Below are 57,671 nucleotides of genomic sequence, written 5' to 3'. Positions count from 1 at the left end.
TTTTGGTGAGTATGCAAAATCAGAACTTGGTGTGACAAATACCATCTATGTCCAAGGTGTTATGGCACTTGCCGGTATTGGGATCGTGTTAGGTTCCATACTTGCTGCAAAATTTTCAAAATACTACATTAATCTAGGACTCAGTGGTATTGGTGTTATTGGGATTACTCTTATTGTATTTAGCATCCCTTTTATAGACTCAATGATGCTAATAGCAGTGATGTTTATACTCTTTGGTCTGCTTTCAGGCTTTGTTCTTGTACCGTTAAATTCCCGTATTCAGCATTTGGCATCGCGCATTCATCTTGGGACTATTATCGCAGCAAACAATTTCGTCCAAAATATCTTTATGTTCTCATTTCTAATGCTGACTACGGTTTTTGCCTACTTTGGAATGAATGCTGAGATACTTTTTTATTTGATGGGGCTTGTCAGTCTCTATCTTGTCTACCTTTTGTTTAAAAGGTACTATGTAGATATTTTTTGGGCCTTTATGGGACTGCTCAGTGCTTTTCGCTACAAGTATGACTATTATGGGTTAGAGAATGTTCCACAAGATAAAGCAGTACTTCTGCTTGGAAATCATGTAAGCTGGCTGGATTGGATTATCTTACAGTTGCCATTTGAGAGACGGATAAACTATATGATGGATAAAGAGATTTATCACTGGAAGTTGATGTATCCTCTCTTTAAAAGGGGTGAAGCTATTCCTCTCTCTCCACGTGCTTTTAAGGATGCTTTTAAAGATGCTCACGCAAGACTTAAAGAGGGGCGTATTGTCAGTATATTTCCAGAAGGCGGGATAAGTAAAGATGGCAATATTGGTACCTTTCACAGAGGTTTTGAACTGATACCCAAAGATTATGATGGTGTTATTGTGCCATTTTACATAGACAGTGGTATTTTTGGCACTGTTTTTTCAAAATATAAACCGAAAAATGGTAAACTTAACTTATTTAAACGTAGAGTTATAAGAATCTATTTTGGCAAGCCACTGCCAAAAGAGACAACGAGTGAAGAACTAAAAGCGATTGTTACACAAATGAAGGAGCAGTATGAAACTCAACAAACCCAAGCATAATCTTTTTAGAAACGGTGTCTATGCGCTAGAAGGTTTTGTGGATATTGTTAAAAATGAGACCTCTTTTAAGTGGCAGCTGCTAATGTTTTTTATATTAGGTACTACTGCCTGGGTATTACCGATTAGCTTTGGGTATGCAAGTATACTTTTTTTGTCACTCTTTATCCCAATCCTTGCAGAAGTTGCAAACTCCGCACTGGAGCGTGTTGTTGACCTGGTAACACAAGATTATCATATCTTGGCAAAACAGGCAAAAGATGCAGGTGCGACCCTTGTTCTTTTAAGTCTTATTTTGATGCTTCTTATCTGGGCATCTGTTTTACTGCTTGCATTTGAAATAGTCTAAGGGAAGAGTTTGAAGTAAAGAGAGTATTTGTTTTAAAGCTCTTGGAAAAAATTGTTAGGTATTGTTATGAGAGATGTATAGGTGTTGGTAATAACACAGAAAAATAAAGACCTATATCTTACTTTAGGAGAAAAATTTTGAAAAACAGAACTTTAATAATCGGTGCAGGTGGTGTTGGTCGTGTTGTTGCACATAAATGTGCAATGAATGCAGAAATCTTTGGTGAAATTACTCTTGCTAGTCGTACGAAATCCAAATGTGATGCAATCGCAAGTGAGATAAAGGATGTAGTAGTTAAAACAGCAGCAGTCGATGCAGATAATACAGAAGAGCTTATTGAACTCATTAAAGCAGTGGATGCTTCTATTGTTATCAATGTTGCACTGCCGTATCAGGATTTGACTATTATGGATGCCTGTATAGCTACCGGAGTAGATTATTTAGATACTGCAAACTATGAGCATCCCGATGAAGCCAAGTTTGAGTACAAAGAGCAGTGGGCAAAAGATGCAGATTTTAAAAAAGCTGGAATTATGGGACTGTTGGGAAGTGGCTTTGACCCGGGCGTGACGAATGTATTCTGTGCTTATGCGCAAAAACACTACTTTGATGAGATTCATACTATTGATATCTTAGATTGTAATGCAGGTGATCACGGTTACCCATTTGCAACGAACTTCAATCCTGAGATAAACCTGCGTGAGGTAAGTGCAAAGGGACGCTACTGGGAGAATGGAGAGTGGATAGAGACTGAGCCTATGGAGATTAAGATGGTATGGGACTATCCAGAAGTTGGTCCCAAAGACTCTTATCTGCTTTATCATGAAGAGATGGAGTCTCTTGTGAAGCATATTAAAGGGCTTAAACGCATTCGCTTTTTTATGACCTTTGGTGAGAGTTATCTTACACATATGAAGTGTTTGGAAAATGTTGGAATGCTAGGTATTGAGCCGGTGGAACATCAAGGACAGAAGATAGTGCCTATTGAGTTTTTAAAGACACTTCTGCCTGATCCAGCATCTTTGGGTCCTCGTACAAAGGGTAAAACGAATATTGGAATCGTAGCAGAGGGTATAAAAGATGGTAAGAAAAAGAAAATCTACATCTATCAGGTAAGTGACCATGAAAAGTGTTATAAAGAGGTAAAAAGCCAGGCAGTATCGTATACAACAGGTGTTCCTGCAATGATAGGTGCGAAATTGATGCTTGAGAAAGTCTGGTATAAAGAGGGCGTACATAATATGGAAGAGTTCGATCCGGATCCGTTCATGGAAGAGCTCAATACTCAAGGACTTCCTTGGCAAATAAAAGAGCTGGAGTAGTGTATGACCTATGAAGATTTAGTCAAAAATATTGATGATATGCCGTCACTTTCAAAAGTGGCATCGGTTATACAAGGACTGTATGCAAGAGGGGCACATAATGTGGATGTCCGTAAGTTGATTCGCATGATAGAAGCCGATGTTATGCTTACGGCAAATATATTAAAAACGATAAACTCTCCCTATTATGGTTTTAAAAGCCGCATATCTTCCATCTCTCAAGCAGTAACGCTTTTAGGAACACAGCAGATGTACTCTTTGGTCATTCACTATGCCATCTCGAAGCATCTCCAAGCAGATACTACGATATATGGCTTTAACAATGCACAATTCAATGAGATGTGTATACTGCAAAGTTCACTTATGATGCAGTGGTATGCAAAGATTGATCTGCATGATACACATATCTTAACTTCATTGGCATTGATTATGGAGTCTGGCAAGATTATTATCTCTAAAGAGTTGATGGAAAGTGATTACAGAGAGGAGTATAGAAAAGGTTTTTTAGCCTGTGAAGATATTCCAAAGTTTGAACAGGAGTTTTTGTATACAACTTCATACAATTTGAGTGCACTGCTTTTTGAGCATTGGAATTTGACTCCTATCTACTCCATAGTGCTAAAAAATCTTGATAAAGATGAAGCAGAGTATGGGGAAGATGTTGATGCCATTATGGCACAGTATATCAAAGCTATAGATGTTATACGTACTGCAATTAATCTTAAAGAGGTTCTCACTGATAACTCCATTGCAAAAGCTACTCAAAAAGTAAAAGAGATAGGTCTGGATAGTGAATATTTTGAAACAGTAGCACAAAGAATAAGAAAGAAGTATGAAGAAGCAGCATAGATCTTTAGCTACTCCTTACTATCTCTGTGAAGAGGAGCTATTAGAACAGAATTTAAAAGTTTTGGATTATGTACAAAAAGAGAGTGGAGCTAAAATTATTTTGGCTTTGAAGGGTTTTGCTATGTGGTCCACTTTTGATTTGGTCTCACGCTACCTTAAAGGATGTACTGCAAGTGGACTATATGAAGCACGACTTGCACGTGAGGAGTTTTGCAAGTGGAATCCTCACGCAGAAGTTCATACCTATTCACCTGCCTTTAAAGAGGATGAAATAGAAGAGATAGCTCGTATCTCTGATCATATAGTTTTTAATTCTCCAAATCAATTAAACAGATTTGTTTGTAAAGTCAAAGAGATTAATCCGAAAATAGAAGTTTCTTTGCGCGTTAATCCTGAAGTCTCATCTTCTCCAGTTGATATCTATAATCCTTGTGGTTTATACTCAAGACTCGGTACAACAGTTGAAAATTTTGATGAAAATCTCCTAAAAGAACTCGATGGACTTAATTTTCATGCACTTTGTGAGCAAAATGTGGATGCTTTAGAAGAAGTGCTTAAAAGTTTTGATGAAAAGTTCTCAAAATATTGTAAAAATTTGAAGTATATCAACTTTGGCGGGGGGCATCATATCACTAAAAAAGGATATGATTTAGAAAAACTTATTTGGATAATCAAAGAATTCAAGAAAAAATACAATGATATTGAAGTTTATCTTGAACCGGGTGAAGCTGTTGGCTGGGAGACGGGTTATCTAGTGTCAACCGTACTCGATACTTTTAAAAACGGCATGGATATTGCCATCTTAGATACATCGGCTGAAGCACATATGCCAGATACATTAGCAATGCCATATCGTGCCGAGGTCAGAGGTGCCGGTAAAGCGGGTGAGAAAAAATATACTTATCGCTTGGGAGGAAATACTTGTCTTGCCGGTGATATTATGGGGGATTACTCGTTTGATAAGCCTCTAGAAGTTGGAGATGAAATGATCTTTGAAGATCAGATTCATTATACTTTTGTGAAAAATACAACTTTTAATGGTATCAAGCTCCCATCTCTTGCTATCAAACGCAAAAATGGTACGATAGAGTTGATAAAAGAGTTTGGTTATGAAGATTATAGAGATAGATTAAGTTGAGGGAGAAACAATGATAAGTGATAAAGAGCGCTGGAACAAACGATATCAGGAAAAACCTTTCCGTGATTATGTTGAACCGATAGTTGAGAAGTATATCGATGAAGCAAATGTAGGTTATGCACTTGATATTGCATGTGGGCAAGGTCGTAATACTCACTTTGTAGCTGATTGTGGCTTTGAGGTGGATGCAATTGATTTGAGTGATTATGCACTCTCAAAAGTAATGGATAATGACAAAATTCACAAGATTGAAGTTGATCTGGATGAATATAATTTAGAGAAAAAAAAGTATGATCTCATTATCAATATGAACTATCTCAATCGCCGTTTTTACCATCAGATAAAAGAGGCTTTAAAACCGGATGGACTTTTGATATTTGAGACATTTATCATTGCTCACGGAGATTTTGACAACCCGCAAAATCCTGAGTATCTTCTACGTCAAAATGAACTTTTGCATGCCTTTATAGGACTTGATATTATCTACTATGAAGAGCGAGATGATATTAATTTACGTGGAGAAAAGACCCGTGTAGCCTCGCTTGTAGCCAAAAAGAGAGCTTGTTAGAGAGTTTTATGCAAAAAAGTGCTTATGAAATTTACAACTACCTTGACGAACTTGATTTACTGAAAAAATCTCCAGAGTTTTGGTGGCCAAATACAGGAACTTTTGAAGTAGTTGTTGGAGCAATTCTAACACAAAATACAACTTGGAAAAATGTAGAAAAATCACTTGAAAATTTAAAAGGATTTTTAGAATTAGAATCTTTTGTAAGCTTGCGTGAGGATGCATTAAAAGTTAGGATAAAACCAAGTGGATTTCAGAATCAAAAAGCTCCAAGACTACTGCAACTTGCACGCAACATCAAAGAAGAGTTTATTACTTTTGAACATTTCCAAAAAAATGTCACACGTAAGTGGCTTTTGTCTCAAAAAGGTATAGGGGAGGAGAGTGCAGATGCTATTCTTTGTTATGGCTGCATGCGAGAGGAGATGGTGGTGGACAGCTATACAAAACGACTACTCAAAGAGTTTGACATAGAATTTAAAAAATATGCTGAGTATAAAACATTTTTGGAAAGTAGCCTACGCGAGCATTGTAAAGAGGATGAACTTTTTAGGGTATTTGCAGAGTTTCATGGAATGATAGTAGAGTACAACAAGCAAAAAGACAAATAGATGCAGCTATATCAAACGACACTCAAGCTTCCTTCGTTTTCAAGAGGTTTTCATATTATGACAAAAGAGATAGAAAAAGCCATAGAACCTTTTGATGTAACTACGGGAGTGATAAATCTTTTTATCCAACATACTTCTGCATCTTTGAGCATTAATGAAAATGTAGACCCCAGTGTGCGTGAGGATATGGAAAGTTTTTTTAATGAGCTTGCAGATGAAAAAACGCACTATATTCATACCTATGAGGGGAGTGATGATATGCCGGCACATATTAAAAGCTCTCTTCTTGGGCACTCTCTTACGATTCCTGTTACTGGTGGAAGGCTCAATCTTGGTACTTGGCAGGGTGTCTATCTTGGAGAACATAGAGATTTTGGCGGTAGTAGAAAGATAGTCATTACTCTTTATGGAGTTTGATTTGCTGGTTTTAGGCATTGATCCTGCTCCGGCAAAAGAGTCTGTTGTCTTTGATGGTAGAGAGTTTCACTCTTTTTTTCCAAAAGAGCTCAAAGCCTACATTCAATCACATCAAGAGCCACTTTTTATCAGTTGGGATGCACCTTTGAGTGCTGCTTTGGATGATGCGTATTTCAGTTTGACAATTCGACCGATTGAACGTTTTTTCAACAGACTTGGCAGACATGCAAAAGAGTTTGGAATTCCTGAAGGTATTACAACACTTGGGTTTTCCGGGTGTCCGCACTGGACACTCTCACAATATATATTTGCATTGCCACAGCTTAATGATGAATTGCAGCATAAAAGTGGTTTTGAGCTTGTTATGGAGCATCAAACAAATTTACAGAATAACAAAAAATATATTACAGAGATTCATCCGGCTCTTTCAATGTGGATGTTCTTAAAAGAAAAGCTTGACAATGAAGTTCTTTTTCAAAATTCTTGGAAATATAAAGGCGACCGTAAAAAAGAGACACTAGAGCGAAGAGAACGTTTAAGTGCTGAAATGATTTTTCTTGCAGAAGAGATTTTTAATCTTAATGATATAGTAATTAGAAGTGATGATGAACTTGATGCTTTTGTCTGCTGGATAATGGGAAAACTATATGTTATGGGTAATCAACGGGCTTATATCTATGGAAGTCAAAAGGTCGGCTCTTTTTTATTGCCTTATGAAAAAGAAGTATTAGAGACATTTACAGAATATCTGCAATAGTTATAGTCCTTCCATTAAAACATTCCAAAGTCTCTCTATCTCTTTATCATCTAAAAAAAGGGAAGATTTGTTCTCATAAAGTTCTTGCAGCCCTTTTGGATTGATAGGGTAGGTGTGAGAGCAGTTTTCATGTGTCGGCAGGTAAGCACGGATGAGTGAAATGTTTTCTTCTATCTTGCGTGAGCATAAAAAGCAGTGCATATCTTTGTGCAGACGACCTTCATGCTCTAAAAGCTTTACATAGGATTCAATGGCCACACGTTTTGGGTTTTGCTTACTCCACTCATTTGAGGCAGATTCTAAAAGTTCAAAGTAAAAATCTCCAAGGGCTTCAGCTTCTTTGAGATGTTTGTAAAAGAGCCCACTGAAACTTTGCCAGAGTCGAAGCAATTCGCGGTCATTTATCCATCTATACCCAATATGCACAACATCTTTAAGTCGTCCGATGGTACTTTTTGCAGAAGGTTCTATCTCATAGTCGATTTTAAAGCCGAGATTAATTACTCCATGACGTGCTCCGTAGAATCTGTAAAGCGTCTCTAAGCTCCCTCTTGATAAAATAGTAACTATTAAATCTTCCTCTTTGACGCGATTAAGATTTATGATAAAACCTTTCACTTAGTGCTTCCTTTATACCCATCTTCATAAAAATTATTGATTATTTTCCTTGATATTATACTTGCTTAAACTAAAAAACAGTATAATAAACCCACTTTGTCTAAATAGACTAAGTTTCTTTAAAAAGAGATTAAACTGTAAGATTTTTTTACATGAATTTAAAAATTTGGGAGTGAAAATGGTTGAACATCATGATTTATTGAGATCGTTTAAAGATAACTGTGGTTTTGGTCTTGTTGCAAACATTGACAACAAGCCTTCACGCAAGGTTCTAAATGATGCTATTACTGCACTAGAGCGTATGATGCACCGTGGTGCTGTTGCAGCAGATGGAAAAACAGGAGATGGTAGTGGACTTTTACTCTCTATGCCAGAGGAGTTCATCCGAAAAGAGGCTGCTAAAAATGGAGTAGAACTTGCAAATCAGTTTGCAGTTGCTTCAGTATTTACAAAAGAGTTAAAACATTTAGATGTTGTAGAAGAGATTTGTGCAAACAATGACCTAAAAGTTGTACTTCGCCGCGTTGTTCCGGTAAATACAAATGCACTAGGTGCACAAGCACTTGAAACACTTCCAAATATCATTCAACTTTTTATCGTTCCTAATTCGATTATGGCGACAAATAGATTTGATGCACTGCTTTACCTCTCACGCAAGGAAGCAGAGCATAAACTTGTAGATGACAGAGATTTCTACATCGCATCTATGAGTAGCAGAGTTCTTTCATATAAAGGGCTTGTAATGCCTACACATATTAAAGAGTTCTATGAAGACCTTCAAGATGAAAGCTTTAAAATCTCTTTTTCACTCTTTCACCAAAGATTCTCAACAAATACACTTCCAGAATGGCGTTTGGCTCAGCCGTTCCGTGCAGTTGCTCATAATGGTGAGATCAACTCGGTTGAGGGGAACCGTATCAATGTTGCTATCAAGTCTGAATCTATCAAGTCGGAAGTTTTCTCAGCCCAAGAGATAGAGAGACTTTTACCTATTTTACAGCCTGGCTCATCGGATTCTGCATCGGCTGATAACTTTTTAGAGTTCCTTCTTGTAAACGGTATGGACTTCTTTAAAGCTGTACGTGCAGTGATTCCTTCTGCATGGCAGAATGCGCCGCATATGGACCCGGAACTTCGTGCATTTTATGAGTACTTTTCTACTGTATTTGAAGCGTGGGACGGTCCTGCGGCATTCTCTGTAACTGATGGTCGTTATATTGGTTGTGCACTTGACAGAAATGGTCTTCGTCCTTCAAAATATATCATTACACATGACAACAACCTGCTTATCGCTTCTGAATATGGTGTTATTGACATCAAAGAAGATGAGATTAAAGAGCGTGGTCGTCTGCAATCAGGTGAAATGATAGGACTTGATCTAAAATATGGGAAAGTGCTTAAAAGTTGTGATATTGACAACTACCTTAAATCTTCAAACCCATACATGAAGTGGCTAAATGAGCATATGATCTATCTGCAAGAGCACGTTGAAGAGCAGTACAGTGAAGCTGAAGCTATGGAAGAGGATATGCTCATCAGAAAACAAAAGTTCTATAACATCACTGAAGAGATTGTAGAGCAGGTTATTGAGCCGATGATCAATGACGGTAAAGAGGCTGTTGGTTCTATGGGTGATGATACGCCACTTGCTGCTTTTTCTGAAAAACAGAGAAACTTTACAGACTTTTTCAAGCAAAAATTTGCACAGGTAACAAACCCGCCGATTGATCCGATCCGTGAAAAAGTAGTTATGAGTTTAAACACAGGTTTTGGTGAAGTACATAATATCTTAGATGAGATTCCTTCTCACGCACACAGACTCAAATCTATCTCTCCTATTATTACAATGGAGAAGCTTGAAGTACTGAAATCTTTTGGAGATAAAAAGTCACCTTCGTACCAAAGATTCTATAAAAATGAGACATTCTCAACGGCTTACAGCGGAAGTTTGCGTGAGGCTCTTGATAATCTTGTAGCACAAGTTATCGGTTCTGTTAAAAATGACGGTACAAGAATTGTTATTTTGGATGATGCTGAATTTGGACCGGATAAAAAGACAATCCCAATGGCTATGGCTGTCGGTCGTATTAATTTTGCACTTCTTGGTGCAAAAATTCGTCACTTGGTATCAATCATTGCAGTAACAGGTGAGGTAGTAGATTCTCACTCTGCAGCAGTTTTACTCGGATATGGTGCAAGTGCAATCTATCCAAACCTTCTGTTTGCAACGGTTATTAAACAGCTAGAGCGTAAGAAAAATAGTAAAATCACAGTTCCTGAAGCGCTCAAATCGGTACATACTGCACTTAATGGCGGACTTTTGAAAATTATGTCAAAAATGGGTATTGCAACGATTGCATCGTACAGAAACTCTGGTCTTTTTGATGTTATGGGACTTTCACGTGAGATAGTGCAAGAGTGTTTTGAATCTTCAAACTGTGTTGTACCGGGTCTTTCTTATGAAGATATTGATAAGAGATTAGAGAAGTATCACACTTCAGCATTTAAAAATGATGGGTTTAAGAAAATCTTCCCACTAAACATTGGTGGTTTTTATAAGTTCTATACAGGTCAAGAACATCATGACTTCGGTCCTGCTGTTATCCATGCTATTCATAAAATGGCATCAAGCGGAAAGCCTGAAGATTTTGCAGAGCTGAAAAAACTTGTTGAGGGTCGTGGGCTGAAGATGATTCGTGACTTCTTGGATATCAAGTCAGACAGAGAACCGATTGATATCAGCGAAGTTGAACCAAAAGAGGCAATCTTTAAACGTTTCGCATCAGCAGCAATGTCTCTTGGTTCTATTTCCCCTGAAGCACATGAGACTATCGCTATTGCGATGAATCGTATAGGTGGTCAATCAAACTCTGGAGAAGGTGGAGAAGATAAAGAGCGTTTTGGAACGGAAAGAGTCTCTAAAATCAAACAGGTCGCATCAGGTCGTTTTGGTGTAACTCCGGCATATCTCCGTTCAGCTGAAGAGATTCAGATCAAAGTTGCACAGGGTGCAAAACCGGGTGAGGGTGGACAGCTTCCAGGACATAAGGTTACTCCGTTAATCGGTAAACTTCGCCATACTGTTCCAGGTGTTACACTTATTTCACCTCCTCCTCATCATGATATCTACTCTATTGAGGATTTGGCACAGCTTATCTTTGATATGAAGCAGGTAAACCCTAAAGCACGTGTTGCCGTGAAACTTGTTTCAACTGTCGGTGTTGGAACAATTGCAGCAGGTGTTGCAAAAGCGTATGCAGACAAAATCATCATTTCCGGTGGTGATGGTGGTACAGGTGCTGCACCACTTACTTCTATCAAGTTTGCGGGGAACCCTTGGGAGCTAGGTCTTTCTGAGGCGCATAATGCTCTTAAAGCGAATAATCTTCGTGGATTGGTTGAACTTCAGACTGATGGTGGACTTAAAACTGGTCTTGATGTCGTAAAAGCGGCACTTTTAGGTGCTGAGTCTTATGCATTTGGTACAGGTGTTCTTACAATCGTTGGTTGTAAAATGCTTCGTATCTGTCATGTCAATAAATGTTCTGTAGGTATTGCTACACAAAATGAGAAGTTGCGTGAGGAGTTCTTTAAAGGACATGTTGATCAGGTTATCAACTACTTTACACTGCTTGCTGAAGATGTAAGAGCTATCATGGCTCAGCTTGGTTACAGAACAATGGAAGAGATGATAGGTCGTGTTGATCTACTTCAAGTGAAAGAGGACGAGTTCGCAAAAAAATTCGACTTCTCTGCAGTGCTTCATAAAGAAGAGGGTGTAGATACTTGTCAACAACCGTTCAATCCTCCGTTTGATGATAATGCTTTTGAAAAAGATGTGCTCAAAGAGGCATATGTAGCTATCAAACATCCTGAGCATCCAATTAGAATCAAAAGAGATATCTGTAACCTAAACAGAAGTTTTGGTGCACTTATCTCTGGTGAGATTGCAGAATATTACGGTGATACAGGTCTTAAACCTGATACAATCAAAATCAATCTTGAGGGTGTTGCAGGTCAGGCACTTGGAGCATTCTTGATTAATGGTGTCTCTATTTACCTCAAAGGTGTGGCAAATGACTACATCGGTAAAGGTATGCACGGTGGTAAGATCATCATTACTTCAAAAAATGAAGGTGAAGCATACTCTGCCGGTGGTAATACGTGTCTTTATGGTGCGACTGGCGGTAAACTTTATGTTTCAGGAAGTGTAGGTGAGCGTTTTGCCGTTCGTAACTCTGGAGCATTTGCTATCGTTGAAGGAACAGGGGACAATGCCTGTGAATATATGACAGGTGGTGTCGTTGTTATCCTTGGTCGTACAGGTATTAACTTTGGTGCAGGTATGACAGGTGGTATCAGTTTCGTGTATGACAAAGAGCACAGTTTCATTGAAAATGTAAACGGTGAGCTTGTAGAGGCTGTAAGAATCGATACAGATGAGGGTGATGAAGCACGTCACTACCTCAAACGTCTGCTTAAAGATTATGTAGTAGAGACTGGCAGTAAGAAAGCACAAGACCTGCTTGATAACTTTAGAGTAGAAGTAAGAAACTTCTGGTTGGTAAAACCGAAAAACTTAACAAAACTACCTCTTAACCTAGAGAATGGAGATTAATAATGAGAGAATATTTAACAACAGAAAGAATTGATCCAGAGAAGAGACTTGTCGTTGAGAGAACGAAAGACTTTGGTGAAATCTATGAGGTATTTGATCGTGATGATGCTGCTACTCAAAGTGACAGATGTATTCAGTGTGGGGATCCGTTTTGTCTGAACAAGTGTCCTCTTCATAACTATATTCCACAATGGTTAAAAGCGATATCTGAAAAAGATTTGGAGTTTGCATTCAGACTCTCTAATGAGCCTTCACCATTTCCAGAAGTTATGGGAAGAGTTTGTCCTCATGACAGACTTTGTGAGGGTGACTGTACGCTTAATGACGGACATGGTGCCATTACTATCGGCTCTGTTGAGACACACATCACTGAAGCTGGTTTCAAAGCAGGATACAAACCAGAGTTTCCTGGAATTACAACAGATAAAAAAGTTGCAGTTATCGGAAGTGGTCCTGCGGGGCTTTCAGTTGCAACGTATCTTTTAAGAAGTGGAATTGCTGTGACTATGTATGAAAGAAGTGACCGTGCTGGTGGACTTTTGACATATGGTATTCCTAATTTTAAACTTGATAAAAAAGTAGTAGAACGTCGTATTCGTCTTTTAGAAGAAGCAGGGCTGAAACTTGTACTTAACTGTGAAGTTGGTCGTGATATCGATTTTGAAACGATTGCTAATGAGCATGATGCGATGTTTATCGGTGTTGGTGCTACAAAAGCAAAATCAGCCGGTATTTCTGGTGAAAATGCTCCAAATGTATATGCAGCTATGGATTATCTTACTGCTATTCAGCGTAAACAGTTTAAGCTTGATTATGACAAGAAGTTTGACTTTAAAGACTTAAATGTTGTTGTAATTGGTGGTGGAGATACTGCAATGGATTGTCTTCGTACTGCAAAACGTGAAGGTGCAAAGTCTGTAACATGTTTGTACCGTCGTGATGAGAAGAATATGCCAGGGTCTAAAAAAGAGTATAAAAATGCAATGGAAGAAGGTGTTGACTTTACTTTCTTTGTATCTCCAAAAGAGATCATACTTAATGATGAAGGTAAAGCTGTAGCTGTGGAAGTTGTTAAAACTACACTTGGTGCTAAAGATGCATCTGGTCGTCAGCGTATGGAAGAGGTAAAAGGAAGTGAGCATAGAATCAATGCAGATGTTATTATTATGTCTCTTGGTTTTGATCCTGCTGTACCATCTTTCTTAGCTGAAAACGGCATCGAGACAAATGAGTGGGGCGGTATCATTATCGATGAAGAGACACATGAGACTACAACTGCCGGTATCTATGCCGGAGGAGACTGTTTCCGTGGAGCTGACTTGGTAGTAACGGCTGCTTATGACGGTCGTGAGGCTGCTAGAAGCATCGCTAACGCTTTATTGAGATAGAACACTAAACTATCTTTATCTATTTTCGATAAAGGTAGTTTCTTCCCTCTTTTATTTTCACTTTCATTTTATAAATTACAAAAAAAGTCTCAAACAATTTTTATGTTAGTATAAATTTGCTATAATATCGCACGATTATAATATAAGGATATTTTTTGAATTTACTCAACCTTTTTACAAAAAAATTTGATAATAAACAGCCTGAAAAAGCAGAAGCCGGTTCTCACTGGATTAAGTGTAAATCTTGTCACTCTTTAATGTACTACAAAGAGGTTGAGAATCAAAATTATGTATGTCCTAAGTGTGGTTACCATATCCGTATAGGTGTAAAAGAGCGTATCAAGCTCTTGGCTGATGAAGGAACATTTGTAGAGCATGATGCAGGGCTTGAGCCGGTTGATCCACTAAAATTTGTTGATAAAAAACCATACAAAAAGAGAATTGAAGAAGGAGAGGCTAAAACAGGAAGAAAATCTTCTGTAGTTGCTGGAAGCTGTAAGATGAATGGACTTCCAGTTCAGCTTGTTATCTTTGATTTTGCCTTTATGGGTGGTTCTTTAGGCTCAGTAGAGGGTGAAAAGATTGTACGTGCAGTTAATCGTGCGATAGAAAACCGTGAAGGTCTGGTTATTCTTTCTGCTTCTGGTGGGGCAAGAATGCAAGAATCAACTTTTTCACTACTTCAAATGAGTAAAACTTCTGCAGCACTTGGAAAGCTTTCCAATGAAGGGCTTCCGTTTATCTCAGTACTTACTGATCCTACAATGGGTGGTGTTTCAGCTTCATTTGCAAATCTTGGTGATATTATTATTGCTGAGCCTGGTGCACTTGTCGGTTTTGCCGGAGCACGTGTAATTGAGCAGACAATCGGTTCTGAGCTTCCTGAAGGGTTTCAGCGAGCTGAATTTTTGCTTGAAAAAGGCTCTATCGATATGATTGTAAATCGTAATGAGCTCAAAAAAACACTTGCAGATCTCCTTCTTTTAATGAAAAAAGACTAGTATGCGACTCTATGCTTTATGTGACCAGGATATGCTTGATAAAAAAGGTCTCTCTTTAGAGATATTTTTAGAAAAAGCAAATGAACATAAGGCAGAAATCATTCAATATCGTGCAAAAAATGCAGATATTGCCTTCATTAAAAAACAACTCATAGCAATAAGAAAAGAGTATGACGGTTTTTTGATTGTCAATGATGCCTATGAACTCATAGAGTTTTGTGATGGTGTCCATATGGGTCAAGAGGATCTGCGTGAGATAGATGAAGATATCAACAAAGCAGTGACTATTTTGCGCAGTGTTATAGGAAGTGACAAGATACTGGGTGTCTCAACACATAATGAAGAAGAGGTGCTTCAAGCAAACAGCATGGATCTCAACTACATTGGTTTGGGTGCTTATAGAGATACATTGACGAAACAAGATGTCTCAACAGTTTTGGGTGACAAGCTTGATGCTATTGCACAACTTTCAGACCATTATGTCGCAGCTATTGGTGGTGTGAAACTTGATGACAAGTTTGAACATGTTACGTATCATGTCATAGGAAGTAGGTTATTTGAATGAATATAGAGATTATATCTATTGCAAAAAAAGAGAAATCCATCTATGATCCACTCTACAAAGAATTAGAAAAAATGATAAGCAGGTTTGCAAAAGTCAAAGATACAGAGATTTTTACAAAAGATGTAACAAAAGCACACACTATTTCGCAAAAAGCCGCTCAAGAGGCATATACAAAGGTTTTAGAGCCTTACATTGGGAAAGATTTCTGTATAACTTTACATCCTGATGGAAAATTAATCGACAGTTTTGAATTTAGTAAGCTATTAAATGATAAAATGTCCATTAAATTTTTCATAGGTGGAGCTTACGGCTTTGAAGAGAGCTTTTTAAAAAAAAGCAACAGTGTGATAAGCCTGGGAAAAATAACTATGAGTCATAAAATAGCAAAAGCAGTTTTGTTAGAGCAGATTTACAGAGGTTTTTCCATACTGAGTAATCACCCATATCATAAATAAGGAAAGCATACGTGCAGACAAGTGAGTTAAATTATTTTAAAGAAATATTAGAGAGTCGTAAAGAACAGATTCAAAAAAACATAAGTAGTGTAAACAGCGAGTTGAATCAACTCAGTAATTTAGAACTCAATGATGAGGGCGATCATGCTTCAGTAAACAATAACTCAATGGTTGAGAGTGCTATAGTACAACAACAGACTCAAGAACTCGAAGAGATAGAAAAAGCACTCTCTAAAATAGCAAATGGCGAGTATGGGATCTGTGAGATGTGTGAAGATGATATAGGTTTTCAACGACTGAAAGTGAAACCTCATGCTGTTTATTGCATTGATTGTAGAGAAATAGCAGAAAAATCTAATTAAGGAATTTGCAATGTATATAAAAAGATACTCAATAGCTGCGTTTATTTGGATAGCTCTTGTTGGTTGGTATGTTTATGCATACGTAACTCAAGAGACTATGAGTATTGATCTTTTTGGTATTCCAATGCCGTCACTTTCAGTGGCGTTATGGGTAGTAGTACCATTGGTGGTCCTCTATCTTGCGAGTGTCTTTCATATGGCATTTTATTCTATGCTCGGTAGTTTTAGACTGCGTGGGTATGAGAAAGATTTTGAAAAAATCATTGATGCTATCATTGATGCATATCTTGGTAAGAAAAGTAGAAGCTATACTTTTAAGACTGATAGATACAGACTTCTTGGAACACTTCTTGAAAAAAGTACAGTTTTTCCAAGCGGCGAATTAATTGGAGCTACTGGAAATGAAAAAATAGACAGAGTTCTTAAAATGATTGAAGATATCAAAAATGGTGAAGTAGTTGATTTAAAACCATTCAATCTTTTACCTGAAAATCCTTTAGTTATTCAAAATGAGAAAAACAGAGTGAAAAAAGGTGAAGTTAAAGTCGCAGATATCCTTTCAAACTGTACAAAATATGCAGATGAGTTATGTCAGTTTGTTTATACTGATTATGTAAAAACTGCATCGCTGCAAAATATTTTAAAGTATAAAGCATTTTTAACAAAAGAGTCACTACATGTTATAATGGCACGTATTAACTCTGATGGGCATACACTGAGTATCTCGAATGAAGAGTTAATTGAACTGCTGAATAAACTTGAACTTTCAAAACAGGACTACATCGAGCTCTCTATTACACTCTCCAAAGGTGGTATGATTCCAGAGCAGAGAATGAAGCTTTTTGAGACCTTAAGTGAAGAATATCATGAAGAGGCAATGGATGCCTATCTCTTTACACTTTTTGATTTAGAGATGCTTGCCCCTGCTGATGAAGTGCTGGAAAATGCACAACCGGATGAGTTCCAAAACTTTAGAGCATATCGTGCACTTAAAGAGTGTGGTAAAAACTTTAGTATTTACCTCTTTGTATAGATATGATAAAAAACCTCTCCTTTGATAAACCTCTTTATGTACTAGCCCCTTTGGCGGGCTTTACTGATTTGCCTTTAAGAAGTGTTGTCAAAAAATTTGGAGCAGATTTGACTGTCAGCGAGATGTTAAGTTCAAATGCTTTGGCACATGGCTCACAAAAAACCCTTCATATGCTTGAAAAATCCCCTCTAGAAGACCCTTATTCTGTTCAAATTGCCGGAAGTGACGTTGATATTGTCAAACGTGCTGTAGAGGTTTTAAATGAACAAGAGGGCATTGATATTATTGACTTAAATTGTGGATGTCCTGTACCAAAGGTAGTAGGCCATGGCAGTGGAAGTTCTCTACTTTTAAATCTACCACTTATGGGTGAGATTATCAAAACAATCAAAGAGACTTCAAACAAAGAGCTTACTTCCGTAAAGATTCGTCTTGGTTTTGAAGAGAAAAATCATGTTGATATTGCAAAAGTGGTTGAAGACAGCGGAGCTGATTTTATAGCAGTCCATGGTAGAACACGTGCTGGGAAGTTCAAAGCACCGGTTGATTATGATGCAATCCGTGAGATAAAAGAGGCAGTAAAGATTCCTGTCATTGCAAATGGCGATATAGACTCTTATGAGAAAGCAAAATGGGTGTTAGAGCATACTGGTGCAGATGGAGTGATGATAGGTCGCGGAGCTGTTGGAGCTCCTTGGATATTTCACCAGCTTCGCACAGGTGAAGAGCATGTGGAGTTGTCTCTAAAGCATGAGATTATAATGGAACATTTTGATAAAATGATAGAGTTTTATGGTGATTATGGAGCAATTTTATTCCGTAAACATACACATACCTACTCGAAAGGTTACCGTGGAGCTTCAACGCTTCGTAACCAGGTAAACAGTATCAGTGATGTTACAGAGTTTCGTGATGTATTAGATAACTTTTTTGGTAAAGCAGAGTTGGCATGAGTTTAGAGATATCAAAATCCATCAAAAACCTTGAAAAAGATGATATATCAGATAATCTGCTGCATTATGTTTACAACACAAAACACCTCCTCTCTTTAATTAAAAAAGGGATCGATACGGAAGATCCTTCATATCTGAGTTCATATCGTTCTTTTGAGGGAGAGGTATATGAAAATTTTCTCTATGAGAAACTTTTACGATATGCAGAAGAGAATGATTACATCACGAAGTTCATCTTAAAAGGTTTTCATCAGTCAAAGCACAAAGCTTATGCAAATACACTCTCCATCAGTGAAAAAGAACAAATTGTTTACCGTACAAAGTCACGTGAGATTAGTGAGTTTGATGCGATGTTTATTACAAAGAACAATGAGCTCTACTTTGTAGAGATGACACTTGTCAAGTCAGTACTCAAACTACGCAGACGTCTTCGTAAGAAAAAAGCACTTTTAGAGATTATCTTTCCAAATTACACTATCAAATCACTCATTATTTTAAATGAAGGGGCAACAGGGACAAAACAGTTCCCTGACTATTGTAAAGTATGGTTTACAAAAGAGTTCTCTGCAAAAGAGGTATTAGAGTACATTACTAAACTTGATAAGCAAAAGCTGCAGCCAAAAGACAAAATCGGTTCTAAAAAGATGATAGAAGCCCATACACTGAAACTTCATCCGTTTAGATACTACAATACTATGAGCTGGATTACAAAAAAACTGCGCTCACATCCGAAACATATAATCGATATGAGCTTTTTGTATAACTTTAAAATACAACGTTATCATAACCTCTATAATAAGTTTTATATCGGGTATCTCTCTTTGGAAAATGCAAAAAAGATTCTTACCCTCAAAGATGATGAATATAAGCCAGATAAGCGTGTTGTAGTAGCGTTAGAGAAAAAACACTCTGATGAGATAGTCCTTACATATTACATTCAGACAACGCGCAAAAATCTCTACCTTTATAGTTTTGATGATGAAGGAAAAGAGTCAAAAGAGAAAAAGGACCCGTATGGTATTACGGTAACAGAGGTATTTCATATCAATAAACTGATGGATGAGAAGTATGAACTAAATCTTCAAAATATCAATACAATGAAAAAACTGCTCAAAGAGCGTTTTGAGAGTAACTCTAAGAAGAAAAAATCTTAGAGTTCATCATTATATAAAAGAGAAGCAGCTCTTTCTTTATAAGCCTGCAGCGGTTCTTTTTCCTGCTCTTTTGTATGCACACTTTTATTATTCTGGCCATTTAAAAAGTTTTCCAACTCTTCATGTCTGCTTTGCAAGATTGTCTCAAACTCCTGCTGTGAGCTTGGTCTGTTCTCATGGAACTTATCAAGTAAGATATTGCTATTACCCATCAGTACAAGATAACTCTCAGCTCCAAAATCAAGCATAATGACACTGTTGTGTGCATCTATAGCCTTTTGAAAGCGGATAGAGACATCATTTGTACTTTTCTGAGTGCTCTCTTGCTGCAGTGGAGCTTGTTGCTGAGGCGTAGTGTTTGCATTGAAAAGCCATGGTGTCTTTTGTTGTTTTGTCGCTTGTCTGTTTTGTTTGAGTTGTTTGAGTTGTTTGAGTTGTTTGAGTTGTGCAGGCGTTGTTTTTTTCTTGATATAAAATAGAATCAATATCCCAATAATTAAAATTGCAACAACAATATAATAGCTCTGTGTAAGGTCATCACTTTTTTTCGTTGGAAGTGGAGAGAGGGAGTTGTTTGTTTGTGCAGTACTGTTTTGAGTGAGACTTTTTTGTCTTGTTGCTGCTTTATTTGTAAAGCGTAGTCTAAGCCCATAGCCATCTGCTGTTTTTGATGCTAGGAGTTTGACAGATTGTGGTACAGAGGCAATGATTTGTGTTTGACCTTTGAGCGGTGTAATAGCGACAGATTGTAAAAAGCGTGAAGCAACTTTTTTTATCTTTGGTGACTCTATCGTAGCATCTTCTAGTTTGATAATTATCTTCGATTTGCCACGACTCTGTTTGATGATACCGCTGTATGGTGTATCAAAAGTTATCATTACATCTGCTCTGTCTGTGCGGTCGTAGATGTTATAACTTAAAATTTTAGAGCCAAAGAGTGAAAGAGGAAGTAGGAAAAGTAGTAAATATTTAATCATAATCTCTCTTTAGAAAGGTAGTATAAAACAGCAGAAGAATCAAGTACTTCATTGATACGGATAGCAAGATTTTTCTCGTAAACCATAACCTCACCTTTACCCAGTATACGCCCATTTACATAAGACTCTACAGATTCTCCTGCAGGTTTTTTTAAGTCAATAATAGAGCCTTTTTCAAGTTGCAGTATCTCATGAACAGTCAGTTCTGTTTCACCCAGGTCAGAGACAAATTCGACTTCCATATCTAAAATCCCTGAGTAGTCCATCCATGACAGATCAGGAGATTGTTCTAATTTCTCTTTTTCTTTTTTTGTATCAGGCATCTATTTCCTTAATTGCAACAGTAAGTTCATCATTGCCGATTTTGATTGTTTTTGAGTCATCAACATCAAAATTAAACTCCCCAATCTTTTCAAACTTTGGTGTCCCAATAGTGTAAGGGTTTCTGCTGATCCCTTCAGCTATAACTTTTGCACTCCCAATGATTAGGTTTGCAGTTTCAAGTGTCATATCTTTGAGTGTCTCTTCATCGCTCTCATCTTCTTCCAAAAAGAGCTTGGAGACTCTTTGCATAAACTCTTTATCTGAAGCAATGTAAACCCTGTGCTTTTTATTGTCTTGTGTGTCAATATCTATGTAAGCAATAAGCGTTCTCTTTTGTGTTGAGCCATCTTTTAACTCATGAGGTTCACGAATCTGATGAACACAAAAGTTTTCAGCCGCCTCTTTAATAGTATCTAACATTTTTTTTCCCGTTTTGTAATGATTAGATTATACTTGAATGAAACACAAACTAAAATTAAATTGTAATTTTGCAAGGACTCTCTTATTGATAATGGAGTATAATTCCAAAAAAGTTTATGGATATTTATGATTGCATTAATGCTGCTTGGCTCTTTTGTCGGACTTTTGTCAGGTTTTTTTGGCATTGGCGGGGGAACGATTCTTATTCCTTTACTCTTACTGCTGGGTTATGAAACAAAAGTAGCTATCGGTATATCAGTTGTACAGATGGTCTTTAGTTCTATTTACGGAAGTTATCTGAACAATAAAAAAGGTACTCTTGATATTAAAATGGTAAGTGTCATTGGTATCGGTGGATTTGGTGGAGCACTGCTGAGTGGTTATATCGCAGCATTTTTAAGTGATAGAAGTTTAGAGATACTATTTCTCTCTTTTGCGACATTTGCACTCTTTCGTATGTTCTTTAAGACGCATGAAGATGCTAAAGAAAAGGAACTGCATTATTCTCTGCTGCTTCTTATCGGTGCTTTGCTTGGTGCTTTTAGTATGACAATAGGTGTAGGTGGGAGTATATTACTTGTTCCTATACTGGTGGGTTTTTTGCATGTATCACTTAAAAAAGCGGTCTCGGCCGGACTCTTTTTTGTGGTCTTTTCTTCCGTTGCAGGTTTAATATCTCACGCGATTGAGGGACATGTGGATTATAAAAGTGGCATCATCATTGGACTGGCTTCACTTTTGGGTGTTTATCTGGGCATCCACTTAAAAGAGAAGGTATCACATCGTCTACAAAAGAGACTATTGGTTGGCTTTTATCTCTTTGTAGTGCTTTATCTGGCAAACAGAATATTTTTTTAAAGGCAGAATTTGAAAAAAAAAGATTTAATAAAAATTACAGGTGCTCGTGAAAACAACTTAAAAAATATAAACTTGAGCATACCAAAAAATGAACTTATCGTTATGACGGGCCTTAGTGGAAGTGGTAAATCAACACTCGCTTTTGATACGCTCTATGCAGAGGGACAACGACGTTATATGGAGAGTCTATCCTCTTATGCAAGACAATTCCTTGACCGTGTCGGTAAGCCTGATGTTGATAAGATAGAAGGACTGACTCCCGCTATTGCTATTGATCAGAAAACGACTTCTAAAAATCCTCGCTCTACTGTCGGGACGATTACTGAGATTTATGATTATCTACGTCTTTTATATGCACGTGTAGGGATTCAGCACTGTCATAAGTGTGGCAAGGTTATCTCACAGATGTCTGCATCAGATATCATCAATGAAGTGGCAAAATTACCAGAAGGTGCGAAACTTGTTCTTATGGCACCGTTAGTGCGTGAGAATAAGGGAAGTTATGCAGATCTGTTAGAATCACTGGTACATAAAGGGTATGTTCGTGCTATGATTGATGGTGTGATGGTACGTCTTGATGAAGAGATTGAGCTCTCTAAAACAAAAAAACATACGATTAAAGTTGTCATTGACAGAGTTGTCGTGAAAGAAGAGAATAAAGAGCGAATTGCTTCTTCGGTTGAAAAAGCATTGAAAGAGAGCTATGGCGAGCTTGAGATCGATGTACTTAATGCCCAAGAGTTAGGAATTTCTGAACATATTCACTACTCGGAACATAATGCCTGCTTTGACTGTAAAATCAGTTTTGATGAACTAGAGCCACTCAGCTTTTCATTTAACTCTCCAAAGGGTGCATGTAGTGAGTGTGACGGATTAGGACTTCGCTATGCGCTTGATGTAGAGAAGATAATAGATCAAGACCTGCCGATAGAAAAGGGTGCGGTCAAGATTGTTTATGGTTTTAACAAAGGTTATTACTTTACCTTCTTAAAAGGTTTTTGTGCAGCTAATGATATTGATATCACCGTACCTTATTCAGAACTGCCGCAGCATCAGCAAAAAGCAATACTTCATGGTGGTATAGAAGAGGTCGAGTTTCTTTGGAAAAAACATAAGGTAAAACGAATTTTTCCGGGGATTATTCGCATCGCTTATGATATGTTCAAGGATGAAAAAGAGCTTGGTGATTATATGAGTGAGAAGGTCTGTAATGTTTGTAATTCTCACCGTCTTAAGCTCGAATCACTTGCTGTAAAAGTGGCAGATAAAGGCATAGCAGAACTGCTCGATATGCCAATAGCAAAAACATACGAGTTCTTTGCAAATGAAGAGAATTTTACATACCTTGACAAACAGCATGCGCAAATCGCACTGCCGATTTTAAATGAGATACGTGAGCGTCTCTTTTTCCTTTATGATGTAGGACTTGGCTACATCACACTTGGACGTGATGCACGTACGATTTCTGGGGGTGAGGCTCAGCGTATTCGCATTGCTTCGCAGATTGGAAGTGGACTGACTGGTGTTATGTATGTTTTGGATGAGCCAAGTATAGGGCTACATGAGAGAGATACACTCAAACTCATTAAAACACTTAGAAGTCTGCAGAAAAAGGGTAATACCGTCATCGTTGTTGAACATGACAAAGAGACTATTGAAAATGCTGATTTTATTGTAGATATCGGAAGTGGAGCAGGGAAGTTCGGTGGAGAGGTTGTCTTTAGTGGTACACTTGATAAACTCAAAAAAGCAAAGACACTCACTGCAGATTATCTCTATGGTCGTAAAAAGATAGAGTACTTTTATAGACGTGGCCAAGAAAAGTGGGTAGAGATTAAAAATGTAACGATTAACAACATCAAAAATCTCTCTGCGAAAATTCCGCTCAATAATTTTGTATGTATTACAGGTGTCAGTGGAAGTGGTAAAAGTTCACTGATGCTTCAAACACTCCTGCCTGTTGCACGTGAGCTTTTAAATCATGCCAGAAAGGTCAATAAAGTTGCAGGTGTCGAGATAACAGGGCTTGAAAATGTCGATAAGGTCATCTATCTTGATCAAAGTCCTATCGGGCGTACTCCACGTTCAAACCCTGCAACTTATACCGGTGTAATGGATGAGATACGTAACCTCTTTGCACAAACAAAAGAGAGTCAGATTCGTGGTTATACTGCTTCACGCTTCTCTTTTAATGTAAAAGGTGGACGTTGTGAGAAATGTCAGGGTGAGGGTGAGATAAAAATAGAGATGCATTTCTTACCAGATATTATGGTCAAATGTGACAGCTGTAAAGGTCGCCGTTACAATGACCAAACTTTAGAGGTCTACTATAAAGGCAAAACCATTTCTGATGTGCTTAATATGAGTGTAGATGAAGCTTTTGAGTTCTTTAAACCGATTCCAAAGATTCATCAGAAGATGAAAACACTTGTTGATGTGGGCTTAGGTTACATCACACTCGGACAAAATGCTGTGACACTCTCAGGTGGAGAGGCACAGCGTATCAAACTTTCAAAAGAGCTCTCACGCAAAGATACTGGAAAAACACTCTATATCTTAGATGAACCTACAACAGGACTGCATTTTGCCGATGTAGACAGACTGACAAATGTTCTTCATAAATTTGTAGAGCTTGGTAACTCTGTACTTATCATCGAGCATAATCTTGATATGATAAAAAATGCTGATTATATCATCGATATGGGACCAGAAGGGGGTAGTGGCGGTGGACTTGTCATCGCAGAAGGCTCACCAGAAGCATTGGCAGAGAATTATGAAAGAACAGGTTCTTATACAGGTGAGTATCTCAAAAAAGAGCTGGCACTTCATAAATAAAGAGAAACATCAATTTTTAATGATATAATAAAACATTGTTAAAAATTGGTAGGTTTTATGCAAAAGAAATATGATATATTAATTGTTGATGATGTTAGTGAAAATATCCGATTAGCAATTAGTATTTTAAAAAATGACAATTATAACTTCTCTTATGCTTTGAGTGGTAAATCTGCTATAGAAATTTTAAAACGAAAACGTTTTGATCTGATACTGCTTGATGTAATGATGCCGGAGCTTGATGGATTTACATTATGTAAGATGATCAAAAAGACTCCGGTACTAAAAGAGATTCCCATCATATTTGTTACTGCAATTGTTGAAATAGACTACATACAAGAGGGTTTTAAACTTGGTGCTGTTGATTATGTGACAAAACCATACCATTCTGTTGAACTGCGTGCCCGTGTGGCAAATCATCTTGAACTCTACAAACACAGACAAAATTTAAAATATCGTAACAGGGAACTGATACATGATATAAAAAGTGAACGTGATCAACACCTAGCAGAGTTGGAGCTAGCGCAAAAAGAGATTATCTATATTCTCTCAGAGATTATGGCATCAGACAGCGGTGAAACGGCTGAACATGTAAAACGTGTGGCAAACATATCCAAAGAGCTTGCACTTTTAGAAGGTCATTTGACACATGAACAGATACATACAGTCTATCTTGCTTCTCCACTGCATGATATAGGAAAAGTTTTGATTGACAATTCCATATTACACAAAAATGATAGACTTACTGATGAAGAGTACTATGAGATGAAAAAGCATCCTGTCTTGGCATTGAACATTTTAAGTAAATCCAAAAGTGAACTTATTAAAGCTGCAGCAGTCATTGCCTATGAACATCATGAAAACTGGGATGGTTCAGGTTATCCTAAAGGTTTACAAGGTGAAGATATACATATTTATGGTAGAATTGTTGCACTAGCAGATGTACTTGATGCATTAACCCATAAACGCTCCTACAAAGAGAAATGGAGCTTTGAAAAAGCTGTACGTTATATCATAAGTCTTGGAGGCAAGAAATTTGATCCAAGGCTTATACACCTATTTGAAAGTAATCTTGAAGTATTTAAAGAGCTAGTGGAAGAGTAAAAATGTATGATCATGAGTTGATAGTTTTTGGAGCTGCAATCATTTTTTTGATAATGGCTTTTTTTGTAATTCTAAAAATTTCAAAAGAAAAACAGTTAGAGCATCAAAAGGCTCTTGAAGATGAGATATATACGTTAAAAGCAAAAATTATAGACCAAGAAAAAATTATAAAATATGCAAAAAACAGTTCACAGAGTCGTTTGGCATTGGAGCAGATTAAAAAGATTGAATCACTGCAATCAGAGATAAAACGACATAAAAAACGTGTCCAGGACGCAAAAGCAATTGCACAGGAAGCACATAACGTAAAATCAGAATTTCTCTCAAACATACGACATGAGATACGCAGTCCGATGAACTCAATCATTGTCTTTGCAGAGCTTTTGGTTCAAGAAAGTCAAAACGCAAAACTGCAAAACTATGCGAAAAATATCTACAGTGCAGGTAAAAAGCTTTTGGAAATGCTTGATGATATCATTGAACTCTCACGTGTTGAAAAGGGTACATTTGTACTTGAAGAAAAACCTGTAGATATCAAAGCACTGATACAAAATATTGTCAGAACACAGAGAGAAGAGGCAAGCCGGAAAGGATTGGAGTTTACACTAGACATTGATGAAAAGATTCCAGATTCGTTGATGCTGGATGAGTCAAAAATAGAAGATATTTTTGCCAATCTTATAGAAAATGCAGTTAAGTTCACAAACAAAGGTTATGTATGTGTAAAACTTGAAGAAGATGGTAAAGACATTGCCAAAAACTCCATTAACTTTCTTTTAACTGTTGAGGACAGCGGTTCTGGTATCGCAGATGAAGATAAAGAGAAAATCTTTGAAATCTTTGAAAGTTCCAAAGAAAAAGAGCTAAGGGGAATAGGACTTGGCCTTTCTATAAATAAAAGAATGGCTAAACTCATGAATGGAGATATCTTTGTTGAATCTCAAGTCGGTAAAGGGTCAAAATTTATTTTTGCACTTACTGGTGTGGAAGTAGTGCTTTTAAGTGCTGACTCTAAAGAGTATAATGAAGATATGATCGATTTCTCACTTATCAAACCAAGCGGTGGAACAGTTATGGTGATAGATGAAAATGCAGAGGTGAGAAGCCTCATTCGTGATTCATTTTTTGAGAGTGCCTTAAAAGTACTCTCATACGACAACCCAAGAGATGCCATAGAAGCTTTGAAGCATAATAAAGTAGATATGATTTTTATTGATATTGACATCTTGACAAGTGATGACAATGCTGTTTCAAAAATCTTAAAAGGTATCAGTGATGCTCCTGTCATCACTTTAACAGAGAAACAGATACGAGGCATTGGTCTGAAATTTAATGCTGCCAAAATTGCTGGACATTTGAAAAAGCCATTGTCAAAATCTGAGCTTTTTAAAATCTCTTTACATGTTCTCAAAGAAGAAGATGAACATGCATATAGTTTAATCTCAGAAGATGAAGAGAGTTTTGAGAATCTTCAAAGATCTCAAGTAGAGCGTTTTTCCCAACTTACATCAAAAAATCTGAATCAACTCTATGATAAGGCCCTTAAAACCCACGATCTCGATACCATAAAACTTTTTGCCGAAGAGCTTTTGAGCATAGCACTGGACTGTGCTATAGAGGATATGGTCAAGTTTGCCGATAAACTTCTTGTAAAGATCGAACTTTTTGAAATTGATGCTATTAACAATATGATGCAGCAGTACAAGCAAAAAGTTTCTCGATTAAAAAATTCTATAGTATAATTCGACAAAAATTACAAAGGCTAAAAATGTCAGTATATGTTTTTGGACACAGAAATCCAGATAGTGATTCTATTATTGGTGCAATAGCACTTTCATATCTTAAAAATCAGGTAGAAAATGAAGAGTATATTCCTGTAAAACAGGGAGATATTTCTGCTGAGACTGCATTTATCTTAGAAAAATTCGGATATGCAGATAAAGAGCCGGCTTTAAAAACTTCTGTAGCAGGTGAGAAGGTTTATCTTGTAGACTCTACTGACAAACCACATTTCCAGGATGATATTGATGAAGCAACTATTGTTGGTATTGTTGACCACCATAAACTTGGTGATATCATCACATCTACGCCACTTGAAGCGTGGATAAGACCAATTGGATCATCAAATACAGTTATTTATGAGATGTACAGATGCTATGGTGTTGACGTGCCAAAAGAGATAGCGGGAATGATGATGCTTGCAATTTTAAGTGACACTGTTATCTTTAAATCACCAACATGTACAAAAGTAGATACAAAAGCCGTAAAGGAACTAGCTCAAATTGCAGGCATAGAAGATTATAAACAACTTGCAATGGAGATGTTCATTGTAAAATCTGCAGTCGATGGTGCATCTGCACGTGATTTAAATACACGTGACTATAAAGAGTTCAATATGAACAGTACAAAAGTAGGTATCGGTCAGCTTGAGATGGTGGATATCACAGTCTTAGAGCCACGTGAGGATGAACTTTTAGAAGATATGAAAAAGATGAAAGAGGAGAATGGTCTGCATACTGTTCTTATTCTTTTGACAGATATCATGAAAGAGGGCTCAAAACTCCTTGTAGTATCTGACGATGCAAGCAAAATAGAAGCTGCTTTTAATGTAAAACTAGAAAATAACAAAGCATGGCTTAAGGGTGTTCTTAGTCGTAAAAAACAGGTCGTTCCTTTCGTTCAGCCACAATTCTAAAAGATTAAACGCTACTCAGTATAGAGGTAGCGTTTGATTTTCTTCGTTGGAGTCTTTACAAAAGGCTCGATTTGTTCTATGAACTTTGTTATCTTTGAAAAAGATGCAAGTTGTGCGTTTACTTCCTTTCGCATATCTTCTAGAAGTTTGTCTATCTTCTCTTTTACTTCACTGTCCGGTGTATTATCCGCTTTAAAGAGTTTGTCTATGAGCTCATAATCCAAGTGAATTCTAGCTACAAGTTTACCCTCTTTTTCCATTACAAGTGAGTCAAGAACTGTCTCATTTTGATTGATAATGGCTTCTATCTGTTCAGGATAGATGTTCTCTCCACCAGAGCCGATGATGACATTTTTACTTCTTCCGCTTATGAACAGATAACCGTCTTCATCAAGATAACCAAGATCTCCTGTTTTAAACCACTCTCCATCCATTACCTCTTTTGTTTGCTCTTCATCTTTGTAATATCCCAGCATTACACTTGGAGATTTGACATAGATTTCGCCTTCACCATTGTTTGGATTTGGTTCATGGATTTCAACTTCCACTCCAACCATAGGGAGGCCAGTTGAGCCGATTTTTGGGGTATGGTCGAGTCGTGTACCTGCAATAAGTGGAGATGTTTCTGTCAGTCCATATCCTATAATGTATGGAAAATCCGCTTCTGCAAGGAATTTCTCAACAAAAGGAGAGAGTGCGGCTCCACCAATTCCTAAAAACCGAAGCTTTCCGCCAAATGTTTCTATCAGCTTTTTCCCTGCAATTTTGTTGAGTTTTTTTCTTACAAACGGGATGTTATAAAGAAATCTCATAGGAGCTGAGCTTGTAAACTTTGGCAGTACCTTGTTTTTGTAAATCTTCTCGATGATAAGTGGAACTGAGAGCATCATAGTCGGTTGTACAACACTAAAAGCTTTGATGAGTACATTTGGTGTTGGTGTTTTATCAATGTAGACAACATCTGCTCCGTGAAGTATAGGTACTATCATCCCAACAGTACACTCAAGAGTATGTGCAAGTGGTAAGATAGATAAAAAAGTGTCTTCTGGAGTAATGTTTATATTCTTGTAAGCACTCATGGCATTTGTAACGAGATTTTTATGTGAGAGCATAACACCTTTTGAGTGTCCTGTAGTTCCTGAAGTGTAAAGCAGTGCCGCCATATCATCTTCTGCAGGCTTTGGCAGCTCTTTAGAAGCTATACGTTGTTTGAGTTTGGACATATAGCTGTGGTTGGTTAACTCATCTACAAGTGTTAAATCATCAAGCTTGATAACAAACTTCATATTTGAGTCTTCAAGCTCTTCTATGGTTTGCAGATGTTTGTTGGAGACAAAAACAGCTTTTGCTTCTGAGTGACGAATGATATGCTGTACATCAGATGGATGAAAATCCGGTAAAATAGGGACTATAATCCCGCCAAAATAGGTAACACTAAAGTAGGCTATGGCCCAATTTGGCATATTTTCACTCAGTAGTGCTACTTTGTCACCTTTTCTTATACCATTGTCTTTTAGAATCTTTATCATATTGAAGATATTTTCATAAAGTTCTTTATAGCTCATAGGTTCTTGACCTACTTTAGAGAGAACATCTCTTTCTCCATAGAGTTTGACAGAACGGTTTAACAGTGCCGGAAGTGTAAAGTTTTCTAAGTTTTCATATGGATATAGCATATATAATCTCTTCTTGTATATAAATTTAGTATTATTATACATAAAATATTCCAATCAGGCATAACAATGAGCAGACGACACAAAAGCAAACAGCCAAAACGTAATACCGTAACATTTACAGCTAAAGATTTTCTTCCAACAACACGCGCAGAGATGGATGCGCGTGGATGGGATTATTGTGATGTGATTTTAGTAAGTGGTGATGCTTACATAGACTCTCCATTTATCGGTGTTTCAATGGTTGGTCGTATGCTTGAGAGAATGGGATATAAGGTCGGTATGATAGGTCAGCCGGATATTGATTCACCTGATGATATTATGCGTCTTGGAGAGCCACGTCTTTACTGGGGTGTTAGTGGTGGTAGTGTTGACTCTATGGTGTCAAACTATACAGCCACAAAGAAGTTTAGAAATTCAGATGACTATACTCCGGGTGGAAAAAACAACAAACGCCCAGACAGAGCAGTCCTTGTCTATACAAACTTAATTCGTCGCTATTTTAAAAATACAGTGCCGATTGTCCTTGGCGGTATTGAAGCTTCACTTCGTCGTGTGAGTCACTATGATTACTGGTCAAATAAACTCAAAAAACCCATACTTTTTGACTCTAAAGCTGATGTGATGATCTATGGAATGGGTGAGATTGCCTTAGAACAACTTACAAAGGCCATAGAGGATAAACGTGATTATCGTGATATTCGAGGAATATGCTATATCTCTAAAGAGCCTGTATATGAGTATATTCAACTGCCAAGTCATCAAGAGTGTTTGGATGATAAAGAGAAGTATATCGATCTTTTCGATGCTTTTTATGACAATAATGACCCAATCTCAGCCAATGGACTCTGTCAGCCTGTAGATACACGCTACCTGATTCAAAACCCTCCATGTGATTATCTCAATGAAGATGAGATGGATGCCAATTCAAAGCTTCCTTTTACAAGAGAGTTGCATCCCTACTATGCTAAAGATGGCAAAGTGAAGTGTCTGGAGACGATTAAATTTTCCATCATGACACACCATGGATGCTGGGGAGAGTGTAACTTCTGTGCTATTGGTGTGCATCAAGGCAGAACTATTCGTACAAGAAGTGAGAAAAACATCCTCGAAGAGGCAAAAGAGTTTAACAAGTACAAAGATTACAAGGGAATTATCAGTGATGTTGGCGGACCTACGGCAAATATGTATGGGTATGAGTGCGGTAAAAAGCTAAAACTCGGTACCTGTGACCATCAACGCTGTGTCGATGCAAATCATCTCTGTAAAACAATGAAGATAGACCACTCAAGAAACATCAACCTTTTACGTCAAGTACGTCAGGTTGAAGGTGTAAGAAAAGCCTTTGTAGCAAGTGGCGTGAGATATGACTTCATTACAGAAGATAAGCAGCACGGATATACTTACCTTAAAGAGATGGTCAAACACCATATCTCCGGACAGATGAAAGTAGCTCCGGAACATACACAGCAACATGTACTTGAACTGATGGGAAAACCTGGTAAGCAGACACTGATAGATTTTAAAAAGATGTATGACAAACTCAATGCAGAAGAGGGTAAAAAACAGTTCTTGACCTACTATCTTATAGCTGCACACCCCGGATGTACCGAGAGTGATATGCATGAACTGAAACGCTTTACAAGTGAAGAGCTACAGATGAATCCCGAACAGGCACAAGTCTTTACACCAACACCATCAACATACTCAGCAGTCATGTACTACACAGAGATGGACCCAAAAACTCGTAAGAAGATCTTTGTAGAAAAAGATACAAAGAGTAAAGAGAAACAAAAGCAGATAGTTGTGAAAAAAGACAACTTTTGCTCAGGGTTTGCTTCTTAATCTTTTAGAATCGAAGTAGCAGTTACAAAGATATAATCTTTTCCCGTAATAGTTACTCGAAACTTTTTTTGTTGCAGATATTTTTTTGCAAAGTTGACATCTTTGTAAAGATTGGACATTTCACTGAAGTTATAATTTTTCATCTTTGCACCGTAAATCATCTCTCCATCTATCCAGCGGCAGTTTGGCCATGCTAGTATCATAGCACCCCTTTTTGAGAGTTGGTTTTGAACGATGGACATAAGGAGTTTATTGTACTCTAAGTTAGAACTTTGCAGTGTTCCTATGCTTATAATTAGGTCAAACTCTCCCAAGTTGAGTTCTTTTAAGTGGTTTATATCAGCACACAGCAGTTCTATATTGTCATCTTTTTCAAATTTCTCTTTTGCTGCTTCAATAGCTGAAGCACAGTAGTCTATACCTACAAGTTCCAACTCTGAGAAATTTTTTGCCATCTCTTTGATTATTTCAAACTCATCACCGCTGTTGATACCAAGATTTAAAATACGTCTATGTGAGGAGAGTTTGACATTTTGCAAAGCTTGCGTGAAGTAATGAAGAAATCCTGCTTCTTCGTTTTTATAGATTTGTGAGAATATAGATTCTGTGCCATATTTATCTTCTTTGTCCGCATTGCTTGCATGAAAGCTGTCTTGTGTAAGTTTTTCATATCTCATAAGGATGAAGTTTTCATCTACAGGCTTTGGTGTGAGCATTCTACAACCAAGAGCATGTGCCAAATCAATCCAACTTTTATATCCTCTGTAGATAACATCTTCATCAGCTATTTTTATATGTGTACCATTGTATGTAGAAGTTGTAATATCTGGATTGACAACTACAAACTCTATGATCTCTTTCGGTTTTTTGCAGTTAAGGACTTTTGTTAATGTTTCTATTATTTCAAATAAATGTAAGGTGTGTAATTTCATCATACTATTCCAACTTGCAAGAATTATTCCACAATTTTGTGATGAAAATGTGATATAATTATTACAAATTCAAATAGTTGTAAATGAGAAGAGATGAATAATAATATAAGTTTTTATAAATTTATGTACAGACAGGTTGCCATGGCTTTGGCTTTGACGCTTGGTACTTCACCTGGTTATATATTGATGGGTTATCTTTACAGTTCTTTATATGTGGAGATTATGTGGTACATAATTGTGCTTTGTATCTCATGGTGGGGTTATTATCTTTATAGACTCTTTTCAAATGATATGACCATAGAAGAAAAAGAGAGTTGGCTTACGGAAGTACGTATATTTATGTTCGTTTATTTTTCGCTTTGGACATTGATGTTTGTTTATTATGTTTTTAAAGACAATATCAATCTTCACTATATAGCCATTGCAACACAACTAGGAAGTTCAGTTGTTGCTTCGACTATTTTAGCTTCACAAAAAAAGCTTGTGATCTCAACCGTTGTAGCCTTGATGTTACCGATCACCATTTATTTTATAGCTGTTGGTGAAGTGTACAGTTATCTTTTAGCCTTTTTTACACTTGTTTTGGCCATTGTCTTACTGTATGCTGCAAAAAATACACATGATTATCTTATAAAGAGTCGTTTTCAAGCCTATCATGACTATTTGACAGGGCTTGGAAATAGACGCTATTTTATAGAGATGCTTGAGAGCTCGAGCAAACAAAATGCTAATAAGTATACATATCTGTTATTAATTGATTTAGATTATTTCAAAATTATCAATGATACCTTGGGGCATGATGTTGGTGATGAACTTCTTAAAGAAGTTGCTCATAGGATGGAGAATCTAGCCGTAGAATATGGCAATATCACAGCGAGACTTGGTGGTGATGAGTTCTGTGTTCTTGGAAAGTGCAGTTTTGATACTGAAGAAGCATGTCGTAAAGATGCGGAAGAATTTTCTACTAAATTGCTTGATGCAATTAAGCAGAGCTATTGTATTGACGGCAGTAGTCTTTATATCAGTGCAAGTATTGGTGTAAGTATTATCAATAACCCAAAACTACAGGCGAATGAGTTTTTAAAAGAGGCAGATATCGCTATGTATGAAGCAAAACATAGAGGGAGAGATGGCATTATAGTCTTTAATGATGCGCTTAGCAAGCTTGTTGAAGAGAAGCTTGATATTGAAAGACATCTGCATTTTGCTTTAAAAAATCAAGAGATAGACCTGCTCTATCAGCCACAGGTCGATGTGAAGGGCAGAATAATCGGGTGTGAGGTACTTGTTCGTTGGGAGAGTAGTGACTTAGGCACTATCTCTCCAGAGGTTTTTATACCGATAGCTGAGAGCAATGGCTATATCATTGAACTTGGTGATTACATTCTTGAAGATACACTCCGAACACTTGCAAAATGGACACAGGCAGGGGTACGTTTGCAACAGATATCTATCAATGTAAGTATGCGTCAACTCTTACATAAAGATTTTGTACCGCGTGTTTTTGAACTCTTTAAAAAGTACAGTGTGGCGAATTTTGATACAAGGATCATTTTTGAGATCACAGAGACAAGTACCTATGATGATACAAAAAAACTTATTCATATTATTAACAGACTCAGACATGTGCATGTTTATTTCTCCATAGATGATTTTGGAACAGGATACTCCTCTTTGAGTTATTTACGTGACATTCCAATAGATGAACTCAAAATTGATAAATCTTTTATCTCAGAACTCTCTAATGTACAGCAAGCATCTTTGGTAAAGTCCATTATAGACATTTCACAAAACCTTAATCTGACAATTGTTGCTGAAGGAGTGGAAGAAGAGTATCAAAAAGAGTTCCTTGCAGAACTGAATTGTGATATTTTCCAAGGGTATCTTTTCTCAAAACCACTCAAAAAAGAGCATTTTGAAGAGTATTATAAAATGAAAAATTATCTCTAGAAGAACTTTAGCGCAAAAAATGTTCCAACTTTTTTACTTTATTAGATTTCTTTTAGTTTAATTACTCTACAATAACTAAAAATTATTTGGAAACTCAAAGAATGCGAATAGATAAATTTTTAAACTCTGTAAATATTACAAAACGACGCTCAGTTGCACAGGATATGCTTGCAAATGGCGTTGTAGAGATAAACGGTGTAGTGGTAAAACCGAGTAAAAATGTCGAGGTTGGGAGTGTCATAACCATCAACTATCTCAAAGAGCCAAAAAAGTATGAAGTACTGCAGATTCCTACAACAAAATCAACACCAAAATCACTCCAGCATGAGTATATCAAGGAGATTTCATAATGAATTATGAAGAGGCAAAAGCAGAATTTACAAAACTTTTTGAACATAAAATGAGTGATGATCAGATGCGTGAGTTTTTACTCTCACTTGAGCTGAATGAACATACTCCTGTTGAGACAATAGCTGCTGCTGCAGATGTGATGCGTTCTTTTGCAATTCCTTTACCAATAAGTGAAGAGTTGCGTGAGCGTGCCATTGACATCGTAGGTACTGGCGGTGATAAGATAGGCTCTTTTAATATCTCTTCAACGACTTCTATTTTAACTGCTGCTTGTGGAGCAACTGTTGCAAAACATGGAAACCGCTCTATCACGTCAAAGAGTGGGAGTGCAGATGTACTTGAGGCTTTAGGTATTAACTTGGCCCTTTCTGTAGAGCAAAATGCAAGACTCTTAGAAGAAGCCGGATGGTGTTTTATGTTTGCACAGAACCATCACCCTGCGATGAAGTTCATTATGCCGGTGCGTAAGTCCATAGATACAAAGACAGTGTTTAATGTCTTAGGTCCGCTTACAAATCCTGCAAACATCAAAAAATATATGCTTGGTGTCTTCGACAAAGCTTTTGTACCAAAGATGGCTGAAGCGTTGAAAATAAACGGTGCCGCGTCAGCTCTTGTTGTTAGCTCGCAGGAGGGGATGGATGAGATAGGTATCAGTGGTGTCACGTATGCCACACGTCTAAAAGATGGTAAGCTCGAAGAGTTTGAGATAAATCCAGAAGATTATGGACTTAAATGCGCTCCGCTTGAAGCAATAGCCGGTGGTGATGCCAGAGAAAATGCAAAAATTATGTTTAACATCTTTGATAATACATCAACAGATGCACAGCGTGATATCGTACTTTTAAATACGGCAGCTTCACTGATGGTGGATGGTTTGGCTCGTGATATTCAAGATGGGTTAGAGATGGGGCGTGAAGCACTTGCAAATGCTCGTGCGAAGAAAAAGCTAAAACAGATTGTAGAGTTGTCAAACAAGCTATGAAAAAAGAGTATAAGCTAGAGTTACATGAACTCAATAAGCTCACGCAGGATGTCTTAGATACATTTTCAAACGGTGTTATTATCTTGCGTGGAGATTTGGCAGCTGGAAAGACAACACTTGTGAAAGCTTTCGCAAAAAAGTTAGGCTGTGATGAAGAGGTGACATCACCGACATTTTCCCTACAGCAGTGTTATGGTGAGAAGATTTTTCATTATGACATCTATAATCATGGACTGGAGCATTTCATCTCTTTAGGGATGTTAGAAGAGTTGGATAAAGAGGGACTGCACTTTATAGAGTGGGGTGATGATGCTCTGGTTGAGCTTTTAGAGTCCGCAGGGATTGATGTAATGACAATAGATATAAAAAAGATTTCAGATAAAGCAAGAGAGTACAGCATATGCACACATTAAAAGCAGTAGATTTAAAGAAGAAGATAAAAGAGTTAGAGATAGTTAAGGGCATGAGCCTTGAAGTAAACAGCGGAGAGGTTGTCGGGCTTTTGGGGCCAAACGGTGCAGGGAAGACAACTACTTTTTATATGATATGTGGACTTGTAGAGGCGAGTGACGGAAAGGTTTTTTTTGACGGAGAGGATCTTATCGGTATGCCGCTGCATCAGCGTGCACGTAAGGGTATTGGATATCTTCCGCAAGAGGCTTCCATCTTTAAAGATTTGAGTGTAGAAGATAACCTGATGATAGCAGCAGAGGTTGGCATCAAAGATAAAAAAGCTCAGGAAGAGCGAATTTTAGAACTTCTGGATATGTTTAACATTGAGCCGATTCGCTATCGAAAAGGAATTAGTCTTTCAGGTGGAGAGCGTCGTCGTGTTGAGATTGCCCGTGCACTTGTAAACAAGCCAAAGTTTTTACTGCTTGATGAACCCTTTGCCGGAGTTGACCCAATTGCTGTGATGGATATCCAAAAGGTAATCCATCAGTTGGTATCGTACGATATCGGTGTACTTATAACGGACCACAATGTGCGTGAGACATTGGATGTGTGTGACAGAGCCTATGTTATTAAATCAGGTGAGCTTTTAGCAAGTGGAACAAGTGAAGAGATTGGGAAAAACCCTGATGTCCGTAAGCACTATCTTGGTGAGAGCTTTAAGCTGTAAGGATTGTAGAAAAAGATGGGAGCATTAAGGCAGACGCAAGGGGTTGAGACAAAGCACAAACTCTCAAATACACTGCGTAACTGGTTACCGATACTACACTCCTCGCTCTCAGACCTTCCAGAGGTGATGGCTCCTTTTGTTGAAGCAAACCCTGTTGTTGAAATTAAAAACGGATATGAAGAGGATTTTGAGAAAAAGATTCCCAAAAAGATCATCTCCGGTGCTGTAAGTAACTCACGTACAGAACAGATAGAAGCATTGACCATTCAATCTCGCTCTTTGTTTGAAGTACTTGACGAGCAACTTGGTGCACCACTCTTTCCGACACCGATTTCTCAAGAGATTGCCGAGTTTGTTGTGCAAAACCTGGATGAAAACGGTTACTATGAAGGTAAAACTCAAGAGTTTTGTCAAAAGCATGCAATTGATGAGGATGCTTTTGAGAAAGTTCGTCTGCGTTTTGCTTTTATAGAGCCTGTTGGCATAGGAGCAAAAAATCTTGCAGAGAGCTTTTTGTTTCAGCTTGATAATGCCGAGATAAGTAATGAAGCCTATTCTCTTGCTGCAACTATTATTCAAAACATGCAAGATATTCACAGTTTTGCAAAAGAGCCCCATTTTACAGAAGCGATGAAGGTGATATCGAGTTTTAAAAATCCGCCAAATATTGAGTATCAAGAGGATTCTGCGCAGGTTGTACCTGATTTAATGATATACTTTAATGATGATAATGAGATAGAGGTCAAGCTCAATGATGCCTACTACCCGACTATCAATATCGATACTTCCTATGGGGTAGAGCATGATTTTGTCAAAGAGAAGATAAAAGAGGCAAAATCTCTTGTTGATGCTCTTGATATGCGTCGGGCAACGCTCTATAAAGTAGGGTTGATGATAGTTGAATATCAGTATGAGTTTTTTACCGGTGGCCGTATTATGCCGCTTACTCTCAAAACACTTGCTGATGAGTTTGGACACAATCCTTCAACTATCAGCCGTGCCATCGCAAACAAGTACATTGCTTGTGACAGAGGTGTGCTTGCAATGAAAGAGTTCTTCACAACAGCTATCGATGAAGATGTCAGTAATGCAGCCATCAAAGAGTACCTTGTCTCACTTGTCAAAGAGGAGAATAGGGTAAAACCACTCAGCGATATGAAACTGTTAGAAAAAATAGAAGAGAAGTTCAAGGTAAAAATGGTACGCCGTACCATTGCTAAGTATAGGAAACAACTCAATATAGCCGGTTCATCTGAGCGTAAAAAGCTCTATCAACTTGGCGGATAAAAGGATAATAATGATAAAAGAAATAATAAAATACCCAACAACACCGAGTCTGGAGTTCGGCGGAAATGTACGACATTTTAATCAAGAGTTATATGATTTGATTGATGATATTAAAGATACGATGCAAGCCAATGATTTAAATGCACTTGCAGCCTTTCAGATAGGCTCTGCGTATGCTGTAATCGTTATTAAAAATGAAGATGGTTCGTATGTGGAGATAATCAATCCAAGAATCATTAAGCGTGAGGGAACAGTTGAGCCGATTGAAACAACTGCTTATTTCCCAGGTCTTAGTGCAAAGACCAAACGTTATGAGAAGATAAAAGTGATGTATGAAGACAGAGAAGGCAAACAACAGTTTTTAGAGGCTGATGGAGATCTTTCCATTACGATTCAGCGTAAAATAGACTATCTTTTTGGTTCAAACTTCCGTGTGAGACTCTCTGATGAAGAGAGAAAGCTTTTTGACTCAAAACTGGAGTTTGGTACGGATGCCATTACAGATAACGGCTGTCCGACAGTCTTTAAACGCGACAGAATTCTGCAGGTCTTTCGAGTCTTTTTTATCTCTGCGATTCTTGGGCTTATCGGCAGTTTTTTTGTAAGTGAAGAGACACTGCAAACACTTACAAGGGTAGAAAATTATCTGATGGCCTCTATGCTTGGACTTATTGTTATCTATTTCTTTTATGCACAGTATGAAGGAAAGCAGTATAAAAACTGTAGTTCGTGTCAGATAGGTAATATCATAGGTACAAGTGCCATAGAACTCACAAAGCTTTTAGTGCTTTTTATAGCCTCTTATTTTATCTTGTAGAAGTTGGTAGTTAGACTTTACCAACTTCATAGAATTTTCTTAAGAACTTATCTATCGGAGAGATGAGTTTGTATATCACCGGTACGACAAAAAGTGTCAGAACCATAGAGCTAAGAAGCCCTCCGATGATGGAAATAGACATAGGAGCTTTTGTCTCACTGCCTACACCGTCGCCGATAGCAAGTGGCAGCATTGCAAAAACCATAGCAAATGTTGTCATTAAAATCGGGCGTAGACGTTTTTCTCCTGCCTCAATAAGTGCTTCATCTGTACTTTTACCGTTTTTGACCGCAGCGTTGGCAAAGTCAACCAAAAGCACGGCATTTTTACCAACCATACCCATCAGTAGCATAAAGCCGACCATTACAAAAAGTGAAAAGTGCAGTTTTGTAAGATAAAGCGCTATCATTACTCCGATGATACTCAGTGGTAGTGCCATCATAATGATAATGGGCTGAATGAGTGACTCATAAAGAATAGCAAGAATGATAAACATTAAAATGACACTGATACCTATAGCCATAGCGAAGGCTTTGTTCGTTTTCTCCATCTCTTCAGCAAAACCTGTAAAGCGGTAAGAGACACTTTCTGGAAGCAGCTGGGGAAGTTTTTCTCTTGTATAGTTCACGGCAGAGCCCAAATCAAGACCATACAGATCCGAATAGATACTTACCTGACGCTCTCTGTCATAGTGATAGATTGTCGCTTGTGAGTAGCCTTTTGTGATGTTAATAAGACCATCAAGATAGACAAGTTTTCCGTTTCGAGCACGAAGTTGAAGTTTTTTGAGGTTTTCAAGCTTTTCTCTGTCTACATCTGATACGCGCAGGGTAATGTTGTACTGTTTTCCGTTTTCATCAAAGTGTGATATCTCAAGATCACTGGAATATGCCGTAGCGATAGCCTGTGCGATTTGTGCAGCAGTAATGCCTAAACGGTTTGTGTTCTCACGCAAGATGTTAATATCATACTGTGGTTTTGGATCATCAAGGTTTGTATCGATATCCATAAATCCTTTTTTTGCTTTGAGGTGGGCGACAAGATTTTTCTTTGCAACCTGCAGGTCCTCAAATGAGTCTGATTTTAAAACGATCTGGAAGGGGACATCCGCACCGGCACCTTTGATGTCTGGAATAGCGGCAGCTGTGATAAACATCTCTTTTGAAAAAGGTTTGAGTTTTTTACGATACTGTTGGATGATTTGTTCCTGCGTGAGAGCGCGTTCGTCTTTTGGTGTCAGTTTGACATAGATAAGCGCTTTATTGATCTCTTTTGCCGCATTGTAAGCGACATTAAGCGTTGTGAAGAGAACATTTTTATCATCTTTGAGGACAGCTTCAACACTCTGGGCTTTTTTAACCATCTCTTCTAATGAGATGCCGGATTGTGCTTTGAGTTTTATCTCGAGCTCACTTTTATCCTCTTTTGGAAGAAAGTCCATACCGATTTTTGGAAAGAGTGAGAGCGAGCCAACAAAGATGGCAAACACAAGAATGAGCGAGAGCCACTTAAAGCGCAGTGAGAGTGTAAGTAGTTTTTCGTATATCTTATCGATTACTTTAAATATCGGCTCTGTAAGATTATAAAATCTGCTCTCTCCTTTGTGTAAAACTCGTGCACTTATACTTGGAATGAAGCTCAGAGCTATCGTGTAAGAGATAATGATGGCAAAACCGACTGTCATCGCAAAACTTTCAAAGAACTTTCCGACAATTCCACTCATATTTCCAACAGGCACAAAAACCGCCAAAAGCATAGAAGAGATTGCCAAAATAGCAAATGCCATCTCTTTTGTTCCCTCAAAGGCGGCTTGAAACTTATCCATACCGGCTTCCATCTTTTTGTAGATATTTTCAATAACGACAATGGCATCATCGATGATAATTCCTATGGCAAGAGTGAGACCGATAAGCGTCATCTTATTGAGATTGAAACCCATATAGTGCATCAATGCAAAGGTACCAAATATAGATGTTGGAATGGCTAAAGCAGAAACAAAAGTAATGGTCACGTTTCTTAAAAATATAAAGATGATAATCGCTGCCAGAATAGAGCCGTAGATAAGGTCAAACTTTACATCATCCAAAGAGTTGATGATAAAAGGTGTGGTATCTTGAAGGGTTTGTACTTCAAAACGATCTCCTGCCATCTTTTGGAGTTTTGGAACAACGGCTTTTACTTTTTGTACCACTTCTATGGTATTTGTCCCAGAGATCTTTTGTACCTGCAGTGTAACACCTTGAATATCATTATAAGAGGCATAACTTTTTGCATCACTGAGCTTGTCTTTGACGATGGCAATATCACGCAGGCGAATATTGTTTTTGATTTGAATGTTTTTAAGCTCATCGACACTGATTGCATCTGCTTTGGTTTTTAAGATGAACTCATTGGTCTTGGTGATGATCTTACCGCCGCCGATTTTGACATTTTCTCTCTCAATGGCACTATTAAACTCTAAAACAGAAATGCCATATTTATTGAGTGCTTCAAGGTTTGGATAGATCTGAATCTCTCTGTCTCTGTATCCGATGATATTGACTGCCCCAACACCCATAATCTTTTGCAGTGATGGTTTTACTTTCTCATCTGCAAAGAGCATTAGGTCTTTGAGACTTCCCTCTTTTGCCGTTAGAAAGACATTGATAACAGGAGCACCACCGATGTCTAATTTACTGACAAGTGGAGTATGGGCATCTTTTGGAAGTGTAACAGCTGAGACTTTGTCACGGACGTCATTTGTTGCTTCGTTGATGTCTCTCTCAAGAAAAAACTTGATAGTAATGATGCTTACACCATCACTGCTTGCTGACGTGATACTGTCGATCCCACCAATTCTACTGACTGCTTCTTCAAGTTTATCTGTCACCTGGGACTCTATGGTGCTTGGTTCTGCTCCGGGGTAGACAGTCTCAATAGTGACTATCGGAAAGTCAATATTTGGAAAGAGGGATGAGGGCATCGTCTTGAAACTCATATATCCAAAGATAACAAGTGTAACAACATACATTAATGTTGCTATGGGTTTGTTTATTGCTATTTTATACATCGCAATTTCCTTTTTAAAATAATTTTCCTATCTTCTGAAATCCAAACCAGTATAGGAATAGACCTAAAATCAGTACACCACCAAAGTATGATAAAAGGTCTATAAATTTACTGCCTCGAAAGAAGATACTTTCTGTTCCCTCAATGTAGTAACGAAGAGGAGAGATAAGTGAAAGCAGTTGCAATGCAGGTGGCATTGCATAGATAGGTGTCCATGCACCGCTTAAAAAAATAATCGGCATCATAATAACAATGCTCAATAGAAATCTTTTCAAGATTGGCTTGGGCAATAGCAAGCTCTATCTTTTGTTTTTGTAAAATTGCAGCGTTATACTCATTTTTCGCTGAGATGTATTTGAGCTTTATTTTTTCAAATAGATCATCTGGTATCGCTTTTTCATCATGAATCATCTTATTTCTTTTTAAATCTGTTTGTGCCTTTTGCATTAGAGAGATCTCTTGTTCTTTTGAGTCTAATTCAGCAAGAACCTGTCCTTTTTTTACAGGCTCCCCCTCTGCAACAAAGATGTTTTTTACTCTTGCAGGGTATTTTGTATTTAAGACTATAAGATCCCCGTCAATACGTCCACTACCTGCTATAAGATCTGATGGCAGTTGTCGTAACAAAAGTTTATTTGCAATGAGTATGATTGAAATAACAAGCAAAATAGTGATTATTATGAGTCTTGCATATTTCTTTAAAAACTGTTGCATTTCATTCTATCTCTATAAAACCGTCACCAAAGAGACCAACCATTACATCTTGTGTGAGTACTTCAGCTTGTAGTTTTCTATTTGAGATATCTGCGTGAGGATATACTTTTGTTATGCTGCCGATATGCTCTTGAGAGTCTCCATCGATGTGATAACGAAATTTTTGTCCTGTTTTAACAATATTATGATACTTTTGATCAAATTCTAAAATGAGCTTTCTTGCATGCTGACTTTGAATCTTAAAAACAGTTTTGAGCATCATTCCGCTTACTGCATCACCAACTTCTATGTTTTTATAGTAAATAATACCGTTAAACGGAGCTTTCAGATATGTTTTTTCAAAAAGAGCCTGCTGGTAAGCTACTGCATTTTTAGCATTTTCGTAACTACTGAGCACCTTGTCAAATTTTCCTTCGTCAATAAGCTTTTTTATCTTCTCTTGTCTTTCAAGACTTCGTTTTGCAAATTTTAGTGAACTTTTTGAATTTGCAAGCATCGCTTTGATATCATCATTATCAAGTGTAGCCAGTACTGTGTCTTTTTTGACGACAGAGCCTATATCTGCATTGACACTGTTGACAATTCCACCTGCAACAAAAGCGAGTTTTGCATCTTTGGCTGCTATTACATTAAAAGTTGCATAGACATCTTCTGCTTGTGTGAGAGAAATGAAAGTTACGAGTGCTAATAGAATTTTTTTCATTAAAGATACTCCTCTAAATTTTTTGCATTATAGTAGTAGTAGATTGCATAAGCGATCTCAAGATCATTGAGTGATTTTTCATAGAGTGCTTTTGCTTCAGTACGTGATGAAAGAGCATCAAGATAGACAACATTGTCAACGATACCTGCCTGATACTTTTTCGTGATGGTCTTAAGTGCACTTGTAGCAGCCCTCAATGCACTGCGTGAGCTTTTGATGTTGAGCTCTGCAGTTGATATGCGCTTGCGTGAGAGCTCAAGTTGTAAACGCTGCTCTTTTGATTTGTAGATGATTTGCTCACCCAGTGCATCTGCCTGTAGTTGAACAGCCTCTTTTTGCTCACGCAGAGTCCCAAAATCAACAAGTCGTAAACTTATGGTTGCCATCAGTTTGTTTTGATTGTCAAGTAGTGGAATCGGCTGACCTGCAAAAAGTGGTTTATCCTGATAACCAAAAAAAGTGAAGCTGTCTTCAACTGTGATATTTGGATAGTAATAGCTGTCTATGGTCTTACTTAGATTTTTGAGTGCTTGTTTATTGTGACGCATTACCTGAATACTGTTAAGCTCATTTGCATCCTGTGTGAGAGATTTCACAAATTTGGAGTTATCAAGCTTTTGAATCTTTTTTCCTACCTGTAGTTCCAATCTCTTTTTAAGAGAAAATATTTTAAATTTTAGTGACTCAATGGTATAGATATTTCTGTCATAGGCAGATTGGAGTCTGTCTACATCATCACTTGTTGCAAGGTTTGCCGCATAAAACTTCTGCATTCTCTCAAGCTGGGCTTTTACCGCTTTTGAAGCCTCTTCTCTGGCATCAAGTGAAGAGTATAGACTTTTTAAGTTGTAAAAATTTTTTGTAATTGAGAGAAACATCGCATCAAGATTTTCCTTATAGGAGAAGCTTGCAGCATTTACTTCATCTTTTTTCTGTTTTTCGATATAAGATTTTTTACCACCATCATAAACATCAAAGGCAAGTTTTGCAGCAGCACCGTAAGTAGTTCCCGGATAAAAAGGAGTAGGATCATCCTCTCTTTGATAAAAGGCACTTGCATCAAGAGTAGGGTAGTAGTTGCTCTTTGCAGAGTCAAGCTCTTTTTCTTTTGCACTGACAGAAATTTTTGAAGCATTCAAAAGATTATTGTTCGCCTTGGCAAGTTCTAACAGTGATTTCAGATCTTCCCCAAAGAGCAGAGCGGGAAGTAGCAGTAGATAGAGTCGTTTCATTTTCTCTCCATTAAATCAAATAAAGTATCTATAAAAGAGTCAAGGTCATTTTGGATATCACTCTCTTTTCCAATAACGCTGTTTTGTACAAAGATACCATCACCAATGGCAAAAAGTCCCTTTGCCAGTAAAAGTGCCTCTTTATTGAGTTCATCTTTTTCTATACCATTTTGTAAAATTTCGCAAAACCATACAAAGTAGCTCTCCGTACATTTGGCATGAAACTCCACCATTTCACTTTTTGGTGCCACCAAAGAGAGTGATATAAACTCTCTGTAGAGCTTTCGTAGCTCTTGTTCTTCATCAGAGTAGAAAAAACGAGAGAACTCACGTATCTTCTCTTTTGTTGATTCTTTGGTTTGGAGTGTTTTTTGAAGTTTTTGAGAGTGTTGGAGCATCAGGATATTTACAAGTTCAAAGACGATCTCATCTTTGTTTGCAAAATATTCATATACGGTACCTTTGCCGATACCTGCAGTTTTTGCAACTTGTGAGACGGTAATGTTGTTGATACCGTTTGTAAGAATGAGATCTTTACATGCAAGCGCAATATCTCGCTTTTTTTGTTCTTTATCGACGATAATTGCCAAATTATTTCTCCAAAATTTAAATGACCGACCATCAGTCAATTAAATTATAGAGTAAAAATTCTTAAATCAACTATAAACTGCCATCATTTGATGACAGTTGTTTGAATGTTTAGAAGTTGTACATAACTCCAAGGTTGATAGAATCACCTCTAGGTCCATCGATAGTTGAGTGTTCATATTCCACTACAAGATTGTATGTGTGATCGAGTTCATACTCTACACCTGCACCAAGAACAGCACCGTCAGAGCTATTGTCAATGTTTAAGTCACTGATTTTTTCTTTTTCATACTCGTATCCAGCTTTTGCAAAAAGTTTTGTGTTGTGGATAATCTCATAAGAGTAAACCAAATCAAGTGCATGTGTCATATAACTTGCATTAAATGTATTTATATCCTCTTTTACATCATTCGTTGCATAAGAAAAATCATATTCCAAAGCAAATCCATGCTCTAGTCTGTAACCAAGATCAATTCCAAATCCATAATTGCCGTCACCTTTTAAAATAACATCTTCATGTTTTACATCATCACCAAGAATATATATACCTTTAACTACAACATAATAAGAACTCTCTTTTTCTACTTCAGTTTCATAAGCAGAAAGCTGTGTACCTAACCCAAGCAGTGCCAAAGTTAACAAGATTTTTTTTATCATTTGATTCCTTTAAAAATAGATTGCGCTATGATATACTTTTATAACTTAATGGTAAAATAAAGTTTACTTTTTTAAATAAATATTTTTTAGGTAGGGGAAAATTGTAATGGCAAAAATAGTTTTAGATGTCAATGATGAAAACTTAGGAACCGTGATTTCAATATTGAACAACTTAAAAGAGGGACTCATTACAAGTATAGATATCAATACAAGGCTGAAAGACTCTACAGAAAGAAAAGTACAAAAACATACAAGATACCAACCAAAGACGGACAGGGTCATTTATGAAGAAGAACAGGCTTCACTCAAGAGTATGGGAAAGTACCTTGATCCTGCAGAGTTTAAAAAAAGGTTGAGAAAAAGATGAACAAAAATCCGGCAATAGCACTGATGCAGATAGAAACAGCACTCAACCACCTGCAAAATACCATGGTAGATGAAGATGGAAACCTTACATGGGATGAGACTTTCTTCAAACTTTATGAGGAGCTTTTACAAAAGCTTCATGAGACAAAAGAGATAGCACAGACACTGCAAAAGAGAGAAACGGCTAAAAACGAATAGCTTCAAGAGATAAGTACTTTATGAAATTTTAGCTATAATCCTTTTTATTAAATATTTTTCACAAGAGGTAAGATTATGGAGTGCGAATCTCTCCTCAAGTAATTCCTTTTAAATCCCAAAAAAAGGGGTTTAATAACCAAAAATTTAGCTTCTTTGTGTAACCAAGTCCCATAAAAGTCCAATTGAATTGATATGATTTGATAAGGTTTGAAAATAGGCATATTTGATGAATTTTTGTATAATGTTTTTAATAAAACATTATCGTATTTAAAGGGTCAAGCAGTTGTCGGTATCAAAAAAAGAGATAGAACAAAAAGCCATAGTGTATTTGAAAAAACATAGAGAACTTTTGTATGGTACTTATCTGACAAACTATATTCCTACAGATGAAAAAGTTGCTTATTTTACAGCTGGTCCGAGTGGAGCAGGAAAAACTGAATTTGTTCAAAAAATTATTCAAACTGAAAATAACTTAGTTCATTTGGATATAGACCTTGTAAGAGACTTTTTTAAACCTCTGGGTTACGACGGCAAAAATAGCGATATATTTCAAAAACCGGCAAGTTATGGTATTCAGTTTTTGTTTGATGAAATAGTAAAAAACAGAGGATTTTCGTTAATTGTTGATTCAAATTTATCCCATTTTCAAACTGCAAAGGAAAATGTGGTAAAATTACTTAAATATAACTATAAAATAGAGATATTTTATATATTTAATGGACTCGAAAAATGTTTTTTATATACAAAAAAGAGAGAATCAGTTACAAAAAGAGTAGTTCCTGAGGATGTTTTTTTTAAAAGTGTAGTTTACTCTAGAACTACAACTTCTAAGATTAAAAGATTATTTGACAGTTCAGTAGTCTTAAATGTTATTGATAAAAGAGATGACCAATATTATCAAGATATAAGTTATGATTTTTTTGAAAAAATTATACCAAATAGTGAGGTTGAAAAATGACACAAATACTAAATCCATTGTTAAAACCAGAAAATAGAGAAAGACTAATACAAGAGGCGATGCTTGAAATAGATAAACAACAAGATGTTATGATAAAAAAAGCTGACAGTATTATTGAAAATGTTGCAGAATTTGAGGAGAATGTTCGTAAGCAGTTTACTGTGTATAGTAAAAAGTATATCCAAGAAATAAGTAATATCAATTGAAAATACAGTAGTATGTTTCGATAGACTGAAAAATAATTGTGTCAGTGTAATAAAAATAGACTAAGTATTTTAAAATTTGAAACTTTTTTCTTCTTCTGAAAGTGTAAGCAGTATTGATTCTTTATCGATTGCAATAGTGTCAATCTTACTTTTTAAAACAGGTATGATAAGTTGATAGTCTATATTTTGTGCTATGTCAAATAGTATTTTTAATTGTTTAATATCTATGAGTTTGATTTGATCTTCTTGGATAACCGAGTTTTACCTCTTGTTTTGATTTTTAGAGTCATTAAAATATATCAAAAATCTAATTTTTTTATCAATAGCAACATAGCAGAAGCACTTGTATAAGATGCATAGTGTTGCCAATCATCACTTTTACTATCATCACCAAAGTCACAAACTGATTTCATACATATTGGTATAGGAGAAGGTTTTGTTGAATATTTAACAGCTGATAAAACTCCATATATTTCCATTTCAATGCCAATAAGTTTTCGTTGATGCTTTTGAACACTCTTAACAATTTCCTTATTTTCCAAAACACTTGCACCAGAAGCGATCGGACCTAAGTGTATTTGTAAAGTAGTTTCAGGTTTATTTCCATCATACCCATTTTTAATATTATCTATTATTCCTTGATCTGAAGAAAGATGCTTAACTTTTTTAATTATTTCAGCATCTAATGGGATTTGTGTATGATCTGGCGAAAAATCTGTACTTATTTTTCCACTACCCCAATCCCAACTAAATTCAGATACAAGGATATCTCCATAATTATTTTTACCTTCAATTCCTGCTGTTATACCAACCATAAATAAATAAGTAGGATGGAAATGAGCACATATTTTAGTAGTTAAGACTGCTGATGGAACCATTCCCATTTTTGGGGCACTTGCTGCTATAATAGAATATTGTTTATTCTCAATGTCTACTATACCTTCATGATAAATAGTTGTTGTATCATTGGGTATATTGACTTCTTTCCAATTGCATGGTAAATTTAAAACAGCTTTTAATTCAGGATCTTCTAATGCTGTAATTACAGCAATATCATATTTTTTAAAACATTCACCATAAAAACTCTGTTTAGAATTCATAAGATAGTCAATTTGATGTATTATTTTTTCTGCCCATTCATTGCTAGTATTATCATAATGAATTAAAGTCCATAAATATTTTTCTAGTTCTTTTTTTGAATCAATATATATCTCTTCATATCCAGTAATTCCAATAATATGATGTGGATACTTTGGAATTTGTTTAGTGTGAATCTTTTCTAATAAATCTATACCTCCAGATTTTGATGGCTCTTCTCCCATAGCAGGAGGAAGATTAATATCTAAAATTAAAAGATCATAATTTTGTTCAGCTAATTTTTTTCTTCCACTTGTTGCATCTTGTACGACATCAATATGTTGCTCAGGGAGTATAAAGGAAAACTTTTCTTTAATAGCTTGAATAATCTTTTGAGTTTTATCATAACTATCATCAATTATCAATATTTTAATCATTGGTTTCCTTTAATATTTTTTCTATCTCTTCTTTAAGTTGTGTTTTCCAATTGCTTTCTGAAGAGTGGTAATAAACAGTTTCCCTATATGTTGGAGTAAATTTATTTCTAAGTTCTTCATTGAGTTCTTCTAGAGAAAGTTTTTCAATATATTCCCCAAAAGAATCAAATTGTGTAATTATAATAGTAGGATAATTTATATTTCTAAATTTCATTTGATTCAAAAGTTCTCGACCAGCAAAACTTTCAGGAGATCCACCTTCTGGATCATCAGTAGTAATATCAAAAGTTGGCATACTCATATCCATTAATACTAAATCATATAATCTTTTGGCAACTAATTCTTTAAGACCACTATGATATGACTTTTGATTGACTATATTTATTTCTGGAAATATCTCTTGTAGGTAACTATTAATTTTTTTTCTTTTTTCATCATCATCTTCTATAAATAATATTTTCATATTAAAAGTCCCTCTGCATTTATTTTCAAGTTTACTTCAAAAAATATTTTAGAATCTTCTTCTATAAATTTTGCATTTAAGTCATGGTTTGCTGTATGTAAATCTGTAGATAAAAGTTTCCAGATTTTATTAAATCCAGTATTCCCTTCTTTATTAATTGTTAATGTCGCTTGTTTTGTACCATAACCTGTAAAAATGAAATCAATATGTCTGTTTAAATTTTCTAATGTATCATATGCTTTAACATTATTTTTCAGATTAATACACATATGTTGTTCTTCTTGGGTGACTAATACTGTAATTTTTGTTTGTTCATTAAGCTTACTATGTTTAAATGCATTATCAAATAATATAAATAAAATATCAATAAAACTATCAAGTGTTTCCCCTTTTAGATTAAATGATTTTAAAATATTTGTAGTTAAATAATTATCTTGTTTTTTAAAAATGTTTTCTACAATTGATATAGCGTCTTGAATACTATAATCTTTTCTGTCGGTAGTTTCCATTCTTCCAAACCAAGCAATTAAAGTTGTCAAAGCTTGATTAATATCAGTTCTAGACCTAGCAATAGAATTTTTTAAAGTGCTTATACCTGATACTTCCTTGATTTGTTTTTCTATAAAATCAAAATTATTATTAATTCTAACTTTAATATCTTCTTCAATAATATTTCTAATAGATGTTAAATTAATATCTGTTTTTTCCCATAAAATTTGTATAAGGTGATTTTTAAAGTTAGTAAAATCTAATTTTTCATCTATGATTTTATATAAGATTTCTTTGATTTCAAGATCGGAAAAATAATATTTAAATAGTGCTTCTTTATTGTCATTTTGTATAACTTGTCCATCTACAGTTTTTCTTATCATCGATGTACTAACTTGTAAAAGTTCAGAACTAAGATATTTAATAATTTCATCATGTTCTTTTGAAAACTTTTTTAAGCTACTTTGAATAAGCTTTTTATTGTGTTCATCAAGATTGTGAAGTTCTTCATTCCAATATGAATTACTTTGATATTCACCTGTTTTAGAGTCTTTAAGAGTTATTAAATTTTCTTTTTCTAATGGTTTTCTTAAATGATTTGAAATTGTTCCATGTCTAATTTTAGTACTCAAATAAACATCAAGACCATAGTGTTCATTTTTAACAAATATATCTCTTGAAAGTTCAATTATTTTTTTACATAAATCATCTACTTCATTTTTTGGTATATCTGGTAAATATAATTTACTTAACATTTCGCGATTTGAAATATTCTTTTCTTGAGAAAGATTGTTAAATTTATTAATTATAGTTTTAATTTTTTCATCTTTTTTATATATACCAGTGTCAATTAAGCTTAATAGCCGTAAATAATCATCTTTTACTTCCTTATCAAAAATATTTTTAACACCTTCTATATCAACATAAATTTTATTTTTATCAAATCTAGAACTTTCTTTTCTTATAAATAATTTTTGTTCTCTATCTTTGATTTCTTCTAAGTATATATCTATATTTTTTTCATCTATATTTTTAAGACTATGACATATATTTATCCGCTCTCTTTCTGCATCATTATAATTAGAAAAATAAATTGATTTTTTCATAATTTCTGATATACAAACCTCTTTTAAAAAGAAAATCTCTTTAGAGTTAAAAGTTTTATTATTCGATTGGTAATGTTCAATTAGTTCCATCGGTCTTGTGTAATTTAAAGATGTTAAATAATGTTCATACAAAAACTCTGTTCTACTTCGTACATCATGATTTCTATAGATTACACATAAATAGAACAGAATAATTGCTTCTATAGATGTAGGCCATATAGATGTTTTATCAATAGATTCTATGATGCGATTTATAATATTTATAATTGGTAACCTATATGATAGATTTTTATTCATAAAATAAAAATCTATTAATGCATTTACAGCCTCATCAGTTTTCTTTTCTTTTAGTAGTATTGTCAAAATTAACATTTGTGCTTGATTCTTTACAATAGTTTTTTCAGATGCTTGTAATTTGTTTGCATAAAAAAGGCTTTCTTCAAATATATTTTTAAATAAATAGTATTGTGTAAGAAAATTATTGTAGTTATCTTTCGAAATATTTAACGAATTGATAATACTTAAGAAGTTTTCTTCTTCTTGATCAAAATTTAATAATAATTTTAAGTTTTCTGAAGATGGATATAGCAATAGAAATTTTTCTAAATATACTTGTTTAGAATGTAGTGGATAAGTTTCTTGTTTAATAGGAGAAAAAATAGAAATATTTATATAACCAGATAATTTTTTATATGTATTTTCATCATTTAAATATCCTAGTATGAAAGATAAAATTTCATTTGTAAATGATAAGTTTGAATATGTTATTGTTATTTTAAATAATGTAATTATTGAATCATGTGTATCATCAGTCCCAAGTAAAATATTTTCATAACAAATTAAAATTTTATAAATTAAAGAATCTTTTTCAAAATAAGTTATTTCATCTAAATTATTCAGACTTTCAATATATGATTCATATAATGAAATATAAAAAGGATTCTCTTGTAAAATAACTTCACAGCTTTTTTTAACTTCCTGATAGTTTTCTTGTAAAAGATTATCATATATATCTATAACAGATTTATTTAACTCTATGGATGTAGGACTTATTGCTATATTCAATGTTCTTAAAATATTAATTAACCTATCATCTTCAATACTAGAATATAATTTTCTAATAATTTTAATTAATTTATCAGGTATATTATCATTAAACACCCTTTTGCAAAGGATTGTATTAAGAATATCAATATATGTTTCATATAAATCTATAAGTGTTAAACGATTTTCTTCAACTAAAATTTTTGATAAAAATTTAGTCTGCACATGATAATCTTTTTTTAACTTATATTTAAAATATTCTTTTAAGGCTTCATCACTGAATTCTTCAAAAAAATCATCAAGAATTTTACTGAAATGACCTGGAGATATATTTGTTTCAGCACTAATACTAGATAAATAAATAAGTATTTTAAGCTCAGTATTGATTTCTTTATCCAGAAGAAAATTTTCATATTTTTTTTGTGATTCAAGCCCTTCTAATTCCTGTAAAAGGTTTAGTTTATTTTTTATAATCCAAAGAGACTTGCCATGTTCTTTTTCTATTTTTTTTAATATTGTGTCTGCTTTTATGTAATTACTTAAAAGTATTTGATTCTCAAAATGAATCCGTAGTTTAATAAATTTATTAATCGACTCAGAATATCTATTTAATACTAGGCCAGTCCAAATAATTTCTCGTAAAATATCCATTGGAGGGTGTTGAAATGATTTTGTATATATTTGTTCAATTTCATTAGCAATTAAATTATTCAAACGTACATTTTGAAGTTTTGGTTCTGCAATAATTTTACTAAAATACTTTGTTAATGTGTCAAGATCAGCATCATGTTTAAACTTATATAGAAAAATGTAAGGATTATCTATTTTTAGCAATTGATGTTTAATGCTACTATAGTTTTTAAATAAATTTTTTTGTTTTGCCAATTATTAATCCTTATTAATCAAAGTTTATTTAAATAAATAAACTTATTTTAGCGCAATTGTTTAAAAAACATGGTTATTCCTTATTTCATAGAAATGGTATTATAAATTATTGATATAGTTTATTTCCAAAAGATTATGAAATACTTGGTCTATCAAATTATATCCAATTTCTTACACTTTAGTATCCTGTATTGTAAATAAATTTTCATCATTTTTAATATAAGAATTAGCTTCTCCTCCCAAGAGGAAAGGGTAATACTTGCTAGAGATAATAAAAATTTCATATTCGTATGCTAAAGTACAAAAGTGATTATTCTATTGGGAGTTGTGAAATGATGTTTAAGAGAATGCAACTAAAGACGAGACTATACTTAACGCTAGGTGGTCTAATCTTTCTTGTTTTTATAATTGGTGAGTGGAGCTTGTGGCAATCTGCTCAAATTAATAAACGAGTAGATAATATTTATACCCAAGAGGTTATCCCTTTAGAAAACATTTCACATCTCAAAGGTGCACTTTACAGGATTCGAGATAGAAGTTTAAGGCTTATTGATACAACAGATAGTGTAGAGATAGCACATCATAAACAGATAATTGAAAGTCAGATTAAGAGAATTAATGAAGAGTTGGACAAATATGACAATACAAGGCTCTCTAAGGAAGAGCAAATAGAGCTTGAAAAGTTTACAACAAATTTTCAAGAGTACCTCTCTATCATCAAAAATAAGATCTATCCCAATCTTTTAAAAAAATCTGAAAAAGAGCTAGAACCCATTCTTTACAAAGAGGCTATTTTTGAATTTCGTCAGGCAAGAGAGGCTCTCAATGAACTCTCGGAGTACCAAATACAAAGAGCAAAACTAAGACATAAGCACTCTGATGAGATTTTCAATAAACAAATCATAATCATTCAGCTTATTATTATAGCTATAGTTGGATTAAGTGGTTTTTTTGCCAAGATGCTTATGAGCTCAATTATAGAGCCAATTAAGCAGATAAACGAGGTACTTACCAAAATTTCACATGAAGATTTTTCAAAACGAATTCGTATCACTTCAGAGGATGAATTGGGGAAGATGTCACAAATGCTTAACAATAGTATCTCTATGCTACAAACTACTTTTTATGAACTCTCAACCCTAGTAAATTACGATAAACTGACAAATTTACCAAATAGAAAAATGTTTCAAGAGAAGATAGAAAAGTGCATAAATAGATGTCAAAAGAGTGAAGAATTATTTTCCGTTATGTTTATTGATGTTGATAATTTTAAAAATGTAAATGATACCTATGGGCATACAGCAGGAGATAAACTTTTAGAAATCATTGCAAAAAGGATGAAAACACACATTCGTAGTGGTGATACTTTAGCACGACTTGGTGGTGATGAGTTTGCTATACTTCTGCAAAATCTTAAAAACCCGACAGTCCCAGGAAATATAGCAAATAAAATCTTAGATGCTATGCAAAAACCCATCTATATAGACCAGCATACCATTTTTACATCTATATCTATCGGTATTTATATTTCAGATCATCAAAATGAATCACGAGAGAAGATCCTTTCTTATGCAGATGTTGCCATGTATGCTGCGAAAAATTCCGGCAAGGCAAAATATATCTACTTTAATAAAAAAATGCATGAGAAATTAGAGTCTGAGACACTGCTTGAGAGTCGTTTAAGAGATGCGGTAAAAAACAGAGAATTTAAAATATATTTTCAGCCTATTATTGAGCCAAAAACAGAGGCTCTTTATGGTGTTGAAACATTACTTCGATGGGAAAGAGATGGACAAGTAGTCTCACCTGCAAAATTTATAGCAAAACTTGAAAGTAATGGGATGATACTTGATGTTACTTATACGGTTATAGAGGAAGTTTTTGAAATGATAGAGCGAAGAGAGTTTAAAAATATAGTCTCTATTAATCTCTCTATCTTACAGTTTTATGATGAAAACTTTTTACCGTTTTTAAAAAGGCTTTTACAAAAATATCCATCTATTAATCCTCAAAAAATCTACTTTGAAATTACAGAGAGTGTATTTGCCCAAAATAATGATCTGATTTTTAGTACTATGGAACTTGTAAAGAAGCTAGGATTTAAGTTTTCTTTAGATGATTTTGGTACAGGATACTCCTCTTTATCATATATAAAAGATTACCCAATCAATACTATAAAAATAGATAAAAAATTTGTAGACAACTTGTTAGATGATGTGAAAGCTCAAGAGCTACTAGAGGGTATTGTGTATTTGGCAAAAACACTTCATTTGACTATTATCGTAGAAGGTGTTGAGGATGCTGCAACACTAAGTACTGTTACTAAACACAACAGTGTTAAAATACAAGGTTATTACTTTTACAAACCAATGCCACAAGAAGAATTTGAAAGACTTTTGGATTAAATATGAAGTATATTTCATATTTAAATCATCAATATTTCACTTTGCACTGATAGAATAAAATATTCCAAAAAAGGTGCTTCTATGTTGAAAAACATTACAATCAAACAACAGCTTCTCATTGTTCCTATCGTTATTTCTATCGCATTTGTCTATTTATACTATGCAATTGATTCTAACTTAGATAAGCTTGAAGATAAAAGTTCTAAAGCTTCAGTTGCAAATAAAATAGTCAAAGAGATGTTAGAAGCAAGAATCGCTGAAAAAAATTATGTTAGACGAAAAGATACAACTTATGCAAATGCACTTCAAAAGCTTGTAAATGATAGCCTAGATAGAGCAGAAAAATTACAACATAGTTTTAGAGACCCTCAAAACCAGCAACTTGTTGCCAATGTTATTACAAACATAAAACAGTATTTAGATCTGTTTGAGAAGTTTCAAAAGCTTCGAGATGCTTCATTAAAAGAGCAGGATAAAATGGTTAAAGAGGCAAAAGATGTTGAGATGATTGCTGCAAAGATAAGGGGAATTCAAAAAAAGCAAAGAGACAGGGTTATACGGACCTCTAAGGATGTAAGTGCAATAGCTGATGAAATTGAAGAGGCATCATTAGCAAATAAAATAGTAAAAGAACTACTACTGATGAGGATCGCTGAAAAAAATTATCTTCGTCGTAAAGATATAAAATATCAAGATCAGGTAGAAGAGTATATAAGTAAGATTGAAAAACTCTCTTTACATGTGAAATCTATTCTAGATAGTCAAAAAAATAAAAAAATGATAGATGATATTTTAAAAGCTTTAAAAGAGTACAAACAGGCTTTTTATACTTTTAGTGAATTAAGAGAAAAATCTTTAAAAGTTAATGAACAGATGAAAAAAGAGGCAAAAGAAGCTGGGGAAGCATTAGTGGCATTACGAGAAGACCAAAAAAGTGAAAAGGTGCAACTTGCTCAAAATCTTCAGGTACAGTTAATCACTCTTTTTATTGCTATTGGCTTAGGTGTAATTATTTTTATGTTTTTTGTTTCTACAGTTATTAGTCGAAATCTTAAGCAAATTGCTGATGCGGCAAAAAACTTAGCTTCTGGTGATGGTGATCTTACAAAAAGAATACACATTGAAGGTAAAAATGAACTAGCCAGTGTCGCAAAATATATTAATGAATTTATACTAAAAGTTCAAAATGCTATAAGTGAAGCGAAGAGTGTAAGTAGCGAAGCATCTTCTATATCAAATGAACTCTCAGCTACATCTCTAGAGATAGGCAAACGGGTGGAAGATGAAGCAAATTTAGTGAAATCTATTAATGGAGATACAGATCAAACAACTCAGGAAGCTGAATTTGTGGATAGTACAGTAAACAATATGTATAATATTTCTAAACGTTCTTTTGAAGCTCTCAGTCAAACAACTCAAAAAGTAAATGAACTTATATCGACTGTAAAAGATTCTAGCATAAAAGAGGACTTAATTAAAAAAACGGGTGCTTAATTTTTTAATTTTACTTATAATTCACCAAATAATAATCAACTAAATTAAGCTTCAAACTTTTGCTCAATCCACGATGTAAAGTAATCATATTTTTCATGTGAGAGAAGACACCACCTTCGAGTGCATTTGTTGTATTTGAGATAGATAAATGTTTATACTTTTTGTATGTAAAAAGGTAAGGTAAATTTG

Annotated in this window: 53 protein-coding genes (1 of these 53 running past the window's edge); 37 read left to right on the top strand and 16 right to left on the bottom strand. The window is 35.5% G+C overall.

The annotated features are described in order from the left end of the window. The 9 genes from MNY27_RS05170 to MNY27_RS05130 all read left to right on the top strand — a co-directional run. Positions 1 to 1,081, top strand: the 3' portion of a protein-coding gene (locus MNY27_RS05170; RefSeq protein ID WP_346391947.1) for an MFS transporter. Its footprint begins 761 nt before the window's first position; only the last 1,081 of its 1,842 coding nucleotides appear in the window; its start codon lies beyond the left edge, outside the window; its stop codon occupies positions 1,079 to 1,081. Next, positions 1,056 to 1,427, top strand: coding sequence for a diacylglycerol kinase (locus tag MNY27_RS05165; RefSeq protein WP_152184350.1), 372 nt, complete (start codon positions 1,056 to 1,058; stop codon positions 1,425 to 1,427). The genes MNY27_RS05170 and MNY27_RS05165 overlap by 26 nt, the downstream gene beginning before the upstream one ends. Before the next feature lie 137 nt (positions 1,428 to 1,564). Beyond that, a complete protein-coding gene (locus MNY27_RS05160; protein WP_152184351.1) occupies positions 1,565 to 2,749 on the top strand; it encodes a saccharopine dehydrogenase family protein in 1,185 nt (394 codons plus the stop codon). Positions 2,750 to 2,752: 3 nt separating this feature from the next. Beyond that, the gene (locus MNY27_RS05155) at positions 2,753 to 3,598 is read left to right on the top strand and encodes an HDOD domain-containing protein (protein WP_152184352.1); all 846 of its coding nucleotides are present in this window, start codon (positions 2,753 to 2,755) and stop codon (positions 3,596 to 3,598) included. After that, positions 3,582 to 4,736, top strand: a complete 1,155-nt coding sequence (nspC, locus tag MNY27_RS05150) for a carboxynorspermidine decarboxylase (RefSeq protein WP_152184353.1) — start codon at positions 3,582 to 3,584, stop codon at positions 4,734 to 4,736. Before MNY27_RS05155 ends, nspC begins: the two co-directional genes overlap by 17 nt. A gap of 10 nt (positions 4,737 to 4,746) precedes the next feature. Next, positions 4,747 to 5,304 (top strand): class I SAM-dependent methyltransferase, encoded by a 558-nt coding sequence (locus MNY27_RS05145; RefSeq protein ID WP_152184354.1) that lies wholly within the window; start codon positions 4,747 to 4,749, stop codon positions 5,302 to 5,304. An 8-nt stretch (positions 5,305 to 5,312) separates the two neighbouring features. After that, a complete protein-coding gene (locus MNY27_RS05140) occupies positions 5,313 to 5,915 on the top strand; it encodes a 3-methyladenine DNA glycosylase (RefSeq protein WP_152184355.1) in 603 nt (200 codons plus the stop codon). Next, the gene (locus tag MNY27_RS05135; RefSeq protein WP_346391946.1) at positions 5,916 to 6,332 is read left to right on the top strand and encodes a secondary thiamine-phosphate synthase enzyme YjbQ; all 417 of its coding nucleotides are present in this window, start codon (positions 5,916 to 5,918) and stop codon (positions 6,330 to 6,332) included. After that, complete coding sequence (locus MNY27_RS05130; RefSeq protein ID WP_152184357.1) at positions 6,322 to 7,089, top strand: DUF429 domain-containing protein; 768 nt, start codon at positions 6,322 to 6,324, stop codon at positions 7,087 to 7,089. The genes MNY27_RS05135 and MNY27_RS05130 overlap by 11 nt, the downstream gene beginning before the upstream one ends. Here the strand turns inward: MNY27_RS05130 and recO are convergent, their stop codons facing one another. After that, a complete protein-coding gene (recO, locus tag MNY27_RS05125; protein WP_152184358.1) occupies positions 7,090 to 7,707 on the bottom strand; it encodes a recombination protein RecO in 618 nt (205 codons plus the stop codon). A 178-nt stretch (positions 7,708 to 7,885) separates the two neighbouring features. On the opposite strand from recO, the gene gltB reads away from it, so the two are divergent. The 9 genes from gltB to MNY27_RS05080 all read left to right on the top strand — a co-directional run bounded on the left by gltB (position 7,886) and on the right by MNY27_RS05080 (position 19,236). Further along, positions 7,886 to 12,325, top strand: coding sequence for a glutamate synthase large subunit (gene gltB / locus MNY27_RS05120; RefSeq protein ID WP_346391945.1), 4,440 nt, complete (start codon positions 7,886 to 7,888; stop codon positions 12,323 to 12,325). A 2-nt stretch (positions 12,326 to 12,327) separates the two neighbouring features. Beyond that, entirely contained in the window at positions 12,328 to 13,713 is a 1,386-nt protein-coding gene (locus MNY27_RS05115) for a glutamate synthase subunit beta (RefSeq protein ID WP_152184360.1), read from the top strand. A gap of 155 nt (positions 13,714 to 13,868) precedes the next feature. After that, positions 13,869 to 14,714 carry an acetyl-CoA carboxylase, carboxyltransferase subunit beta gene (gene accD / locus MNY27_RS05110; RefSeq protein ID WP_152184361.1) on the top strand — a complete coding sequence of 282 codons (846 nt, stop codon included), beginning with the start codon at positions 13,869 to 13,871 and terminating at the stop codon, positions 14,712 to 14,714. 1 nt (position 14,715) lies between these two features. Next, entirely contained in the window at positions 14,716 to 15,279 is a 564-nt protein-coding gene (locus tag MNY27_RS05105; RefSeq protein WP_152184362.1) for a thiamine phosphate synthase, read from the top strand. Continuing rightward, the gene (locus MNY27_RS05100; RefSeq protein WP_152184363.1) at positions 15,276 to 15,734 is read left to right on the top strand and encodes a 23S rRNA (pseudouridine(1915)-N(3))-methyltransferase RlmH; all 459 of its coding nucleotides are present in this window, start codon (positions 15,276 to 15,278) and stop codon (positions 15,732 to 15,734) included. The genes MNY27_RS05105 and MNY27_RS05100 overlap by 4 nt, the downstream gene beginning before the upstream one ends. Positions 15,735 to 15,745: 11 nt before the next feature. Next, positions 15,746 to 16,096, top strand: a complete 351-nt coding sequence (gene dksA, locus MNY27_RS05095) for an RNA polymerase-binding protein DksA (RefSeq protein ID WP_152184364.1) — start codon at positions 15,746 to 15,748, stop codon at positions 16,094 to 16,096. Between the two features lie 10 nt (positions 16,097 to 16,106). Next, positions 16,107 to 17,129, top strand: a complete 1,023-nt coding sequence (locus MNY27_RS05090) for a hypothetical protein (protein ID WP_152184365.1) — start codon at positions 16,107 to 16,109, stop codon at positions 17,127 to 17,129. Between the two features lie 2 nt (positions 17,130 to 17,131). Then, positions 17,132 to 18,082, top strand: a complete 951-nt coding sequence (gene dusB, locus MNY27_RS05085) for a tRNA dihydrouridine synthase DusB (RefSeq protein ID WP_152184366.1) — start codon at positions 17,132 to 17,134, stop codon at positions 18,080 to 18,082. Then, positions 18,079 to 19,236 (top strand): hypothetical protein, encoded by a 1,158-nt coding sequence (locus MNY27_RS05080; protein ID WP_152184367.1) that lies wholly within the window; start codon positions 18,079 to 18,081, stop codon positions 19,234 to 19,236. The genes dusB and MNY27_RS05080 overlap by 4 nt, the downstream gene beginning before the upstream one ends. On the opposite strand, the gene MNY27_RS05075 is transcribed toward MNY27_RS05080, so the two are convergent. The 3 genes from MNY27_RS05075 to MNY27_RS05065 are packed head-to-tail and all read right to left on the bottom strand — an operon-like array spanning position 19,233 to position 20,957. Beyond that, positions 19,233 to 20,213: a hypothetical protein gene (locus MNY27_RS05075; protein WP_346391944.1), complete on the bottom strand. Its 981-nt coding sequence runs from the start codon at positions 20,211 to 20,213 to the stop codon at positions 19,233 to 19,235. The genes MNY27_RS05080 and MNY27_RS05075 overlap by 4 nt on opposite strands. Next, on the bottom strand, positions 20,210 to 20,536 hold the full coding sequence (gene fliN / locus MNY27_RS05070) for a flagellar motor switch protein FliN (protein ID WP_152184369.1): 327 nt from the start codon (positions 20,534 to 20,536) through the stop codon (positions 20,210 to 20,212). Before fliN ends, MNY27_RS05075 begins: the two co-directional genes overlap by 4 nt. Continuing rightward, entirely contained in the window at positions 20,529 to 20,957 is a 429-nt protein-coding gene (locus MNY27_RS05065) for a chemotaxis protein CheX (RefSeq protein WP_152184370.1), read from the bottom strand. Before MNY27_RS05065 ends, fliN begins: the two co-directional genes overlap by 8 nt. Before the next feature lie 126 nt (positions 20,958 to 21,083). Here MNY27_RS05065 and MNY27_RS05060 point away from each other — a divergent pair, with 126 nt between their 5' ends. The 5 genes from MNY27_RS05060 to MNY27_RS05040 are packed head-to-tail and all read left to right on the top strand — an operon-like array spanning position 21,084 to position 28,449. Next, the gene (locus MNY27_RS05060) at positions 21,084 to 21,815 is read left to right on the top strand and encodes a sulfite exporter TauE/SafE family protein (protein ID WP_152184371.1); all 732 of its coding nucleotides are present in this window, start codon (positions 21,084 to 21,086) and stop codon (positions 21,813 to 21,815) included. 9 nt (positions 21,816 to 21,824) lie between these two features. After that, positions 21,825 to 24,650, top strand: coding sequence for an excinuclease ABC subunit UvrA (gene uvrA, locus MNY27_RS05055; protein ID WP_152184372.1), 2,826 nt, complete (start codon positions 21,825 to 21,827; stop codon positions 24,648 to 24,650). Positions 24,651 to 24,707: 57 nt separating this feature from the next. Then, a complete protein-coding gene (locus MNY27_RS05050; protein WP_152184373.1) occupies positions 24,708 to 25,754 on the top strand; it encodes an HD domain-containing phosphohydrolase in 1,047 nt (348 codons plus the stop codon). 2 nt (positions 25,755 to 25,756) lie between these two features. Further along, positions 25,757 to 27,496 (top strand): ATP-binding protein, encoded by a 1,740-nt coding sequence (locus MNY27_RS05045; protein WP_152184374.1) that lies wholly within the window; start codon positions 25,757 to 25,759, stop codon positions 27,494 to 27,496. Between the two features lie 26 nt (positions 27,497 to 27,522). After that, positions 27,523 to 28,449 carry a manganese-dependent inorganic pyrophosphatase gene (locus MNY27_RS05040; protein ID WP_152184375.1) on the top strand — a complete coding sequence of 309 codons (927 nt, stop codon included), beginning with the start codon at positions 27,523 to 27,525 and terminating at the stop codon, positions 28,447 to 28,449. Positions 28,450 to 28,460: 11 nt separating this feature from the next. Here the strand turns inward: MNY27_RS05040 and MNY27_RS05035 are convergent, their stop codons facing one another. Continuing rightward, entirely contained in the window at positions 28,461 to 30,125 is a 1,665-nt protein-coding gene (locus tag MNY27_RS05035) for an AMP-binding protein (RefSeq protein WP_152184376.1), read from the bottom strand. 66 nt (positions 30,126 to 30,191) lie between these two features. On the opposite strand from MNY27_RS05035, the gene MNY27_RS05030 reads away from it, so the two are divergent. Next, a complete protein-coding gene (locus tag MNY27_RS05030; protein ID WP_281346800.1) occupies positions 30,192 to 31,967 on the top strand; it encodes a YgiQ family radical SAM protein in 1,776 nt (591 codons plus the stop codon). Here the strand turns inward: MNY27_RS05030 and MNY27_RS05025 are convergent. Further along, positions 31,964 to 32,899 carry a class I SAM-dependent methyltransferase gene (locus tag MNY27_RS05025; RefSeq protein WP_246153848.1) on the bottom strand — a complete coding sequence of 312 codons (936 nt, stop codon included), beginning with the start codon at positions 32,897 to 32,899 and terminating at the stop codon, positions 31,964 to 31,966. The genes MNY27_RS05030 and MNY27_RS05025 overlap by 4 nt on opposite strands. Before the next feature lie 93 nt (positions 32,900 to 32,992). On the opposite strand from MNY27_RS05025, the gene MNY27_RS05020 reads away from it, so the two are divergent. The 7 genes from MNY27_RS05020 (at position 32,993) to MNY27_RS04990 (ending at position 39,412) form a co-directional block, all read left to right on the top strand. Then, a complete protein-coding gene (locus MNY27_RS05020) occupies positions 32,993 to 34,849 on the top strand; it encodes a GGDEF domain-containing phosphodiesterase (RefSeq protein ID WP_152184378.1) in 1,857 nt (618 codons plus the stop codon). Positions 34,850 to 34,950: 101 nt separating this feature from the next. After that, positions 34,951 to 35,199 (top strand): RNA-binding S4 domain-containing protein, encoded by a 249-nt coding sequence (locus tag MNY27_RS05015; RefSeq protein ID WP_152184379.1) that lies wholly within the window; start codon positions 34,951 to 34,953, stop codon positions 35,197 to 35,199. Continuing rightward, entirely contained in the window at positions 35,199 to 36,185 is a 987-nt protein-coding gene (gene trpD, locus MNY27_RS05010; protein WP_152184380.1) for an anthranilate phosphoribosyltransferase, read from the top strand. Before MNY27_RS05015 ends, trpD begins: the two co-directional genes overlap by 1 nt. Next, entirely contained in the window at positions 36,182 to 36,598 is a 417-nt protein-coding gene (gene tsaE, locus MNY27_RS05005; protein WP_152184381.1) for a tRNA (adenosine(37)-N6)-threonylcarbamoyltransferase complex ATPase subunit type 1 TsaE, read from the top strand. Before trpD ends, tsaE begins: the two co-directional genes overlap by 4 nt. Continuing rightward, positions 36,586 to 37,308: an LPS export ABC transporter ATP-binding protein gene (gene lptB, locus MNY27_RS05000; RefSeq protein ID WP_152184382.1), complete on the top strand. Its 723-nt coding sequence runs from the start codon at positions 36,586 to 36,588 to the stop codon at positions 37,306 to 37,308. Before tsaE ends, lptB begins: the two co-directional genes overlap by 13 nt. A 15-nt stretch (positions 37,309 to 37,323) precedes the next feature. Beyond that, positions 37,324 to 38,595 (top strand): RNA polymerase factor sigma-54, encoded by a 1,272-nt coding sequence (locus MNY27_RS04995; RefSeq protein ID WP_346391943.1) that lies wholly within the window; start codon positions 37,324 to 37,326, stop codon positions 38,593 to 38,595. 10 nt (positions 38,596 to 38,605) lie between these two features. Continuing rightward, on the top strand, positions 38,606 to 39,412 hold the full coding sequence (locus MNY27_RS04990) for a peptide deformylase (RefSeq protein ID WP_346391942.1): 807 nt from the start codon (positions 38,606 to 38,608) through the stop codon (positions 39,410 to 39,412). 10 nt (positions 39,413 to 39,422) lie between these two features. Here MNY27_RS04990 and MNY27_RS04985 read toward each other — a convergent pair whose 3' ends face one another. The 7 genes from MNY27_RS04985 to MNY27_RS04955 all read right to left on the bottom strand — a co-directional run bounded on the left by MNY27_RS04985 (position 39,423) and on the right by MNY27_RS04955 (position 46,354). Then, a complete protein-coding gene (locus MNY27_RS04985; protein ID WP_152184705.1) occupies positions 39,423 to 42,461 on the bottom strand; it encodes an efflux RND transporter permease subunit in 3,039 nt (1,012 codons plus the stop codon). Between the two features lie 13 nt (positions 42,462 to 42,474). Beyond that, complete coding sequence (locus MNY27_RS04980) at positions 42,475 to 42,702, bottom strand: hypothetical protein (RefSeq protein WP_346391954.1); 228 nt, start codon at positions 42,700 to 42,702, stop codon at positions 42,475 to 42,477. Continuing rightward, positions 42,602 to 43,126 carry an efflux RND transporter periplasmic adaptor subunit gene (locus tag MNY27_RS04975; RefSeq protein ID WP_346391941.1) on the bottom strand — a complete coding sequence of 175 codons (525 nt, stop codon included), beginning with the start codon at positions 43,124 to 43,126 and terminating at the stop codon, positions 42,602 to 42,604. Before MNY27_RS04975 ends, MNY27_RS04980 begins: the two co-directional genes overlap by 101 nt. 49 nt (positions 43,127 to 43,175) lie before the next feature. Then, a complete protein-coding gene (locus MNY27_RS04970) occupies positions 43,176 to 43,877 on the bottom strand; it encodes an HlyD family efflux transporter periplasmic adaptor subunit (RefSeq protein WP_152184707.1) in 702 nt (233 codons plus the stop codon). After that, positions 43,877 to 45,109 carry a TolC family protein gene (locus MNY27_RS04965; protein WP_152184708.1) on the bottom strand — a complete coding sequence of 411 codons (1,233 nt, stop codon included), beginning with the start codon at positions 45,107 to 45,109 and terminating at the stop codon, positions 43,877 to 43,879. The genes MNY27_RS04970 and MNY27_RS04965 overlap by 1 nt, the downstream gene beginning before the upstream one ends. Beyond that, positions 45,106 to 45,699, bottom strand: a complete 594-nt coding sequence (locus tag MNY27_RS04960; protein WP_346391940.1) for a TetR/AcrR family transcriptional regulator — start codon at positions 45,697 to 45,699, stop codon at positions 45,106 to 45,108. The genes MNY27_RS04965 and MNY27_RS04960 overlap by 4 nt, the downstream gene beginning before the upstream one ends. 109 nt (positions 45,700 to 45,808) lie before the next feature. Continuing rightward, positions 45,809 to 46,354 (bottom strand): porin family protein, encoded by a 546-nt coding sequence (locus tag MNY27_RS04955; protein WP_152184710.1) that lies wholly within the window; start codon positions 46,352 to 46,354, stop codon positions 45,809 to 45,811. 106 nt (positions 46,355 to 46,460) lie between these two features. Here MNY27_RS04955 and MNY27_RS04950 point away from each other — a divergent pair, with 106 nt between their 5' ends. From MNY27_RS04950 to MNY27_RS04935, 4 genes are all read left to right on the top strand, one after another. Beyond that, complete coding sequence (locus MNY27_RS04950; protein ID WP_152184711.1) at positions 46,461 to 46,721, top strand: hypothetical protein; 261 nt, start codon at positions 46,461 to 46,463, stop codon at positions 46,719 to 46,721. Further along, positions 46,718 to 46,918 (top strand): hypothetical protein, encoded by a 201-nt coding sequence (locus MNY27_RS04945; RefSeq protein WP_152184712.1) that lies wholly within the window; start codon positions 46,718 to 46,720, stop codon positions 46,916 to 46,918. The genes MNY27_RS04950 and MNY27_RS04945 overlap by 4 nt, the downstream gene beginning before the upstream one ends. 283 nt (positions 46,919 to 47,201) lie before the next feature. Then, on the top strand, positions 47,202 to 47,876 hold the full coding sequence (locus tag MNY27_RS04940; protein WP_346391939.1) for a zeta toxin family protein: 675 nt from the start codon (positions 47,202 to 47,204) through the stop codon (positions 47,874 to 47,876). Further along, positions 47,873 to 48,082 carry a hypothetical protein gene (locus tag MNY27_RS04935; RefSeq protein ID WP_346391938.1) on the top strand — a complete coding sequence of 70 codons (210 nt, stop codon included), beginning with the start codon at positions 47,873 to 47,875 and terminating at the stop codon, positions 48,080 to 48,082. Before MNY27_RS04940 ends, MNY27_RS04935 begins: the two co-directional genes overlap by 4 nt. Positions 48,083 to 48,381: 299 nt before the next feature. Here MNY27_RS04935 and MNY27_RS04930 read toward each other — a convergent pair whose 3' ends face one another. Genes MNY27_RS04930 through MNY27_RS04920 form a run of 3 tightly spaced genes read right to left on the bottom strand, consistent with a single transcriptional unit; the run spans position 48,382 to position 53,583 of the window. Further along, entirely contained in the window at positions 48,382 to 49,596 is a 1,215-nt protein-coding gene (locus tag MNY27_RS04930) for a hypothetical protein (protein WP_346391937.1), read from the bottom strand. Continuing rightward, complete coding sequence (locus MNY27_RS04925) at positions 49,589 to 50,059, bottom strand: response regulator (protein WP_346391936.1); 471 nt, start codon at positions 50,057 to 50,059, stop codon at positions 49,589 to 49,591. The genes MNY27_RS04930 and MNY27_RS04925 overlap by 8 nt, the downstream gene beginning before the upstream one ends. Then, entirely contained in the window at positions 50,056 to 53,583 is a 3,528-nt protein-coding gene (locus MNY27_RS04920) for a hypothetical protein (RefSeq protein WP_346391935.1), read from the bottom strand. Before MNY27_RS04920 ends, MNY27_RS04925 begins: the two co-directional genes overlap by 4 nt. Positions 53,584 to 53,915: 332 nt before the next feature. Between MNY27_RS04920 and MNY27_RS04915 the strand changes: the two genes are divergently transcribed. Together MNY27_RS04915 and MNY27_RS04910 are read left to right on the top strand one after the other, a co-directional pair. After that, positions 53,916 to 55,988, top strand: coding sequence for an EAL domain-containing protein (locus MNY27_RS04915; protein WP_346391934.1), 2,073 nt, complete (start codon positions 53,916 to 53,918; stop codon positions 55,986 to 55,988). An 81-nt stretch (positions 55,989 to 56,069) separates the two neighbouring features. Next, the gene (locus MNY27_RS04910; RefSeq protein ID WP_346391933.1) at positions 56,070 to 57,482 is read left to right on the top strand and encodes a HAMP domain-containing protein; all 1,413 of its coding nucleotides are present in this window, start codon (positions 56,070 to 56,072) and stop codon (positions 57,480 to 57,482) included. Positions 57,483 to 57,671 lie beyond the last annotated feature (189 nt).

Origin of the sequence: Sulfurimonas sp. NWX79 (genome assembly GCF_039667035.1) — a bacterium.
Classification (GTDB): Bacteria; Campylobacterota; Campylobacteria; order Campylobacterales; family Sulfurimonadaceae; genus Sulfurimonas; species Sulfurimonas indica.
This window is presented reverse-complemented; position numbering and strand designations above follow the sequence as displayed.

Excerpts from the sequence above, each read along its gene's own strand:
- MNY27_RS05165 (WP_152184350.1), top strand. The coding sequence starts at position 1,056 with ATGAAACTCAACAAACCCAAGCATAATCTTTTTAGAAACGGTGTCTAT.
- MNY27_RS05155 (WP_152184352.1), top strand. The coding sequence starts at position 2,753 with ATGACCTATGAAGATTTAGTCAAAAATATTGATGATATGCCGTCACTT.
- nspC (WP_152184353.1), top strand. The coding sequence starts at position 3,582 with ATGAAGAAGCAGCATAGATCTTTAGCTACTCCTTACTATCTCTGTGAA.
- MNY27_RS05145 (WP_152184354.1), top strand. The coding sequence starts at position 4,747 with ATGATAAGTGATAAAGAGCGCTGGAACAAACGATATCAGGAAAAACCT.
- MNY27_RS05140 (WP_152184355.1), top strand. The coding sequence starts at position 5,313 with ATGCAAAAAAGTGCTTATGAAATTTACAACTACCTTGACGAACTTGAT.
- MNY27_RS05135 (WP_346391946.1), top strand. The coding sequence starts at position 5,916 with ATGCAGCTATATCAAACGACACTCAAGCTTCCTTCGTTTTCAAGAGGT.
- MNY27_RS05130 (WP_152184357.1), top strand. The coding sequence starts at position 6,322 with ATGGAGTTTGATTTGCTGGTTTTAGGCATTGATCCTGCTCCGGCAAAA.
- gltB (WP_346391945.1), top strand. The coding sequence starts at position 7,886 with ATGGTTGAACATCATGATTTATTGAGATCGTTTAAAGATAACTGTGGT.
- MNY27_RS05115 (WP_152184360.1), top strand. The coding sequence starts at position 12,328 with ATGAGAGAATATTTAACAACAGAAAGAATTGATCCAGAGAAGAGACTT.
- MNY27_RS05105 (WP_152184362.1), top strand. The coding sequence starts at position 14,716 with ATGCGACTCTATGCTTTATGTGACCAGGATATGCTTGATAAAAAAGGT.
- MNY27_RS05100 (WP_152184363.1), top strand. The coding sequence starts at position 15,276 with ATGAATATAGAGATTATATCTATTGCAAAAAAAGAGAAATCCATCTAT.
- MNY27_RS05090 (WP_152184365.1), top strand. The coding sequence starts at position 16,107 with ATGTATATAAAAAGATACTCAATAGCTGCGTTTATTTGGATAGCTCTT.
- dusB (WP_152184366.1), top strand. The coding sequence starts at position 17,132 with ATGATAAAAAACCTCTCCTTTGATAAACCTCTTTATGTACTAGCCCCT.
- MNY27_RS05080 (WP_152184367.1), top strand. The coding sequence starts at position 18,079 with ATGAGTTTAGAGATATCAAAATCCATCAAAAACCTTGAAAAAGATGAT.
- MNY27_RS05075 (WP_346391944.1), bottom strand. The coding sequence starts at position 20,213 with ATGATTAAATATTTACTACTTTTCCTACTTCCTCTTTCACTCTTTGGC.
- fliN (WP_152184369.1), bottom strand. The coding sequence starts at position 20,536 with ATGCCTGATACAAAAAAAGAAAAAGAGAAATTAGAACAATCTCCTGAT.
- MNY27_RS05065 (WP_152184370.1), bottom strand. The coding sequence starts at position 20,957 with ATGTTAGATACTATTAAAGAGGCGGCTGAAAACTTTTGTGTTCATCAG.
- MNY27_RS05060 (WP_152184371.1), top strand. The coding sequence starts at position 21,084 with ATGATTGCATTAATGCTGCTTGGCTCTTTTGTCGGACTTTTGTCAGGT.
- MNY27_RS05050 (WP_152184373.1), top strand. The coding sequence starts at position 24,708 with ATGCAAAAGAAATATGATATATTAATTGTTGATGATGTTAGTGAAAAT.
- MNY27_RS05045 (WP_152184374.1), top strand. The coding sequence starts at position 25,757 with ATGTATGATCATGAGTTGATAGTTTTTGGAGCTGCAATCATTTTTTTG.
- MNY27_RS05040 (WP_152184375.1), top strand. The coding sequence starts at position 27,523 with ATGTCAGTATATGTTTTTGGACACAGAAATCCAGATAGTGATTCTATT.
- MNY27_RS05035 (WP_152184376.1), bottom strand. The coding sequence starts at position 30,125 with ATGCTATATCCATATGAAAACTTAGAAAACTTTACACTTCCGGCACTG.
- MNY27_RS05030 (WP_281346800.1), top strand. The coding sequence starts at position 30,192 with ATGAGCAGACGACACAAAAGCAAACAGCCAAAACGTAATACCGTAACA.
- MNY27_RS05025 (WP_246153848.1), bottom strand. The coding sequence starts at position 32,899 with ATGAAATTACACACCTTACATTTATTTGAAATAATAGAAACATTAACA.
- MNY27_RS05020 (WP_152184378.1), top strand. The coding sequence starts at position 32,993 with ATGAATAATAATATAAGTTTTTATAAATTTATGTACAGACAGGTTGCC.
- MNY27_RS05015 (WP_152184379.1), top strand. The coding sequence starts at position 34,951 with ATGCGAATAGATAAATTTTTAAACTCTGTAAATATTACAAAACGACGC.
- trpD (WP_152184380.1), top strand. The coding sequence starts at position 35,199 with ATGAATTATGAAGAGGCAAAAGCAGAATTTACAAAACTTTTTGAACAT.
- tsaE (WP_152184381.1), top strand. The coding sequence starts at position 36,182 with ATGAAAAAAGAGTATAAGCTAGAGTTACATGAACTCAATAAGCTCACG.
- lptB (WP_152184382.1), top strand. The coding sequence starts at position 36,586 with ATGCACACATTAAAAGCAGTAGATTTAAAGAAGAAGATAAAAGAGTTA.
- MNY27_RS04995 (WP_346391943.1), top strand. The coding sequence starts at position 37,324 with ATGGGAGCATTAAGGCAGACGCAAGGGGTTGAGACAAAGCACAAACTC.
- MNY27_RS04990 (WP_346391942.1), top strand. The coding sequence starts at position 38,606 with ATGATAAAAGAAATAATAAAATACCCAACAACACCGAGTCTGGAGTTC.
- MNY27_RS04985 (WP_152184705.1), bottom strand. The coding sequence starts at position 42,461 with ATGTATAAAATAGCAATAAACAAACCCATAGCAACATTAATGTATGTT.
- MNY27_RS04980 (WP_346391954.1), bottom strand. The coding sequence starts at position 42,702 with ATGCCGATTATTTTTTTAAGCGGTGCATGGACACCTATCTATGCAATG.
- MNY27_RS04970 (WP_152184707.1), bottom strand. The coding sequence starts at position 43,877 with ATGAAAAAAATTCTATTAGCACTCGTAACTTTCATTTCTCTCACACAA.
- MNY27_RS04965 (WP_152184708.1), bottom strand. The coding sequence starts at position 45,109 with ATGAAACGACTCTATCTACTGCTACTTCCCGCTCTGCTCTTTGGGGAA.
- MNY27_RS04955 (WP_152184710.1), bottom strand. The coding sequence starts at position 46,354 with ATGATAAAAAAAATCTTGTTAACTTTGGCACTGCTTGGGTTAGGTACA.
- MNY27_RS04950 (WP_152184711.1), top strand. The coding sequence starts at position 46,461 with ATGGCAAAAATAGTTTTAGATGTCAATGATGAAAACTTAGGAACCGTG.
- MNY27_RS04945 (WP_152184712.1), top strand. The coding sequence starts at position 46,718 with ATGAACAAAAATCCGGCAATAGCACTGATGCAGATAGAAACAGCACTC.
- MNY27_RS04935 (WP_346391938.1), top strand. The coding sequence starts at position 47,873 with ATGACACAAATACTAAATCCATTGTTAAAACCAGAAAATAGAGAAAGA.
- MNY27_RS04930 (WP_346391937.1), bottom strand. The coding sequence starts at position 49,596 with ATGATTAAAATATTGATAATTGATGATAGTTATGATAAAACTCAAAAG.
- MNY27_RS04925 (WP_346391936.1), bottom strand. The coding sequence starts at position 50,059 with ATGAAAATATTATTTATAGAAGATGATGATGAAAAAAGAAAAAAAATT.
- MNY27_RS04915 (WP_346391934.1), top strand. The coding sequence starts at position 53,916 with ATGATGTTTAAGAGAATGCAACTAAAGACGAGACTATACTTAACGCTA.
- MNY27_RS04910 (WP_346391933.1), top strand. The coding sequence starts at position 56,070 with ATGTTGAAAAACATTACAATCAAACAACAGCTTCTCATTGTTCCTATC.